This is a genomic window from Streptomyces manipurensis (genome assembly GCF_049570255.1).
GTDB classification, from domain to species: domain Bacteria; phylum Actinomycetota; class Actinomycetes; order Streptomycetales; family Streptomycetaceae; genus Streptomyces; species Streptomyces manipurensis.
The window spans coordinates 500,208-554,727 of record NZ_CP186950.1; the positions used below are offsets into that span (position 1 = coordinate 500,208).

General features: G+C 73.7%; 58 protein-coding genes and 2 pseudogenes (2 of these 60 only partly in view). 36 read left to right on the plus strand and 24 right to left on the minus strand.

The window, feature by feature from the left end:
- Positions 1–292, minus strand: the start of a protein-coding gene (locus ACPU2J_RS02405) for a SpoIIE family protein phosphatase (RefSeq protein WP_423832633.1). The gene continues 1,862 nt to the left of window position 1, outside the view; 292 of the gene's 2,154 nt are visible here — the first part of the coding sequence; the start codon lies at positions 290–292; its stop codon lies off the left edge, out of view.
- A 456-nt stretch (positions 293–748) separates the two neighbouring features.
- On the opposite strand from ACPU2J_RS02405, the gene ACPU2J_RS02410 reads away from it, so the two are divergent.
- From ACPU2J_RS02410 to katG, 7 genes are all read left to right on the plus strand, one after another.
- A complete protein-coding gene (locus ACPU2J_RS02410) occupies positions 749–1,426 on the plus strand; it encodes a response regulator transcription factor (protein WP_420082516.1) in 678 nt (225 codons plus the stop codon).
- Positions 1,427–1,430: 4 nt separating this feature from the next.
- Complete coding sequence (locus ACPU2J_RS02415; RefSeq protein ID WP_423832634.1) at positions 1,431–2,699, plus strand: sensor histidine kinase; 1,269 nt, start codon at positions 1,431–1,433, stop codon at positions 2,697–2,699.
- Positions 2,700–2,852: 153 nt separating this feature from the next.
- Positions 2,853–3,638, plus strand: coding sequence for an ABC transporter ATP-binding protein (locus ACPU2J_RS02420; protein ID WP_423832635.1), 786 nt, complete (start codon positions 2,853–2,855; stop codon positions 3,636–3,638).
- 76 nt (positions 3,639–3,714) lie between these two features.
- Positions 3,715–6,276 (plus strand): ABC transporter permease, encoded by a 2,562-nt coding sequence (locus ACPU2J_RS02425; protein WP_420081943.1) that lies wholly within the window; start codon positions 3,715–3,717, stop codon positions 6,274–6,276.
- A 64-nt stretch (positions 6,277–6,340) separates the two neighbouring features.
- A complete protein-coding gene (locus ACPU2J_RS02430) occupies positions 6,341–8,419 on the plus strand; it encodes a DUF4139 domain-containing protein (RefSeq protein WP_420081942.1) in 2,079 nt (692 codons plus the stop codon).
- Between the two features lie 6 nt (positions 8,420–8,425).
- Positions 8,426–9,991, plus strand: coding sequence for a DUF4139 domain-containing protein (locus tag ACPU2J_RS02435; RefSeq protein ID WP_420081941.1), 1,566 nt, complete (start codon positions 8,426–8,428; stop codon positions 9,989–9,991).
- 262 nt (positions 9,992–10,253) lie between these two features.
- A complete protein-coding gene (katG, locus tag ACPU2J_RS02440; protein WP_420081940.1) occupies positions 10,254–12,443 on the plus strand; it encodes a catalase/peroxidase HPI in 2,190 nt (729 codons plus the stop codon).
- A 107-nt stretch (positions 12,444–12,550) separates the two neighbouring features.
- Here the strand turns inward: katG and ACPU2J_RS02445 are convergent, their stop codons facing one another.
- Positions 12,551–13,615: a YncE family protein gene (locus tag ACPU2J_RS02445; protein ID WP_420081939.1), complete on the minus strand. Its 1,065-nt coding sequence runs from the start codon at positions 13,613–13,615 to the stop codon at positions 12,551–12,553.
- A 128-nt stretch (positions 13,616–13,743) separates the two neighbouring features.
- Here ACPU2J_RS02445 and ACPU2J_RS02450 point away from each other — a divergent pair, with 128 nt between their 5' ends.
- From ACPU2J_RS02450 to ACPU2J_RS02460, 3 genes are all read left to right on the plus strand, one after another.
- Entirely contained in the window at positions 13,744–14,688 is a 945-nt protein-coding gene (locus tag ACPU2J_RS02450) for a LysR family transcriptional regulator (protein ID WP_423832636.1), read from the plus strand.
- A 9-nt stretch (positions 14,689–14,697) separates the two neighbouring features.
- Entirely contained in the window at positions 14,698–15,240 is a 543-nt protein-coding gene (locus tag ACPU2J_RS02455; RefSeq protein ID WP_420081937.1) for a GNAT family N-acetyltransferase, read from the plus strand.
- Between the two features lie 107 nt (positions 15,241–15,347).
- A complete protein-coding gene (locus ACPU2J_RS02460) occupies positions 15,348–16,214 on the plus strand; it encodes an AraC family transcriptional regulator (protein WP_420081936.1) in 867 nt (288 codons plus the stop codon).
- A 62-nt stretch (positions 16,215–16,276) separates the two neighbouring features.
- On the opposite strand, the gene ACPU2J_RS02465 is transcribed toward ACPU2J_RS02460, so the two are convergent.
- From ACPU2J_RS02465 to ACPU2J_RS02475, 3 genes are all read right to left on the minus strand, one after another.
- The gene (locus ACPU2J_RS02465) at positions 16,277–16,858 is read right to left on the minus strand and encodes a GNAT family N-acetyltransferase (protein WP_423832637.1); all 582 of its coding nucleotides are present in this window, start codon (positions 16,856–16,858) and stop codon (positions 16,277–16,279) included.
- A gap of 152 nt (positions 16,859–17,010) precedes the next feature.
- Positions 17,011–17,664 carry a DUF4360 domain-containing protein gene (locus ACPU2J_RS02470; RefSeq protein WP_365492560.1) on the minus strand — a complete coding sequence of 218 codons (654 nt, stop codon included), beginning with the start codon at positions 17,662–17,664 and terminating at the stop codon, positions 17,011–17,013.
- A gap of 60 nt (positions 17,665–17,724) precedes the next feature.
- Positions 17,725–18,369 (minus strand): DUF4360 domain-containing protein, encoded by a 645-nt coding sequence (locus tag ACPU2J_RS02475; RefSeq protein ID WP_420081934.1) that lies wholly within the window; start codon positions 18,367–18,369, stop codon positions 17,725–17,727.
- 459 nt (positions 18,370–18,828) lie between these two features.
- Here ACPU2J_RS02475 and argG point away from each other — a divergent pair, with 459 nt between their 5' ends.
- Complete coding sequence (argG, locus tag ACPU2J_RS02480; RefSeq protein WP_361607943.1) at positions 18,829–20,274, plus strand: argininosuccinate synthase; 1,446 nt, start codon at positions 18,829–18,831, stop codon at positions 20,272–20,274.
- Between the two features lie 110 nt (positions 20,275–20,384).
- On the opposite strand, the gene ACPU2J_RS02485 is transcribed toward argG, so the two are convergent.
- Positions 20,385–20,927, minus strand: a complete 543-nt coding sequence (locus tag ACPU2J_RS02485) for a hypothetical protein (RefSeq protein ID WP_423832638.1) — start codon at positions 20,925–20,927, stop codon at positions 20,385–20,387.
- Between the two features lie 695 nt (positions 20,928–21,622).
- Here ACPU2J_RS02485 and ACPU2J_RS02490 point away from each other — a divergent pair.
- A pseudogene (locus ACPU2J_RS02490) lies at positions 21,623–21,928 on the plus strand (GNAT family N-acetyltransferase); the annotation flags it as partial.
- Between the two features lie 52 nt (positions 21,929–21,980).
- On the opposite strand, the gene ACPU2J_RS02495 reads toward ACPU2J_RS02490, so the two are convergent.
- Together ACPU2J_RS02495 and ACPU2J_RS02500 are read right to left on the minus strand one after the other, a co-directional pair.
- Positions 21,981–23,591, minus strand: a complete 1,611-nt coding sequence (locus ACPU2J_RS02495) for a serine/threonine-protein kinase (protein WP_423834921.1) — start codon at positions 23,589–23,591, stop codon at positions 21,981–21,983.
- A 131-nt stretch (positions 23,592–23,722) separates the two neighbouring features.
- Positions 23,723–24,334: an exonuclease domain-containing protein gene (locus ACPU2J_RS02500; RefSeq protein WP_423832639.1), complete on the minus strand. Its 612-nt coding sequence runs from the start codon at positions 24,332–24,334 to the stop codon at positions 23,723–23,725.
- Between the two features lie 171 nt (positions 24,335–24,505).
- Here ACPU2J_RS02500 and ACPU2J_RS02505 point away from each other — a divergent pair, with 171 nt between their 5' ends.
- Positions 24,506–25,099, plus strand: coding sequence for a DUF3291 domain-containing protein (locus ACPU2J_RS02505; RefSeq protein WP_420081930.1), 594 nt, complete (start codon positions 24,506–24,508; stop codon positions 25,097–25,099).
- Here ACPU2J_RS02505 and ACPU2J_RS02510 read toward each other — a convergent pair.
- Positions 25,021–25,638, minus strand: coding sequence for a TOPRIM nucleotidyl transferase/hydrolase domain-containing protein (locus ACPU2J_RS02510; protein ID WP_420081929.1), 618 nt, complete (start codon positions 25,636–25,638; stop codon positions 25,021–25,023). The genes ACPU2J_RS02505 and ACPU2J_RS02510 overlap by 79 nt on opposite strands.
- Before the next feature lie 212 nt (positions 25,639–25,850).
- On the minus strand, positions 25,851–26,717 hold the full coding sequence (locus ACPU2J_RS02515; RefSeq protein WP_420081928.1) for a 2OG-Fe(II) oxygenase: 867 nt from the start codon (positions 26,715–26,717) through the stop codon (positions 25,851–25,853).
- A gap of 263 nt (positions 26,718–26,980) precedes the next feature.
- Between ACPU2J_RS02515 and ACPU2J_RS02520 the strand changes: the two genes are divergently transcribed.
- The 3 genes from ACPU2J_RS02520 to ACPU2J_RS02530 all read left to right on the plus strand — a co-directional run bounded on the left by ACPU2J_RS02520 (position 26,981) and on the right by ACPU2J_RS02530 (position 28,279).
- Positions 26,981–27,547, plus strand: coding sequence for an APC family permease (locus ACPU2J_RS02520; protein WP_420081927.1), 567 nt, complete (start codon positions 26,981–26,983; stop codon positions 27,545–27,547).
- 14 nt (positions 27,548–27,561) lie between these two features.
- Positions 27,562–27,921 (plus strand): hypothetical protein, encoded by a 360-nt coding sequence (locus tag ACPU2J_RS02525; RefSeq protein ID WP_423832640.1) that lies wholly within the window; start codon positions 27,562–27,564, stop codon positions 27,919–27,921.
- A 136-nt stretch (positions 27,922–28,057) separates the two neighbouring features.
- Positions 28,058–28,279 carry a hypothetical protein gene (locus tag ACPU2J_RS02530; RefSeq protein WP_420081925.1) on the plus strand — a complete coding sequence of 74 codons (222 nt, stop codon included), beginning with the start codon at positions 28,058–28,060 and terminating at the stop codon, positions 28,277–28,279.
- Between the two features lie 38 nt (positions 28,280–28,317).
- Here the strand turns inward: ACPU2J_RS02530 and ACPU2J_RS02535 are convergent, their stop codons facing one another.
- Positions 28,318–29,547 carry a cation:proton antiporter gene (locus ACPU2J_RS02535; RefSeq protein ID WP_423832641.1) on the minus strand — a complete coding sequence of 410 codons (1,230 nt, stop codon included), beginning with the start codon at positions 29,545–29,547 and terminating at the stop codon, positions 28,318–28,320.
- Between the two features lie 4 nt (positions 29,548–29,551).
- On the minus strand, positions 29,552–30,022 hold the full coding sequence (locus ACPU2J_RS02540; RefSeq protein WP_423832642.1) for a cation:proton antiporter regulatory subunit: 471 nt from the start codon (positions 30,020–30,022) through the stop codon (positions 29,552–29,554).
- A gap of 254 nt (positions 30,023–30,276) precedes the next feature.
- On the opposite strand from ACPU2J_RS02540, the gene ACPU2J_RS02545 reads away from it, so the two are divergent.
- Positions 30,277–31,236: a HAMP domain-containing sensor histidine kinase gene (locus ACPU2J_RS02545; protein ID WP_423832643.1), complete on the plus strand. Its 960-nt coding sequence runs from the start codon at positions 30,277–30,279 to the stop codon at positions 31,234–31,236.
- Positions 31,233–31,889 (plus strand): response regulator transcription factor, encoded by a 657-nt coding sequence (locus tag ACPU2J_RS02550; protein ID WP_361597116.1) that lies wholly within the window; start codon positions 31,233–31,235, stop codon positions 31,887–31,889. The genes ACPU2J_RS02545 and ACPU2J_RS02550 overlap by 4 nt, the downstream gene beginning before the upstream one ends.
- Before the next feature lie 55 nt (positions 31,890–31,944).
- Here ACPU2J_RS02550 and ACPU2J_RS02555 read toward each other — a convergent pair whose 3' ends face one another.
- Together ACPU2J_RS02555 and ACPU2J_RS02560 are read right to left on the minus strand one after the other, a co-directional pair.
- The gene (locus ACPU2J_RS02555) at positions 31,945–32,541 is read right to left on the minus strand and encodes an HAD family hydrolase (protein WP_420081922.1); all 597 of its coding nucleotides are present in this window, start codon (positions 32,539–32,541) and stop codon (positions 31,945–31,947) included.
- Positions 32,542–32,641: 100 nt separating this feature from the next.
- The gene (locus ACPU2J_RS02560; protein WP_423832644.1) at positions 32,642–33,868 is read right to left on the minus strand and encodes an MFS transporter; all 1,227 of its coding nucleotides are present in this window, start codon (positions 33,866–33,868) and stop codon (positions 32,642–32,644) included.
- Between the two features lie 170 nt (positions 33,869–34,038).
- Between ACPU2J_RS02560 and ACPU2J_RS02565 the strand changes: the two genes are divergently transcribed.
- From ACPU2J_RS02565 to ACPU2J_RS02575, 3 genes are all read left to right on the plus strand, one after another.
- Positions 34,039–34,806, plus strand: a complete 768-nt coding sequence (locus ACPU2J_RS02565; protein ID WP_420081920.1) for a DeoR/GlpR family DNA-binding transcription regulator — start codon at positions 34,039–34,041, stop codon at positions 34,804–34,806.
- Positions 34,807–35,359: 553 nt separating this feature from the next.
- A complete protein-coding gene (locus ACPU2J_RS02570) occupies positions 35,360–35,983 on the plus strand; it encodes a ScbR family autoregulator-binding transcription factor (protein WP_423832645.1) in 624 nt (207 codons plus the stop codon).
- A gap of 260 nt (positions 35,984–36,243) precedes the next feature.
- A complete protein-coding gene (locus tag ACPU2J_RS02575) occupies positions 36,244–36,675 on the plus strand; it encodes a VOC family protein (protein ID WP_361597131.1) in 432 nt (143 codons plus the stop codon).
- A 61-nt stretch (positions 36,676–36,736) separates the two neighbouring features.
- Here the strand turns inward: ACPU2J_RS02575 and ACPU2J_RS02580 are convergent, their stop codons facing one another.
- Entirely contained in the window at positions 36,737–37,696 is a 960-nt protein-coding gene (locus ACPU2J_RS02580; protein ID WP_423832646.1) for an alpha/beta fold hydrolase, read from the minus strand.
- Positions 37,697–37,819: 123 nt separating this feature from the next.
- On the opposite strand from ACPU2J_RS02580, the gene ACPU2J_RS02585 reads away from it, so the two are divergent.
- Complete coding sequence (locus ACPU2J_RS02585; RefSeq protein ID WP_423832647.1) at positions 37,820–38,533, plus strand: TetR/AcrR family transcriptional regulator; 714 nt, start codon at positions 37,820–37,822, stop codon at positions 38,531–38,533.
- Here the strand turns inward: ACPU2J_RS02585 and ACPU2J_RS02590 are convergent.
- Positions 38,461–39,042 (minus strand): TetR/AcrR family transcriptional regulator, encoded by a 582-nt coding sequence (locus ACPU2J_RS02590; RefSeq protein WP_423834922.1) that lies wholly within the window; start codon positions 39,040–39,042, stop codon positions 38,461–38,463. The genes ACPU2J_RS02585 and ACPU2J_RS02590 overlap by 73 nt on opposite strands.
- A 137-nt stretch (positions 39,043–39,179) precedes the next feature.
- Between ACPU2J_RS02590 and ACPU2J_RS02595 the strand changes: the two genes are divergently transcribed.
- Positions 39,180–40,082: an aminoglycoside phosphotransferase family protein gene (locus ACPU2J_RS02595; RefSeq protein WP_420081917.1), complete on the plus strand. Its 903-nt coding sequence runs from the start codon at positions 39,180–39,182 to the stop codon at positions 40,080–40,082.
- A gap of 5 nt (positions 40,083–40,087) precedes the next feature.
- Here ACPU2J_RS02595 and ACPU2J_RS02600 read toward each other — a convergent pair whose 3' ends face one another.
- A complete protein-coding gene (locus ACPU2J_RS02600) occupies positions 40,088–41,095 on the minus strand; it encodes a PQQ-binding-like beta-propeller repeat protein (RefSeq protein ID WP_423832648.1) in 1,008 nt (335 codons plus the stop codon).
- A gap of 98 nt (positions 41,096–41,193) precedes the next feature.
- Here ACPU2J_RS02600 and ACPU2J_RS02605 point away from each other — a divergent pair, with 98 nt between their 5' ends.
- Positions 41,194–41,526: a hypothetical protein gene (locus tag ACPU2J_RS02605; RefSeq protein WP_420081915.1), complete on the plus strand. Its 333-nt coding sequence runs from the start codon at positions 41,194–41,196 to the stop codon at positions 41,524–41,526.
- 19 nt (positions 41,527–41,545) lie between these two features.
- Here the strand turns inward: ACPU2J_RS02605 and ACPU2J_RS02610 are convergent, their stop codons facing one another.
- Positions 41,546–42,112, minus strand: coding sequence for a DUF6461 domain-containing protein (locus ACPU2J_RS02610; RefSeq protein WP_423832649.1), 567 nt, complete (start codon positions 42,110–42,112; stop codon positions 41,546–41,548).
- Here ACPU2J_RS02610 and ACPU2J_RS02615 point away from each other — a divergent pair.
- The 5 genes from ACPU2J_RS02615 to ACPU2J_RS02635 all read left to right on the plus strand — a co-directional run bounded on the left by ACPU2J_RS02615 (position 42,099) and on the right by ACPU2J_RS02635 (position 45,960).
- Positions 42,099–42,644, plus strand: a complete 546-nt coding sequence (locus ACPU2J_RS02615) for an MFS transporter (protein WP_423832650.1) — start codon at positions 42,099–42,101, stop codon at positions 42,642–42,644. The two genes, ACPU2J_RS02610 and ACPU2J_RS02615, sit on opposite strands and share 14 nt — an antisense overlap.
- Before the next feature lie 157 nt (positions 42,645–42,801).
- Positions 42,802–43,011, plus strand: a complete 210-nt coding sequence (locus ACPU2J_RS02620; protein WP_423832651.1) for a hypothetical protein — start codon at positions 42,802–42,804, stop codon at positions 43,009–43,011.
- A 166-nt stretch (positions 43,012–43,177) separates the two neighbouring features.
- The gene (locus ACPU2J_RS02625; protein ID WP_420081911.1) at positions 43,178–44,089 is read left to right on the plus strand and encodes an MBL fold metallo-hydrolase; all 912 of its coding nucleotides are present in this window, start codon (positions 43,178–43,180) and stop codon (positions 44,087–44,089) included.
- A 239-nt stretch (positions 44,090–44,328) separates the two neighbouring features.
- Positions 44,329–45,072 (plus strand): class I SAM-dependent methyltransferase, encoded by a 744-nt coding sequence (locus ACPU2J_RS02630; protein WP_420081910.1) that lies wholly within the window; start codon positions 44,329–44,331, stop codon positions 45,070–45,072.
- A 147-nt stretch (positions 45,073–45,219) separates the two neighbouring features.
- Entirely contained in the window at positions 45,220–45,960 is a 741-nt protein-coding gene (locus ACPU2J_RS02635) for a hypothetical protein (RefSeq protein ID WP_420081909.1), read from the plus strand.
- 31 nt (positions 45,961–45,991) lie between these two features.
- On the opposite strand, the gene ACPU2J_RS02640 is transcribed toward ACPU2J_RS02635, so the two are convergent.
- On the minus strand, positions 45,992–46,846 hold the full coding sequence (locus tag ACPU2J_RS02640; RefSeq protein ID WP_420081908.1) for a class I SAM-dependent DNA methyltransferase: 855 nt from the start codon (positions 46,844–46,846) through the stop codon (positions 45,992–45,994).
- Between the two features lie 199 nt (positions 46,847–47,045).
- The gene (locus tag ACPU2J_RS02645) at positions 47,046–47,885 is read right to left on the minus strand and encodes a dienelactone hydrolase family protein (RefSeq protein ID WP_423832652.1); all 840 of its coding nucleotides are present in this window, start codon (positions 47,883–47,885) and stop codon (positions 47,046–47,048) included.
- An 87-nt stretch (positions 47,886–47,972) separates the two neighbouring features.
- On the opposite strand from ACPU2J_RS02645, the pseudogene ACPU2J_RS02650 reads away from it, so the two are divergent.
- The 3 genes and pseudogenes from ACPU2J_RS02650 to nadE all read left to right on the plus strand — a co-directional run.
- Positions 47,973–48,221, plus strand: a pseudogene (locus tag ACPU2J_RS02650) (VOC family protein); the annotation flags it as partial.
- Positions 48,222–48,294: 73 nt separating this feature from the next.
- Complete coding sequence (locus tag ACPU2J_RS02655) at positions 48,295–48,945, plus strand: HAD family hydrolase (RefSeq protein WP_420081906.1); 651 nt, start codon at positions 48,295–48,297, stop codon at positions 48,943–48,945.
- Between the two features lie 175 nt (positions 48,946–49,120).
- Positions 49,121–49,951, plus strand: a complete 831-nt coding sequence (gene nadE, locus ACPU2J_RS02660; RefSeq protein WP_420081905.1) for an ammonia-dependent NAD(+) synthetase — start codon at positions 49,121–49,123, stop codon at positions 49,949–49,951.
- A 107-nt stretch (positions 49,952–50,058) separates the two neighbouring features.
- Here nadE and ACPU2J_RS02665 read toward each other — a convergent pair whose 3' ends face one another.
- Positions 50,059–50,460: a MerR family transcriptional regulator gene (locus ACPU2J_RS02665; protein ID WP_420081904.1), complete on the minus strand. Its 402-nt coding sequence runs from the start codon at positions 50,458–50,460 to the stop codon at positions 50,059–50,061.
- A 56-nt stretch (positions 50,461–50,516) separates the two neighbouring features.
- On the opposite strand from ACPU2J_RS02665, the gene ACPU2J_RS02670 reads away from it, so the two are divergent.
- Both ACPU2J_RS02670 and ACPU2J_RS02675 read left to right on the plus strand, forming a co-directional pair.
- A complete protein-coding gene (locus ACPU2J_RS02670) occupies positions 50,517–51,143 on the plus strand; it encodes an O-methyltransferase (RefSeq protein WP_420081903.1) in 627 nt (208 codons plus the stop codon).
- 176 nt (positions 51,144–51,319) lie between these two features.
- On the plus strand, positions 51,320–51,766 hold the full coding sequence (locus ACPU2J_RS02675) for a hypothetical protein (protein WP_420081902.1): 447 nt from the start codon (positions 51,320–51,322) through the stop codon (positions 51,764–51,766).
- 84 nt (positions 51,767–51,850) lie between these two features.
- Here ACPU2J_RS02675 and ACPU2J_RS02680 read toward each other — a convergent pair whose 3' ends face one another.
- The 3 genes from ACPU2J_RS02680 to ACPU2J_RS02690 all read right to left on the minus strand — a co-directional run bounded on the left by ACPU2J_RS02680 (position 51,851) and on the right by ACPU2J_RS02690 (position 53,274).
- Entirely contained in the window at positions 51,851–52,405 is a 555-nt protein-coding gene (locus ACPU2J_RS02680) for a LysM peptidoglycan-binding domain-containing protein (protein WP_420081901.1), read from the minus strand.
- 202 nt (positions 52,406–52,607) lie between these two features.
- Positions 52,608–52,796 (minus strand): hypothetical protein, encoded by a 189-nt coding sequence (locus ACPU2J_RS02685; RefSeq protein WP_420081900.1) that lies wholly within the window; start codon positions 52,794–52,796, stop codon positions 52,608–52,610.
- Between the two features lie 259 nt (positions 52,797–53,055).
- Complete coding sequence (locus tag ACPU2J_RS02690) at positions 53,056–53,274, minus strand: hypothetical protein (protein ID WP_361608034.1); 219 nt, start codon at positions 53,272–53,274, stop codon at positions 53,056–53,058.
- A 319-nt stretch (positions 53,275–53,593) separates the two neighbouring features.
- Here ACPU2J_RS02690 and ACPU2J_RS02695 point away from each other — a divergent pair, with 319 nt between their 5' ends.
- Together ACPU2J_RS02695 and ACPU2J_RS02700 are read left to right on the plus strand one after the other, a co-directional pair.
- Positions 53,594–54,274 (plus strand): hypothetical protein, encoded by a 681-nt coding sequence (locus tag ACPU2J_RS02695; RefSeq protein WP_420081899.1) that lies wholly within the window; start codon positions 53,594–53,596, stop codon positions 54,272–54,274.
- A gap of 84 nt (positions 54,275–54,358) precedes the next feature.
- On the plus strand, positions 54,359–54,520 hold the 5' end (the start) of the coding sequence (locus ACPU2J_RS02700) for a tetratricopeptide repeat protein (protein WP_423832653.1). Its footprint extends 1,188 nt past the window's final position; only the first 162 of its 1,350 coding nucleotides appear in the window; the start codon lies at positions 54,359–54,361; the stop codon falls past the right edge of the window.

The window sequence follows — 54,520 nt, forward strand, 5'->3', positions numbered from 1 at the left end:
GGCGCGGGTAGCGGCGGGCGACGGCCTCCTGGCCGGCGAGCCAGACGGGCCGGCCCTCACGGACCGCGTCGGCGACGGGGACGGGGTCGTCGAGGCCGACCCGGGACCACGGTGCCGCGAACTCGCGCGAGAGGCCGGTCACGAGCGTGAGGTGCAGGACGCGGCGGGTGGGATCGGGGTCGGGCAGGTAGAGCATGGCGACGGAGGCTCCCGCGTCGGCGCAGGCGGCGACCAGGGCCTCGCGCAGCGCGCGGCGGCCGGCCTCCTGCTCCGTGACGGAAACCTTTCGCACTCGACCATGTTCTCTCCGGACGGGCGCTCCTGTCGGCCCCTGCCGGTCGGGGGCGGCCCGGAGGGGCACCCCGACCCGAACGGCCGTTCGACACAGCGCTTCCGGAGGGCGCGCTCCGTATCCGTCGTGTATCGGTGAGCGCTCGGTTCCCGGTCGATGGCCTGCGGCGGCGGCCGCGCACCGGCTCCCGCAGCACCTCGCACGACCGGCCGATGCCCGCGACGAAACCGGCCCTGAACTGTGCTTTCACCTCGGCGACGGAGAGGGAGGGCCGGGCCCGCGGGCGTACGGCGGCGCCGGGACGGGCCCGTGGCCTGCCGTATCGTTCCCTCGGGTCCCCGGTCCGCGCACGGACCCCGACACGCCCGAAAAGGAGTCCGCCCCGTGTCCTCGTCCGCTCCCGCCCCTGCCGCGCCGCGCCCGGTCCGCGTGCTGCTGGTCGAGGACGACGAGCTGATGCGCCACTCCTTCACCGTCGCCCTGGAACGCTACGGCTACGAGATGCACTCCGCGGCCGACGGCCTCACCGGACTGGAACTCTTCCGCGACGAGGCGTTCGACCTGCTGGTCCTGGACGTGATGCTGCCCGGCCTGGACGGCATCGGGCTCTGCCGCCGGGTGCGCGAGACCAGCCTCGTGCCGGTCCTGATGATGTCCGCCCGCGGTGACGGCCTGGACGTGGTCGCGGGCCTGGAGGCCGGTGCGGACGACTACGTGGTCAAGCCCGTCGACACCTACGTCCTCGTGGCCCGCATCCGTTCCCTGCTGCGCCGTGCGACCTACGCGCCGGTCCCGGCGGCGCACGAGGGCACTGGCCCCGAGGAGCCGCCGGCCGGGCCCGCCGCGGAGGATCTGCTGGTCTTCGGCGATCTGGCCATCGACACCGGGGGCCTGGAGGTGACCCTCGCCGGGGCCCCGGTGGCCCTGACCCCCACCGAGCTGAAGCTGCTGCTGGAGTTCGCCGCGCACCCCGGCGTCGTACGGGAGCGGCACACCCTGCTGCGCGAGGTCTGGGACTACGGGTGGGACGGCGACAGCCGGGTCGTCGACCTGTGCGTGCAGCGGCTGCGCCGGAAGGTGGGCCGCGACCGGATCGAGACGGTCCGCGGCTTCGGCTACAAGTTCCGGCGCTGATCCCGTGCCCGTCCCCCGCCGGCCCCGCCCCTCCCGCGGCCTGCCCCGCCCCTCCCTGCGCCGGAAGATCGCCGCCCTGGCCGCCGCCACGGCCTGCCTGGTCGCGGTGACGGTGGGCGTACTGGTCCACGTGTGGACCGCGCACGACATCCGCGACCGGGCCCGGATGCGCGCGTTCAACGACGTGTACGCGGCCATGGAGACCTACCGGCGCACCGGCACGCTGCCGGACGGCGCCGAGCTCGACCCCGAGGGCCTGCCGACCGCGTTGCGCAGCCCGGCGGACGGCTCCCGGCGCACGGCCTACGACGGATACGTCGAGAACAACGTGGGGCCGAGCGTCTGGGGCGCCCAGCGGGTCGCGGGGCCCGGGAGCCCGGTGCTGGCCGTCCAGGTCAACATGAGCGCGGAGCTCCACGGCCTGCGCCGGCTGGACGCGAGCATGGCGGTGGCCTCGCTGGCCGCCCTCGCCGCCGCCGTGCCGCTGGCCGTCTACGGGGCGGGACTGCTCGGCCGCCGGCTGCGCCGGGTCTCCGACACCGCGGTCCGGATCGCCGGCGGCGACCTCGACGCGCGGACCGGACCGGTCGGGGGCGGCGACGAGGTGGTCGGCATCGCCGCCACCGTCGACCTCATGGCGGAGAGCCTCGGCCACCGGCTGCGCGCCGAACGCCGTTTCACCGCCGACGTCGCCCACGAACTGCGCACCCCCGTCGGCGGTCTGCTCGCCGCGACCGACCTGCTGCCGCCCGGGGAGACCGAGGACCTGATCAGGGCCCGGGTGCGCGATCTGCGCGGCCTGGTGGAGGACCTGCTGGAGATCTCCCGGCTGGACGCGGGCGCCGAGCAGCCCGTCCGTACGCACGTGCCGCTGGGTGAGGTCGTCCGGGCCGCCGCGGCGCGCACCGGACTCGGCGCGGAGGTCACCGTCACGGACGGGGGTTCGGGGGACGCCACGGTCGAGACCGACCCGCGCCGTCTCGAACGGATCGTCGGCAACCTCGTCGCCAACGCGCACCGGCACGGCTCGGCCCCGGTCGAGGTCGCCGTCGACGGGCACACGATCGTCGTGCGCGACCACGGGCCCGGCTTCCCCCCGGAGCTGCTGCGCGACGGCCCCCGCCGCTTCCACACGGGCGCGGCGGAGCGCGGCACCGGCCACGGGCTGGGTCTGACGATCGCCCTGGGCCAGGCCCGGCTGCTCGGCGCGGACCTGCTCCTGGGCAACGCCCCGGACGGCGGCGCCGTCGCCACCCTGCGCCTGCCGTCCTGAGGAAGGGTCTGGGCGGGGGCATGGCCGGTGGCGGCCGGGCAGAACCGCCGCACACCGGCGCGGAAACCGATACACGCCGGCCCAGGTCCCGATACACCGCCCGGACACCTTCGAAGTGCACCGATCCGCACTTCGCCGAGGAGTCCCCCGCCCGTGACCACCGCACCCTTCGACGCGTCCGCTCCGCGTCCGACGACCACCCCGACCGCCGCCTCCACCACCGGCCTGACGAAGTCCTACGGCAGCGGTGACACCCGTGTCGTGGCCCTGGACCGGGTCAGCATCGGCTTCCGGGAGGGCGAGTTCACCGCCATCATGGGGCCCTCCGGCTGCGGCAAGTCCACCCTGATGCACTGCGCCGCCGGGCTCGACGCCGCCGACTCCGGGTCGGTCCGCATCGGCACCACCGAACTGGGCGCGCTCGACGACCGGCAGCTCACCGCACTGCGGCGCGACCGCATCGGCTTCATCTTCCAGGCCTTCAACCTGCTGCCGACGCTGACGGCGCTGGAGAACATCACCCTGCCCCTGGCCATCGCCGGCCGCCGTCCCGACCCGGCCTGGCTGGAGCGGGTGGTCACCATGGCCGGGCTGTCCGGCCGCCTCGGGCACCGGCCGGGGCAGCTCTCCGGCGGGCAGCAGCAGCGGGTGGCCGTCGCCCGCGCCCTGGTGTCACGGCCCGCGATCGTCTTCGGCGACGAGCCCACCGGGAACCTCGACTCGCACACCGGGGCGGAGATCCTCGGCTTCCTGCGCGACTCCGTGCGCGAACTCGGCCAGACCGTGGTGATGGTGACGCACGATCCGGTCGCCGCGGGCTACGCGGACCGGGTGGTCTTCCTCTCCGACGGCCGGCTGGTCGACGAGATGGCCCGCCCCACCCCGGAGCGGGTCCTGGACCGGATGAAGGCCCTCGGCCCCGGCACCCCGGTGGGCTGACCGCTCGCGCCCCCGTACCACCGTCTCCCCGCCCCTCCCTGCCCCTCCCCGTCCCTCCACGTCCCGAAAGCCCTCCATGCTGAGAACAGCCCTGCGCAACGTCCTGGCCCACACGGCGCGTCTGGCCATGACCGTCCTCGCCGTCTGCCTGGGGGTCGCGTTCGTCTGCGGCACCCTCGTCTTCGCCGAGTCCTCCGCGGCCGCCCACCGGGCCGCCGCCTCCCGGGACTTCGCCGGCATCGCCCTCACCGTGACCCCGAAGGCCGCCGCGCCCGGTGCCGCGCCCGAGGAGGGCCCCGGCGTCCTCGACGACGCCCTCGTACGGAAGCTGGCCGGGATCCCCGGTGTCACCGTCCGCCCCTCCGTCGACGGCTCGGCGACCCTCAACACGGCGGACGGCAGGCCGCTGCGGGCCGGCAAGGCCTGGGCGAACCTGGCCGCCGCCCACCTGCCGGGCGAGGACGGCACCGACCGGCGCCATCCGCTGGTCGAAGGCCGTGCGCCCCGCACCGCGGACGAACTCGCCGTGGACCGCGGCACCGCCGACGCGGGCGGCTACCGGATCGGCGACACCGTCACCCTGGCCACCGACGGTCCCGTCCTGCACAAGCGGCTCGTCGGGATCGTCTCGACCCGGGACAGCCGGGTGACCGCCGGCGGCACGCTCGCCGTGTTCGACAGGGCGACCGCCCAGCAGCTCTTCTCCTCCCCGGGGCAGTACACCTCCGTGGACCTGTCGGCCGCACCCGGCACGGACCTGCGCCGGCTGTCCGAACAGGTCACCGCCGCCCTGCCCGCCGGCCGGGCCGAGACCACCAGCGGGGCCGCCCAGGCGGCACAACAGGCCGCCTACCTCGACACCCTGACGCGGGGCCACCGGAAGCTGCCGATGGTCTTCGCCGGGGTCTCGCTCTTCATCGGCTCGTTCCTCATCGTGAACACCTTCACCATGCTCGTCGCGCGGCGGACCCGTGAGATCGCCCTGCTCCGCGCCATCGGCGCCACCCGCCGCCAGGTGGTGCGCTCCGTCCTCTGGGAGGCCTTCCTCGTCGGCCTCGCCGCGTCGGCGGCCGGCTTCCTGCTCGGCCTGGGCATCGCCTCCGTCCTGCCCGCTCTCCTCAGCACCCCCGAGGACGTACTCCCGCGCGGCCCCCTCGTCATCGGGCCGCTCCCCGTCGTGGCGGCGCTCGCCGTGGGCGTCGGCGTGACGCTGCTCGCCGCCTGGCTGCCGTCCCGCAGGGCGGCGAAGGTGGCGCCCCTCGAAGCGCTGCGGGCGTCCGAGCGGCCTCCCGGCTCCGCCGCCGCACGGGCCCGGGCGGCGGCGGGAGCGCTCCTGCTCACCGCGGGCGGCGCCCTGCTGGTCTCGCTCACGCGGGCCGAGGACGCCTCCGAGGAGAACCTGCGCAGCGCTATGGCCGGCTGCGCCCTCCTCGTCGTGGCCCTCGTCCTGCTGGCACCGGCGCTCGCGGCTCCGGCCGTACGGCTGGTCGCGCCGCTGACCGACCGCTTCGGACTCGCCGGCCGGCTGGCCCGCCGGAACGCGCTGCGCGACCCGCGGCGCACCGCCGCCACCGCCTCCGCGCTGATGATCAGCACCGCGCTGGTGGCCGGACTGTCCGTCATCGGCCACTCCGGCGCCCGGGCCCTCGACCGGCAGGCGGCGGCCGGCCTCGCCGCCGACTACGTGATCGGCAGCCGCACCTCCATGACCTCCGTCGATCCCGCCGCCGAGCAGCGGGTGGCCGCCGTCCCCGGCGTGCGGACGGCGGTGGCCGTGGCCGACTCCGTCCTGTTCGGCGCCGGCGGGGTCCGGCCGATCGCGGGCGTCGACCCCGCCGGCGTCGGCGCCGTCATGCGGCTGGACTTCGCCGAGGGCTCCGCGAAGGACCTCGCGCCCGGCCGGATCGCCGTCTCCCGCAGCGTGGCCCGCGCACAGCACCTGGGCCTCGGCAGCCGCCTCGACGGCCGGATCGGCCGGGTCCAGGAACCGCGGACGTTCACCGTCGTCGGCGTCTACGAGGACAACCCCACCGCCGGCGACCTGCTGGGCGCCCGGTCCGAGGTCCAGCAGGACTCCTTCGTGCCCGGCTCGGTCCAGCGGGTCCTCGTCCGCACCGAGGACGGCGCGGTGTCGCGGGCCACCGCCGACCGGCTGCGCGCCGCCGTCGGCAACAGCCCCCTGGTGCAGGTCAAGGACCGCGGGCAGATCGTGGCGGAGGCCGCAGGCTCCCTGGGCGAGCTGCTGACCCTGATGTACGGGCTGCTCGCGATCGGCGCCGTGATCTCCGCCCTCGGCATCGTCAACACCCTTGCCATGTCGGTCGCGGAGCGCACGCGGGAGATCGGCGTGCTGCGCGCCGTCGGCATGGACCGGGCCGGCATCCGCCGCACGGTCCGTCTGGAGGCGGTGACCGTCGCCGCCTTCGGCACCCTGCTGGGCCTGGCGGGCGGCCTGTTCGGCGCCTGGGCGGTCGGCTCGCTCGCGAGCGGGGCCCTGCCGCACTACTCCTTCGCGCCGCCCTGGGGGACGCTGCTGCTCGTGGTGCTGCTGTCCCTCGCCGTCGGAGCCGCGGCGGCCGCCTTTCCCGCCCGGCGGGCGGCCGCGCTGAGCCCGCTGGAGGCCGTCGCCCGGACGTGACGCACCGGCCCGGACCTGCGCAGCGTAGGCTTCGCTCAGCACGAACGCGACGGGGGCGGAGCACATGACGGTTGGTACGGCGCAGAGGTGGGCTTCGACCCTGGACTCGGTGGTGGTGTACGCGCAGGGCGCGCTCTGCCGCCGCCTGGTCCGGGGTGTGGTCCCGCCGGACGGCCGGGTACGGGTGACGGGGCTTCCCCGTTCGCTGGATCCCGGCTCGCTGCGGGCCGCGGTGCTCGGCACCTCCGGCACCCGGGTCACCGAGGCCCGCGTGGAGGTCGAGGCCGAACCGCTGGAGGCCGAGGACGCGCACGCGCTGCGGCGCGAGGTCGACCGGCTGCGGGAGGCGTGCGCCGCGTCGCGGGGCCGCCGGGACCGCCAGCGGGTCCTGATCGCGGAGACCGGTGCCCTGCGCCCGGTGCCTCCCGTGCCCGTGCCCGAGGACCCGCAGCACCGGCGCACCCCGGTCGACGCGTGGCTGGAGCTCGCTGACTTCGTCGAGGAACGGCTGACGGGCCTGCACGCCCGCCTCGTCGAGCTGGAGGAGGAGGTGCGCGGGGCCGAGCACGCGCTCGACGTCGCCACCGACCGCCTCGCCCGCGCCTCCACCGACGCACCGCAGGAGGACGTGGAGACCACCGTCTCCGCGCTCCTGACCCTCGACGTCACGGCGCCCGGCGCCGCCGGTTCCGAGGTCCGGCTGGAGCTGGAGTACGGAGTTCCGGGCGCCGTCTGGGTGCCGGCGTACCGACTGACGCACCGTCAGGGCGACGGCACCGGCGAGCTGGTGCTGCGCGCCTCGGTGGCCCAGCGCACCGGCGAGGACTGGACCGGCGTGCGCATCGCCCTGGCCACCGCCGACCTCCGGCGCCGTACCGACCTGCCGCGGCTGCGGTCCGTCCGCATCGGGCGTCGGCAGCCCGACCCGGCCCCGGCCGGCTGGCGCGAGCCTCCGGCCGGCCTCGCCGACCTGTTCGCCGGCTACCGGGCCGCGGGTCCCCGTACCGCCCCGCACGCACCCGCGGTCACCGCCTCCGCGCCCGTGGCTCCCCCGCCGCCCGTGCCGGCACCCGCGCCCCAGGCCTACGGCGCGCCGCCCACCGCCCCCGCGGCGCCCGGCGGACCGCCGCCCGGAGCCTTCGGCGGCGGCTCCCTTCCCGACCTCGCCCAGCCGATGCTGTCGCAGATGCCGGCCAGGCCCGGCGCCGGCCGGGGCTTCTCCGGCGCTCCGGCCGCCCGTGCCCGCGCGGCGGCGCCGTCCGCCCAGCCGTCCGCGCCGCGGCCCGCCCCCGCTCCGCTGCCGGGTCCGCCGCAGCCCAGCGGCGCGGAACTCGACTACGCCGCACTGGTCCTGGCCGGCCCCGACGAGTCGGCCGCCCGCCGGGGCCGGCTGTTCCCCGGTGCGTCCGCCGACCCGGTCGCGGCCGCCCAGCGGCGGCGCGCCGAGGCGGTGGGCGCGCTGCCGCTGCCCGGGTACGCCGTGCGGCCGCGCGAGTCGGCCGGCTCCTTCGACCACCGCTTCGACGCGGCGGCCCGCGCCGACATCCCCTCGGACGGCACCTGGCACACCGTCACCGTCGCGGAGATCCCGGTCGGCCTGCGCACCGAGTACCTGTGCGTGCCGTCCGTGGAGCCGGTCGTCTACGCGACGCTCGTGCTCTCCAACGCCACCGACCGGGCGCTGCTGGCCGGGCCCGTGGAGGTCAGCGTGGACGGCGACTTCCTGCTGACCGCGGCGCTGCCCACGCTCGCCCCGGGCGGCGTCAGCCGCGTGGGCCTCGGCCCGGCCGAGGGCGTCCGCGTCACCCGCCGGACCAGCCTGCTGGAGTCGACCGCGGGCCTGCGCAACAACACCACCGTGCTGGACCACCGCGTCCACGTGGAGCTGGCCAACCGGCTCGCGAGGCCCGTCACCGTCGAGGTCCGCGAGCGGGTGCCCGTCACCTCCGAGACGGACGTCCGCATCGAGGAGCGGGCCGACTGGACGACGCCCGAGCCCGGCGCCGGGCCGGAGCACCACACCCCGGGCACCCGTCTGTGGCGGGTGGACCTGCCCGCGGGCGGCACCACCGCCCTCGAAGGCCGCTACGAAATCCGCATACCGGCCGGCAAGGCCCTGGTCGGCGGCAACCGCAGGAGCTGACACACCATGTCCACGGCCCCGAAGCCGATCGCCCTCCCCGTCACAGCCGTCACCTGCCTGGAGGACCGCGCCCACGTCGAACGCACCGCCGTGCTCGACCTGGAGCCCGGCGTGCAGCGCCTGCGCCTGGGCCCCGTCAGCGCGCTGGCCGTCGACCGCACCCTGCACGCCGAGCTGACCGCCGACCACACCGCCACCGTCCTCGACGTACGGATCGTCCGCGACTGGACGCCGCGCGGCCCGGTGCCCTCGGCCGGCGAGGACTCCGCACTCCGTCTGCGCGTCCACGCCCTGGAGGAGGAACAGGGCACCCTGGGGCGGCGCCGCGACCGGCTGCACGCCCGTCTGGACCTGCTCGGCCGCCTCGCCGCCGACCTGCTCCGGGAGATCGGCGAGGGAGCCGGCTCCGGGGAGAGCGAAGGTCCGCGCTGGGCCCGCGAACTCGACCGGGTGGACCGGGAACGCGACACCCACGGCGAGCAACTGCGCACCGTGGAGGCCCGGCTGACCGACCTCGCGGACGAACTCGACCGCACGCGGCGTGCCATGACCCTCGCCGAGGAGGAACCGGCAGAGCTGGTCGGCCACATCGAGCTGACGGTGGAGTCCGCCGGGGCCGGCCCGGCCGGTCTGCGCCTGGGCCACCTCGTCCCGTGCGCACTCTGGCGCCCCGCCTACCGGGCCGTGCTCGACGCGGACGCGCTGACCCTGGAGACCGACGCCGTGGTCTGGCAGCGCACCGGCGAGGACTGGTCCGGCGTACGGCTGACCCTGTCCACGGCACGCTCCTCCCTCGCCACCGATCCGCCGCGGCTGGACGAGGACCGCCTGACGCTGAAGGACCGGACGGCGGCGGAGCGCCGCACGGTCGACGTGGAGCTGCGCGAGGAGGAGATCGGGGACCTCGGCCCGGCGACGCCGGTGGTCGGACTGCCCGGGGTGGACGACGGCGGGGAGGCGCGGGTGCTCGTCTCGCCCGCCCCGGTGTCCGTGCCGTCGGACGGGCGGGCGCACCGGGTGCCGGTGTCCGCGTTCACCACGGACGCGGGCAGCGAGTACGCCTGCGCGCCCGAGCTGTCGCCCCTGGTCACGCAGGTGGTGCGGTTCGAGAACCGGTCGGGGCACGCGCTGCTCGCCGGTCCCGTGGACCTGGTCCGCGGCAGCGGCTTCAGCGGGCGCGGGACGCTCGACTTCACCGCTCCGGGGGCCGCGGCCGAGCTGGCCTTCGGCAGCCGCGACGACCACCGGGTGGTCCGCGAGACCGAGGAGTCCCGCGACTCCTCGGGGTTCACCCAGCGCACGGTGGTCACGCGTACGGTCAGGCTGTCGCTGTCGCGGTTCTCCGCGCCCGGGGAGGAGGACGACCGGGTGGTCGTCCTGCGGGAGCGGATCCCGGTCTCCGAGGTGTCGGCGGTGGAGGTGCGGCTGCGCAAGGAGGCCTGTTCCCCGGCGCCCGACGCGGTCGACGACGAGGGCATCGTCCGCTGGGACCTGGCGCTGCCCCCGGGCGGCCACCGCGCCGTCACCCTGGTGTACGAGCTGTCGGCGAGCGGCAAGGTGGCCGGCCTCTGACCACGTCCGGCGGACACCCGCCGGACGTGCCGCGGCACGAAATTGCGATCATCCGAATTCCTTCTGCATTCCACTGAATTCCCGTCGCCGGAAAAGGCACCGGCACGCAGCCGCACGAGCCCTGCGTGTTCTCTCAGCTGTACGGCGGACTGTGCGCGACCATTTGGACGCCGAGTCGCGCGTCCGTGACACCGCAATACAGCGGTGTCACGGACGGGCGCCCCCGGCGGACGAAGACAGTGCGACAGGAAGAAGGACGGACGTGCCCGGCAGCGAAAGCGAGAACCCGGCAATCCCCTCCCCGGCCCCCGCGCCGGACCGCCCCAGGACGAACCGCGACTGGTGGCCGAACCAGCTGGACCTCCAGGTCCTCCACCAGCACGCGGCGCAGGCCTCCCCGATGGACGAGGGCTTCGACTACGCGGCAGAGTTCGCGAAGCTGGACGTCGACGCGCTGAAGCGGGACGTCTTCGAGGTGATGACGGCCTCGCAGGACTGGTGGCCCGCGGACTACGGGCACTACGGACCGCTCTTCATCCGGATGAGCTGGCACGCGGCGGGCACGTACCGCATCGAGGACGGGCGGGGCGGCGGCGGCTCCGGCGCCCAGCGCTTCGCGCCCCTCAACAGCTGGCCGGACAACGCCAGCCTGGACAAGGCGCGCCGACTGCTGTGGCCGGTGAAGCAGAAGTACGGTCAGCGGATCTCCTGGGCCGACCTGCTCGTCTTCGCCGGAAACTGCGCGATGGAATCCATGGGCTTCAAGACCTTCGGATTCGGATTCGGGCGCGAGGACATCTGGGAGCCGGAGGAGATCTTCTGGGGACCGGAGGACGCCTGGCTCGGGGACCAGCGCTACAGCGGCGACCGCGAACTCTCCGGTCCTTTCGGCGCCGTGCAGATGGGACTGATCTACGTCAACCCGGAGGGTCCGAACGGGAACCCGGACCCCGTCGCCGCGGCCCGGGACATCCGCGAGACCTTCGGGCGCATGGCGATGAACGACGAGGAGACGGTCGCCCTCATCGTCGGCGGCCACACCTTCGGCAAGTGCCACGGCGCGGTCGACCCGAGCTACCTGGGCCCCGAGCCGGAGGCCGCCCCCGTCGAGCAGCAGGGCCTCGGCTGGAAGAACACCTACGGCACCGGCTCGGGCGTCGACGCCCTCACCAGCGGGCTGGAGGGCGCCTGGACCACCGAGCCGACCAAGTGGGACAACGGCTACCTGGACAACCTGTTCCGCTACGAGTGGGAGCTGACGACCAGCCCGGCCGGGGCGAAGCAGTGGACGCCCACGGACCCGGCGGCCCGGGACACCGTGCCGGACGCGCACGACCCGTCGAAGCGGCACGCCCCCATGATGCTGACGACGGACCTCTCGCTGAAGCTGGACCCGGTCTACGGGCCCATCGCCAGGAGCTTCCACGAGAACCCGGAGAAGCTGGCGGACGCGTTCGCCCGGGCCTGGTACAAGCTGCTGCACCGTGACATGGGGCCGGTCTCCCGCTACCTCGGCCCGTGGATCCCCGAGCCGCAGCTGTGGCAGGACCCGGTCCCCGCGGTCGACCACGAGCTCGTGGGAGGCGGGGAGGTCGCCGCCCTCAAGGGCACCGTCCTGGCGTCGGGCCTGTCCCTCTCCCAGCTGGTCACCACCGCGTGGGCCTCGGCCGCGAGCTTCCGCGGCACCGACAAGCGCGGCGGGGCCAACGGGGCGCGGATCCGTCTGGCGCCGCAGAAGGACTGGCAGTCCAACGCCCTGCCGGAGGTGTCCGACACGGTGGCGGCGCTGGAGCGGATCCAGCAGGACTTCAACGGCGGGCAGACGGGCGGGAAGAAGATCTCCCTCGCCGACCTGATCGTCCTGGGCGGCTGCGCCGCCGTGGAGCAGGCCGCGAAGAACGCCGGGCACGACATCACGGTGCCCTTCGCTCCGGGCCGCACGGACGCCTCGCAGGACCTGACCGACGTCGAGTCGTTCGCGGTGCTCGAACCCCACGCGGACGGGTTCCGCAACTACCTGCGGGCCGGGGAGAAGCTGTCCCCGGAGACGCTGCTGCTCGACCGGGCCAACATGCTGACCCTGACCGCTCCCGAGATGACCGTCCTCATCGGCGGCATGCGGGTCCTGGACACCGGTTTCGAGGGATCCCGGCACGGTGTCCTCACCGACCGCCCCGGCACACTGACGAACGACTTCTTCGTGAACCTGCTCGACATGGGGACCGAGTGGAAGGCGTCCGCCACGGCGGAGAACGTGTTCGAGGGCCGCGACGCCTCCACCGGCGAGTTCAGGTGGTCGGCCACCGCCGTGGACCTCGTCTTCGGCGCCAACTCCCAGCTCCGCGCCCTCGCGGAGGTCTACGGCTCCGCGGACGCCGGGGCCAAGTTCGTCCGTGACTTCGTCGCGGCCTGGGACAAGGTGATGACCCTGGACCGCTTCGACCTGGCCTGACCGGCCCCGACGGGCCACCTCCCCGCGTCCCGGCCGGCCGCTGTCCGGCCGGCCGGGACGCGAGGGAATCCGGTGCGGACGCGGCCGGGGCGCGGGTGGACGTCCCCTCAGGCGCCGGGGGCCGGGACGTAGGCGAGTCCGTGGGCCCCCGCCTCCCCCGTGCGGTCGACGTGGAGGGTGGCCACCGGCACCGTCCTCGCCAGGTCCACCACCGTCACGGTGCTGGAGGTCACCGCGGCGACGTAGGCGTGCCGGCCGTCCGGCGAGGAGGTGATCGTCAGGGGGAAGGCCCCCACCTCCACGCTGCCGCGTTCGCTGCCGTCCGGCCCGTACACGTGCAGCAGGCCCGGCGCCTGGCCGCCGAGTCCCGGCCCGCCCGCCGGCATACGCAGTTCACCGGCGAGGACCAGGTCCGTGGACGTGACGTGCACGGGGAAGACGAAGCCGTCCGTACGGTGGGTGCGGAGGACGGCTCCCGAGGCGGCGTCGACCACGCGCACCCCGGCCCCGGGCACCGCGCCCGGCACCCCGAAGTCGCCCTTGGGGGCGGCCGCGTAGACGTACCGCCCGTCACGTGAGACCGCGATGCCCTCGCTCCCCGGTACGGGGATCCGGCCGACCGGACCCGTGCCGTCGGTGGCGACGGACGAGAGGAACGTCGCCTCCTTGTTCGCGGTGTACGCGCGGCCGCCGTCCGGGCCGAGCGCGAACCAGTGCGGGCCGGGCGCCGCGACCGGCACCCGGCGCACGGGGGCGAGGGAGTCCGCGTCCAGCGCGAGCAGCGCCCCCTCCCGCGTGCCGTGACCCTCCACGCTCACCCACAGCAGGTCGCCCGAGGGGTCGAGGGCGATGCCGTGCGGCGCGCGTTCCGGGGAGAGGTCGAGGACGTCGACGATCCTGCGCCGGTCCGCGTCGATCACCACGAGCTCGTGCGCCTGGCCCGTGTGGGCGTGGTAGTAGCCGGAGCGGTAGGTGACGGTGGCGTAGAGCCGGCGCCGGACCGGGTCGAAGCAGAGCTCGTGCGGCTCGCCCGGGACCTCCAGCACGCCGAGCCGGCGGTGGTCCGTCGCGTCGAAGAAGGTGACCGTGGCCCCGGTCTGGCTCGCCACGGCGAGGACGTCCCCGTTCCCGGGGCGCGGGGTGGCAGTGGTGTGTGCGGTGTTCTGTGTCATGGCCCCGAGCCTGCGGGGCCTTGCCGATTGACTCCAGTGCACAATGGACAAGGTGTCATTGCGTCAGGCGGAATGACACTGGTCGCCCGGGGGACGGGCCGACCGGCGTGTGAGGGGGGACACAGCCCGTGGACGGGATCGGCAGACAGCTGGACCTCAATCTGCTCGTGGCCCTCGACGCCCTGCTGGAGGAGGAGAGCGTCACCGCGGCGGCCGCCCGCCTGCACGTCTCGGCGCCCGCCATGAGCCGGACGCTGGGCCGGATCCGTGCCGCCCTGGGCGATCCCGTCCTCGTGCGCGCCGGGAGGCGGCTCGTCCCGACCCCGCGCGCCGTGGAGCTCCGCCCGCGGGTGCGCGCCCTCGTCAGCCAGGCGCACGCGCTGCTGGTCCCCGAGCCGGTGACCGACCCGGCGCTGCTGGCACGGGAGTTCACCGTCCAGGCGGGCGAGGCGGTGCTGGTGGGGCTCGCGCCGCGGCTGGTCGCCGCCGTCGCCGGGCAGGCCCCGGGCGTCACCCTGCGCTTCATGCCCGAGGCCTGGGAGGGGACCCCGGCCCTGCGCGAAGGACGGCTGGACCTGGAGATCGGCGTCATCGGCCACGCCGATCCGGAGACCCGCGTCGAGGCGCTCGGCCGGACCCGCGTCCTGGGCGCCGTACGAGCCGGCCACCCCCTCGCCGCACGGACGGCGGTCAGCGCCCGGGCCTTCGCCGCGGCCGACCACATCGGGGTGTCGCGGCAGGGGCGGGTCCGGGGTCCGATCGACGACCGGCTGGCCGAACTGGGCCTGCGACGCCGGGTGGTGGCCGTCGTGCCGGGCTGGTGCGCCGCGCTCCTGCTGTGCCGGGAATCGGACCTCGTCGGCCTGGTGCCGGCCGACTCCGCGGCGTATCACCGGGAGGTGCTCGGTTTGAGCACGTTCGAGATCCCGCTGGAACTGCCCCCGCTGACCGTCGGCATGGCCTGGCACCCGCGCAACGACGCCGACCCCGGGCACCTCTGGCTCCGCGACCGCGTCCGCGAAGCGTGGACGGGCCGCCAAATCGGTTTGCCGCCCTCCCGCCCGGTCGGATAGGAAGCTCGCATGCTGCGAGGTGACAAGGTCGGGCTGCGGGCCCGGCACGACGAGGACGTCCCGGTCCTGCGGACCGAGCTCTACGATGACGTGGTCAACGCGTCGCGGGCCGAGAGCGCCCCGTGGCGGCCGCTGACGCCCGGCACGAAGGACCCGCGGCTCGTCGTGGACGAGAAGGCGCAGGGGTACGTGCCCTTCTCCGTGGTCGAGCTGGAGGGCGGGACCCTGGTCGGCGAGGCGACCCTCTGGGGGATCGACAACCACAACCGGTTCGCGCACCTCGGCCTGGGGCTGCTGCCGTCCTGCCGCGGCAAGGGGTACGGCACCGACGTCGTCGCCGTGCTGTGCCACTACGGCTTCGTCGTGCGCGGACTGCACCGGCTGCAGGTCGAGACCCTGGCGGACAACGCGGCGATGCTGCGGGCCGCCGAACGCAACGGCTTCGTCCGCGAGGGCGTCCTGCGGTCCTCCGCCTGGGTGATGGGCGAGTTCCTGGACGAGGTGCTGCTCGGGCTGCTCGCCCGCGACTGGGCGCCGGGCCGGGGGGCGTGACCCGCCGGTCCCCCGTCCCGCGCACCCGACCGGAACGGGCACGAGATGTCGGGTCCGCCCGTGGCCCCCGCTCCTAACGTGAGCAGCGGAAAGGGAAGGAGGCCCGGGTGCTGGAGCGGTTGAACCAGGCCATGGAGCACATCGAGAGCCGCCTCGACCAGCGGATCGAGGCGGCCGACCTGGCCAGGATCGCGGTGACGTCGGAGTACCACTTCCGGCGGCTGTTCTCCGCCCTGGCGGGAATGCCGTTGTCGGAGTACGTCCGGCGCCGGCGGCTGACCGTCGCGGGTGCCGAGGTGCTCGCGGGCGAGCGGACCCTGCTGGAGATCGCGGTGCGGTACGGCTACACCTCCGGGGAGGCGTTCGCGCGCGCGTTCCGCGCCATGCACGGCGTCGGCCCCGGCGAGGTCAGGCGGGCCGGTGCGCGGCTGCAGTCACAGCCCCGGATGTCCTTCCGTCTCGTCGTGGAAGGGAGCAGCAGCATGCAGTACCGGATCGTGGAGAAGGACGCGTTCCGTGTCGTGGGGCTCAGGGCCCGGGTCCCCCTCGTGCACGAGGGCATGAACCCGGCCATCGCCTCGTTCATCAGGGGGATCGACCCGGAGACGGTGCGGCGCATCGAGAGCCTCTCCGACCAGGATCCGCAGGGGATCCTCTCGGCGAGCGACAAGCTCGACGGCAGCCGCGCCGAGGGCACCGAACTCGACTACTACCACGGGGTGGTGACGGGCGCCGAGGCTCCCGAGGACCTGGACGCCCTCGCCGTCCCGGCCGGGACCTGGGCGGTCTTCGAGAGCTCCGGGGCCTTCCCGCAGACGCTGCAGTACATGTGGCGGGACGTGTTCACCCAGTGGTTCCCGTCGAACCCCTACCGCAGCCGGCCGGGGCCCGAGATCCTGCGGACCCGGCTGTCGGCGGACGGGGCCCGGGCGGACGCCGAGCTGTGGATCCCGGTGGAGCGCTCCACGCTCTGAGGCCGCCCGGAGCCGCCCGTCCCCGGTCCCCGGACCCGGGGCGGGAGGCTCCGGCGGATCCGTCAGCGCAGGTCCAGCCGCATCAGGACACGGGGGTGGCCCGCCAGCACCGAGGTGGTGGCCGCGGCGCGGGTGAATCCGGCCCGCTCGAAGTTCGCGCGGATCCCCGGGTACGCCATGGTCGTGTCGGCCCGGTCCCCGCCGCCGGGCGGCAGGTCCAGGGGGTAGGCCTCGATCGCCGGGGCGCCCTGCGCGCGGGCGAAGTCGACCGCGCCGGCGATCAGGGCGTGCGAGATCCCCTTGCCCCGGTGGCCGGGGCGGACCCGGATGCACCACAGGCACCAGACCGGGAGGTCGTCCACGTGCGGGATGGTGCGGCTGCGTGCGTACGCGGTGTCCGCGCGGGGGGCCACCGCGGCCCAGCCCACGGCCTCGTCGCCCTCGCGGGCGATGACCCCGGGCGGCGGGTCGGCGCGGCAGAGCCCGGCCACGTACTCCCCGCGGGCCGGGCCTCGGAGGGCCTTGTTCCGCGCGGAGGGGAGCCGGTGGCTCAGGCACCAGCAGACGTCGGCCCCGGGCGACTTCGGACCGAGCACGGCATGGACGTCACCGAATACCGATGCCGGGCGAACTGTGACCACCATGGGGCCACGATGCCATGCCGGCCGCCCCGGACCCGCCACGGCCGCCTTCGCGCCGCCGCGGCCCGGGGCGCCCGGGCGGCTGCCGCCGCCGTCCCGTGCGCACGGGCCCGGCGGGGGCGCGTACGGCGGGCGGCGGCGGGAGCGGCGCGGGCTCAGGGGGTCGGACAGACCCGCCAGGCGAGGTGGTACAGGGTGCTGACGCTCGCGTCGGTGGAGTCCATCGCCATGAAGCTGGTGGTCTGCGGATTGGACGTGCCGGCATTCACGCGGAGTTCCGTGTTGATGTTGAAATTGCGTTTTTCGCCGCACGGCGCCCAGACGAGATCGGCGTACTCCGTCCTGTCCGTCGCCTGCCAGTTGTCGTTCAGCGGCCCGTTGAACGTGTGGGTCCGCTGGGAGGTCTGCGGCATTCCCTGGAAGTAGTAGTTCGCGCGTTCCTGCCCCCATGCCCCGGGCTGGAGGAACGCGAATCCCCGGTAATCCGCCTGGACGATGGCGTAGGTGAATCCGGAGGGGACGTGCACGCGGAGATTGAGCTGGCAGTTCTTGCGGAATGCGGTGGGCGGGGCGCCCGGGCCGACCTGGGCCAGGTATTCACTGTAGGTGACGGTAAAAGCAGTGTTGTCCGGGGCGACGGCGACCTCCGCGGTGCCCTCGCGACAGCCGGATCCGTTGACGGTGGCGAGTTCGATCACGATCTTGTCGGGCGGCGCGACGATCGGGGAGGGGACGCCGGCGGCTCCGGCCGGGGTCGCGGTGGCGATCAGGGCGGCGGCGGCACCCGCCGCGAGCAGGGCACGGGACAGGGAAGCGGACATCGTTGTCACTCCTGGCTGTGGGTCGGGATTCCTGCGCTCACCACCGCGTCAGGCCGCGGGACAGTGCTTCCACTCGAAGTGGTAGATCGTGCTGACGCTGCCGTCCGTGGAGTCCATGCTCATGAAGCTGAGCGCCTGCGGGCTGGACGTTCCCGCGTAGACCCGCAGTTCGGTGTTGACGTTGAGGTTGCGCTCCTCGCCGCACGGGGCCCAGACCAGGTCGGAGTACTCCGTCTGGTCGCTCGCCTGCCAGTTGTCGCTGTACGGGCCGTTGAACTGGTGGGTCGAGCGGGCCGTCTGGGCCATGCCCTGGAAGTAGTAGTTCGCGCGCTCCTGCCCGAAGGCGCCGCGCTGGAGGTGGGCGAAGCCCCGGTAGTCGGCGCGGGCGATCGCGTAGGTGAAGCCCTGGGGCACGTGCACCTGGAGGGCGAGCTGGCAGTTCTTGCGGAACTCGGTGCCGCCGGAGCCGGCCCCGGTCTGGGCGAGGTAGTTGCTGTACGTGACGGTGAACGCGGTGTTGTCGGAGGCCGTGGCCACGGAGGCGGTCCCCTGGGGACAGCCCGAGCCATTGACCCCGACGACGTCCACGGTGATTCTTCCGGGCGGCGTGGGGCCGTTGTCCGCATGGGCGGGCAGGGTCAGCGCGGACAGGGCGGCGACCGCGGCGGCGACGGCTGTTCTGCGAAGTGCCATCCGGTTGTCTCCATTCACTGGGGAAGCCCTCCGAATTTGGGCATGGACATGCCATCACGCGGCCCGGGCGGCGGGGAAGCGCTCGATATGGACAACACCCCCGAACCCTTCTCCGGCCCCGGCCGGTGGCCGGATCCGGAACCGCGGGGGAAACCCGCGCACGACCGCCCATCAGCCCCTCCCCCGCTCCGGAGGCCGGCCGCCGGGAATCCCCCGGGCGCCACATTGACCGGAACCCGCGAGCGACCGCCCCGGCCGCGGCACCGACGGGCGGACGCACCCGCTCCGTTCCGGCCGGTTCACTGCCCCCGGCCGTCGCGGCGACCCTCCGCACCCGCGCGGTGACGCTGGGCTCACCGGATCGTCGTGCGGAGGCACGGGGCGGCCGCCCCGCCGGGGATCCTCCCCTGTCGGAGCTGCGGCCTTGCATGAAAATGCAGATCAATGCATACTCATCCCATGTCTAAGGTCCTCACCTCCCTTCCGGTCGACGAGCGCGTCGGCATCGCCTTCTCGGGCGGCCTCGACACCTCCGTCGCGGTCGCGTGGATGCGCGACAAGGGCGCCATCCCCTGCACCTACACCGCCGACATCGGCCAGTACGACGAGCCCGACATCGCTTCGGTGCCCGGGCGCGCCAAGACCTACGGTGCCGAGATCGCGCGCCTGGTCGACTGCCGCACGGCGCTGGTCGAGGAGGGCCTTGCCGCACTCACCTGCGGTGCGTTCCACATCCGCTCGGGCGGGCGCGCGTACTTCAACACGACCCCGCTCGGCCGCGCCGTCACCGGCACCCTGCTCGTGCGGGCGATGCTCGAGGACAACGTCCAGATCTGGGGCGACGGGTCGACCTTCAAGGGCAACGACATCGAGCGGTTCTACCGCTACGGCCTGCTCGCCAACCCCCACCTGCGGATCTACAAGCCGTGGCTGGACGCGGACTTCGTGACCGAGCTGGGCGGCCGCAAGGAGATGTCGGAGTGGCTCCTGGCCCACGACCTGCCCTACCGCGACAGCGCCGAAAAGGCGTACTCCACCGACGCCAACATCTGGGGCGCCACGCACGAGGCCAAGACCCTGGAGCACCTGGACACCGGCGTGGAGACCGTCCAGCCGATCATGGGCGTCCGCTTCTGGGACCCGTCGGTCGAGATCGCGGCCGAGGACGTGACGATCGGCTTCGACCAGGGCCGCCCCGTGACGATCAACGGCAAGGAGTTCGACTCCTCCGTCGCCCTGGTGATGGAGGCCAACGCCATCGGCGGCCGGCACGGCATGGGCATGTCGGACCAGATCGAGAACCGGATCATCGAGGCCAAGAGCCGCGGCATCTACGAGGCGCCCGGCATGGCCCTGCTGCACGCGGCCTACGAGCGCCTCGTCAACGCGATCCACAACGAGGACACGCTCGCCCAGTACCACAACGAGGGCCGGCGCCTCGGCCGGCTGATGTACGAGGGCCGCTGGCTGGACCCGCAGGCCCTGATGGTCCGCGAGTCCCTGCAGCGCTGGGTCGGCGCGGCGGTCACCGGCGAGGTGACGCTGCGGCTGCGGCGGGGCGAGGACTACTCGATCCTCGACACCACGGGCCCGGCCTTCAGCTACCACCCGGACAAGCTCTCGATGGAGCGCACCGAGGACTCGGCCTTCGGCCCGGTGGACCGGATCGGCCAGCTCACCATGCGCAACCTCGACATCGCCGACTCGCGCGCCAAGTTGGAGCAGTACGCCTCGCTCGGCCTGATCGGCACCGCGCACCCCGCCATCGGCGCCGCCCAGGCGGCCGCCACCGGCCTGATCGGCACCCTCCAGGAGGGCGGCGCGGAGGCCATCGCCTCGCGGGGCGAGGTCTCCGGTGACGACGAGATGCTGGACCGGGCCGCGATGGAGTCCGGCACCGACTGATCTCGCGACCGGCACGGTACGGGTGCGGGCCCGGCGCTCATCGCGCCGGGCCCGCACCCGCCCCCGAACACCCCGCCGGGCCCGTCACAGGGGCCCGGCGGGGGCTCGTGTCAGAGCGAGCTCTTCGACGCGCTCGCGACGACGCACTCCTTGAACTCGCTGCCGTCGCCCTTGCCGGTGTACGGCGTCGTGGCCTCGGTCTGCCGGGACGCGCCGGCCTTGACCGTGAATCCGCTGACCCTGGCCTGGGCGTTGCTCGCGGTCGCGGCGGCGTCCCCGCGGAACTTCATGGTGATGTTGTAGGTCTGGTCCAGCGAACCGCTGTTGGTCACGGTGAGCTTGGCGACCAGGTTCTTGCCCGCGGCGTCCAGCTTGCAGGCGTCGATCCTGATGTCCCGCTCGGCCTTGTCCTTGCCGGACGCGCCGGAGACCGTCGTACCGCCCGAGCTGCTGCCACTGCTGCTGCTCGTCGTCTCGTTGTCGTGGCTGCCGCCCGTGGTGCCGCCGCTGGTGCTGCTGGAGCCGCTGGAGCCCGACCCGGAACTGTGGCTGCTGCCGCCGCCGCAGCTGCCGCCGTGGGAACCGCGGGCGCCGGTGAGGGCGACGACGGCGATACCGAAGACGGCGACCGCGCGGACATGACGAAGTTTCACGTTCTACCCCGTTGCAAATCAGAATGCGAATGACGCGAAAGACCCGTTCTTGACGGGCACACGTCACCCTAACAGCGGTCGGAGGCCCTCCCCGTCACCTCCGCCCGGCCGCCACTCCAGGTGCTTCCGCCGCCAACACGCCGCTGCCGCGCACCCTTGCGGGACTCCGGTTCACCCGTTCGGACATGCACCACAACTCCCTTGCTCCGGCTGCGAGTTGGCGCTCGGGAAGGCCGGCGGCAGGGCCCCCGCCGCCCCTCCCCCACAGCGGACACCGGCGCGCTCCGGCACCTCGGGCCGTCGACCCGCAGGTCGGCGCTCGGCGTGTCGCGGGCGATCACTCCGACAACACGGCCAGGACCGCCGCCACCACGACGGTGACGACGGACACGGCCACCATCCATTCCCTGGCGCTACCGGCCGCCCATCCGCCATGACGAGGCTCCTCGGATGACGCTCCGTCGGCCCTCCGCAGTTCCAGGCACCCGCCGCACGTGTCACCGTGGACCGGCGAGTCCAGCCAGTAGTCACCCTCGAGCGGCGCCTCCGCGAACCGCGCGCTGTCTGTATCCATGACCGGTCAACGGCACAGGCCCCGTCACGCCACGGCGGCGGCCGATCCGAGATCCAATCGTTGCCCGGGGCGATCGACGGGACGCCCGGGCCGGGAAAACGGCTTTGCGTGCCGAGTGTTCGGCGTCGACCATCGGGTCCAGGACGGGGTCGGCACGCTGTGGCAGCCGGCGGTCCATCCGGCCCTGCAGTCGTGCGGGATCGGCACGTTCCTCGTCGGAGCCGCCGAACAGCACATCAGGGCCCGCGGGCTGCGCCGCGCCGAACTGGCCGTGGAGGAGGACAATCCCCGGGCCCCTGCGCTGTACGAACGGCTGGGATACCGCGCCTACGACCGCCGGCCGGACGCGTGGGACGAGCAGGCGCCGGACGGATCACTGCGCCGCCGCGAAACGATGTGCACGGTGATGCGGAAGGAACTGGCGTAGCCGCAGTCTCCGGCCGGCCGGACGGCCCGCGGGGCCGACGGGGCCCGTGCGGTCAGGACGGAGGTGACCAGACGGTGAGGTCGGCCGTGACGAACCTGGCGCCCTTCGACTGCGACGTCGCCTTGATGCGCAGCACCAGCAGGGCGGTCCCTCCGGACGGGGTCCCCACGCAGAGCTGGCTGCCGGCGGCGGCCGCGGCCAGTTTGGCGCTGCGCGAGGTGGAGGTGCGGGCGTGATGCCGGCACACGTCGGGTGATCCGGTGTCGGACGGGCCGGAGAGCAGGGTGATCACACCGGTGTCGCTCTCCAGGACGCAGGCGGGGTCCTCGTCGCAGGACAGGCGGACGTCCCCCGTCCGGTCGGCGCGCGCCACCGGGTCCGTCAGGCCGACCGACCCCTTCTCGTCCAGCCGCAGCCCGGCGTGTTGCACGGCCTTCGGGGAGGGCGTGGTGCCCGTGCCCGCGGCGGCGGACGCGGGATTCCGGCTCCCGGCCGTACCGGCGGACGGTTCGGTCCGGCCGGTCGGACCGGCTCCCGCGGCCGCTCCTCCGGGGGCTCCGTCCGCGGGTTCGGCGACGTAGCGGACGATTCCGGCCGTGGTGAGGGCGGCGACGGCCACCGCCGCCGCGGCGATCAGCGCGGTGCGCCGCCCGCGCGTCGGGCGCCCCGGCGGCGCGGGTTCCCCGGCCGCGGGCTCCGGGAGCCGCTGCGGGGACCGGTCGGCGAGGGCCAGGGTGTGGCGGGAGGTTGCGGGCGGCTCCGGGAGGGGTGCCGGGACGGTCACCTCGGGTCCGGCCACCTCCCGCCACACCGCCGGACCGCCGCCCGCGTCGGCGTCCTTGCCCAGCCGTTGCCGGCACCAGCGGATGATCTCGGCGGGGGTGGCCCGGTCGGCGGGGTCGGCGGCCAGGCAGCGGGCGATCAACGGCCGTACCTGCGCGGGCAGCCGGGTCAGGTCCGGGCTCTCGTGAACGATCCGGAACAGCACCGCCACCGCCGGCCCGCCCCCGTACAACGCCTCCCCCAGCAACGCGTACGCCGCCGTCTGACCCAGCGCGAACACGTCCGTGGCCGCCGAGGTCTCCCCGGCCAGCGCCTGCTCCGGAGCCATGTACTGCGGCGTGCCGATCGCATCACCCGTCGCGGTCGCCGCCGTCGTCCCCGACGCCAGCGAGATCCCGAAATCGATCACCCGCGGCCCGTCCGCCGCCAGCAGCACGTTCGACGGCTTCAGATCCCGGTGCACCACCCCCGCCCGATGGATCACCTGCAACGCCTCGGCCACCCCCGCCATCAGCCACAGCACCGCCGCCACCGGCAACGGCCCCCGCCGCTCCACCGCGTCCGACAACGACGGCCCCGGCACGTACACCGTCGCCAGCCACGGCGGCACCCCCTCCGCGTCCGCGTCGATCAGCTCCGCCGTGTACGCCCCCCGCACCCGCCGCGCCGCCTCCACCTCCCGCCGGAACCGCCGCCGGAACGACACGTCCTCCGCCAGCTCCGCCCGCACCACCTTCAACGCCACCGGACGCCCACCGGCCGTATGCGACAGATACACCCGCCCCATACCACCCGCACCCAGCCGCGCCACCAGCCGGAAACCCCCCACCACCGCAGGATCGTCCCCCTGCAACGGCTCGAACACCCCACCCGCGAACACCCCGGACACCCCGGACACGCCCCCCACCACACCCACCCGATCCCCACCACACCCCACCACCGGCCGACAAGCCGATCCGCACCACCCTAAGCGGTCGGAGCGGTGCGCCCTCCGGGATCGGTCGCGGGCCGTCAGCTCCGCACAGGACCGTACGGAGCAGGGGCGGCGTCCGTGGCCGGCCACGCCCCGCGGCCGACCAGGCCGAGGACGAGTGCGGCGATGTTCCACGCGTCGTCCTCCCCGCTGTGATGGCGTCCTTCGAGCGGCAGTCCGGCCAGCCGCAGGGCCTGGCTCATGCCGGGCTTCCGGCGCAGCCCGTGGGCCTCGGCGAACACTGCCTTGGCGTTCGTGTGCGTGCGCTCGGTGGGACGGCCGAAGGGATAGGCCACCCCGTCGGCGCGGCTCTGCCGGGCGAACTGCAGACGGTCGTAGTCGCCCCAGCTCGCCCACGGGCGCTCCCCCGCCCCGTACTCCTCGACGAGGATTCGGCACGCCTCGGCGAAGGGGACTCCGCCCTCCACCTCGGCCTGCGTCAGGCCGGTGAGTTCGGTGCAGAAGTCGCTCACGGTCGACCGGACGGGGCGGACCAGCAGCCGGTTGCGGGACACGCGGCTCCCCGCCGAGAGGTCGACGACGGTGAGTCCGATCTCGATGATCTCGTGCACGGAGCCGGGCGGCGGCTGTCCGTCCCAGCAGGTGGCTTCCACATCGATGACGTTGAGCAGAACCGGTTCTTGACGCATGGGCCGAGGGTAGGGAGGCCGGCCCGGTTCCGGCACCCGGATTTCCGGCGGACCCGCCCGACGGACCGTCAAGAGGCCATTTCTGCACGGAAGTCGCAACTTCGACACCGCCCGTGCGGGCGGCTACCTTCACCTCGCCCCCACCCACCGCCCCGGACCACGGAGAGCCGTATGCCCCTGCTTGCCCTGTACACGTTCGGCGTCCTGAAGTCGCCGCTCGCCGATCCCGGGCCCCTCACCCGCGAACTCCACGAGAGCGGCGAGCGCGTCTACCGGACCATCGGCCGGCACCCCGGCCACCTCGGTCACGCGGAGGCCGCGGACGGCGGCCGGGGCGCGCACTTCGACCTGGACTGGGGTGCCTGGGGCGAGTTCGCCGTACCGGCCTGGTACGACAAGGGCCGTACGGCGCGGACCACCGCCCTGGCCACGACCCTCTCCCTCTGGACGGACCTGGGCAGTGCCTTCGACGCCGTCTACCGCGGACTGCACCGTACGGCGCTGAACAGGCGTGCCGACTGGTTCGAGCGGACGGCGCACCCGACCCACGTCTTCTGGTGGGTCTCCGAGGGCGCGACACCCGTCTGGCGGGACGGGGTCGAGCGGCTGGAGCACCTCCACGCCCACGGTCCCGCCCCGCGCGCCTTCACCTTCGGCCGACCGTTCGGCGCGGACGGGACCCCGGGTCAGAGCCCGGCGAAGAGGGCCGAGAGCGGGGCCGGCACGCGGCCGGGGTCCAGGGCCGCGACGAGGAGGTGCCCGTAGCGGATCTTGCGGCCCTTCTTGGTACCGAGGAAACGCCGCAGCTGCCGGTCGCGCGGACGGCCGTGCTGCGCGGGCTGGCGCAGGAAGGTGTCCCAGGCGCGGCCGTCCCCCTCGGCCCGCACGATCTCCTCCACCCGCCCGGTGCCGAGGGCGCGGACGAGTTCGTCCTCCAGGTCCGCGGCGCACACGTGGATCCCCTCGGTGGACGCCCCGGCCCGCCGCAGTCCGCGGTCGTAGAACGGCCGCTCGCGCGCGTCGCACAGGCCGGTCAGCCGCAGTCCGAGGCCGGGCGGCCCGAGCAGGCCGGCGTACCGGCCGACGCCCATCGCCCCGCCCATCGACACCACGCAGACGCCCTCGGCGGCCAGGTCCCTGCCGCGCTGCGCGGCCAGGGTCTCGACGGCCGCCAGGTCGCTGAGCCCCTCGACCAGGACGGCGGTGCGCAGACCCAGGTCCACCGCGAGACCGGCAGCCGGCCCGCCGGGGCCGCCGCTCGCCCAGCCGCCGACCGCCTCCCGGAACGCGTCCATGTCCGCCATGGGGCGAGTCTGCATCCGCGGGGCGCGGAGGGCACGGGATTATCCGGGGGCGCAGCGCCTGCGGCGGGGCCGGGACGGCACGAGGCTCCGGGAGGGTGTCCCGGAGCCCGGCCGTGTCACTTCGCTGACCACCCGGCTCAACGACCGCCGGGGCCGGAGGTCACGGCCCCGTGCGGGCGTTCTCCGCGCCGCCGCGGGCGGAGACCTCGGGCCTACGCCCGGCCGGTCGGGCCGGTGTCCGGGAAGGCCAGGCGGGTGGCCGGGTCGGACGGCGGGAGCGGTACGGGCCTGGCCCCGTCGTGGTCCTGGGTGACGTCGTGGAGCGGGCGGGTGCCTTCGGCAGCGTCCGAGAGCCACCGCCAGATCCGGGGCGGGGCCGGTTCCGGGGGCCCGGCCGGGGACTCGTCGGCCGAGATCCACGTCGTCAGGGTGAACCGGTGGTCCGCGAACCGCCCGCTGGGGCAGGTGGACGGGACGACCTCGTGGAAGGCCCCGGCCGGGAAGAAGACGATGGTGTCGTGGTCCGGCTCAACGGTGCGGTAGGACTCCGCGGGCCGGGCCCGGCCGTCGCGCACCACGGTGTCGTACAGGCGGAGCTGTCCGCCGCCGAAGCCGCGGGGCGTGCGGTGCAGGTAGTAGACGGCGGAGACGGCCGTGCTGACGTCCCGGACGCGCGAGGCGTCGGTGTGGATGCCGAAGTGGCCGCCTTCGCCGTGCGCCGTCAGGACCGTCAGCGAGCGGGTGAGCGCCGCCCGGTGGCCGAGTACTTCCTGGACGAGCGGCAGACAGTCGGCGAGGTGTGCGCTGAACACCTCGCTGGTCACGGGCAGGACCAGCGAGTCGCGTCCCTTGCGGGACACCTGTCCGGTGAGGGGGTCCAGGACCGTCCCCGCCGTGAACTCCTCCTCCCGCGCCGTGGCGTACTCCAGCAGGGCGGCGGCCCGGTCGGCCCCGAGGAAGTTCTCGAAGCGGCAGACCGGTGCCGGTACGGCGAACGCGGGTGACCAGCGGTCGGAGGGCGGCAGGGTCCGGAGGCTGATTTCCAACGGCGTGGCCGGTTCCATCGTGTATCCGCTCATGGCCCGGAACCGTACGGCGACGGCCGTCCGCGCCGAAGGGGCACACGGGGGCGCACGGCAGTGCGCGGGAGGGCACGCCGTCCCGCGGGGTGCGTCCGCCGTTCGTGCCCCGTCGGGTGCGTCGCGCCCGGCGGTGCGCGGCGGCGGCGAGGGGGTGGCGCGCCTGATCACGCTGGTGGTGCTGGGGCTCCAGGCCGTCGTCGCCATCGCGTCGACGCGGCTGGTCGGCTGGTCGGCTGGTCGGCTGGATCAACTCCACGGCGGTGGGCGTCGAACTGGCGCTGGTCGCGGTCGTGGCGGTCGCGCTGGTCGTCGCCGTCCTCGTCGCGGGCGACGGGGGGACCGCCAACCTCACCTCCCGCGGCGTCGCGGCGCACGAGCCCGGCTGCTTCGCGATCGGCGGCGGGCTGATGGCCGCGATGATCATGGGGCTGGCCACGCTGGTCGGCTTCGACTCGGCGGCCAACCTGGCGGAGGAGGCCAAGGACCCCCACCGCAGCGTGCCGCGCGCCATCGTGGGATCGGTCGTGGCGGCCGGTGTCCTCGGCATGCTCTTCCTCGTCGCGCTGACCGTCGCGATCGAGGACGTACCGCGCATCTGCGCCGACGGCTCCCCGGTGGCTGCCATCCTGCGCGACCGGCTCGGTCCGGCGGCCGAGAAGGGGCTCCTCGTCGCGGTCGTCTTCGCCTTCTTCGGGGCCGGCACCGTGGTGATGGTCTCCTGTTCACGGCGGGTCTACGCGATGTCGCGCGACGCGCGTTTCCCCGCGCACCGGGTGATGCGCCGCGTCGCCCCCGTACGGGCACGCCGGTCCCGGCGACCCTGCTGATCCTCGGACTCGGGGTGGTCCTGCTGGTCGCGCTGCCGGGGGCCGCGCTGCTGGAGCTCATCACGGCGTCGACGATCCTGCCCGCGCTGATCTACGGCGCCACGATCGTCCTGTACCTGGGCGTGCGCTCCCGCCTGGACCGCCGTACGGGCGCCTTCGACCTCGGCCGCCTCGAACTGCCGGTGGCCGTCCGCGCCCTGGTGTGGACGCTCGTGGCGCTGTTCTGCCTGGTGCCGCCGGGAGAGGCCCGGGGGTCCGTGGTGATCGTGGCCGGCATGCTCCTGCTGGGCGGGCTGTTCTTCCTCGGCATGCTGGTGGTCGACCGCGAGGCACGGGACACGGAGCCCGGCGGTGACAGCCCCTTCGACCGCTGACGGCCGTCCGGCGCGGGGCCGAAGATGGGTGGCGGCCCCGATGTGCGGGGCCGCCGGCTCGGGTGATGGTGGGGTGGAAGCACTCCCGTGACGGATGTGCCCACCGCGGTGACGAGCGGGCAGGAGAGGAGCAGCGATGCCCCACCGAGGATGCCAGGAGGACCGGCACCGGGAACGGGCCCCCCGGCCGGGCCGCTTCCGGGCCGCCCCGGCCCTGGCGCTGCTGCTCGCCCTCGCCGCCGTCGTGGCGGGCGCCGTCCTGCCCCACGGGCTGCTGCTGGCGGCGGGGCTGGTCGCGGCGGCCGTCGTGGTGGGACGCGACGGCGCGCCCGGCCACGACGGACGGCGGCTCCCCTGAGGCGGGCCGGCGGGCCGGCCGCAGCCCGGGGTGCGGGCTCAGTGCTCGCGGGAGACCGGTTCCGGCAGCGGTTCGGCGGGCAGCGGTTCCGGGTCGGCCGTGCGGCCGGCCGCCCGCCGGTCGCCGATCCAGGCGGCGATCGGCTGGGTGTAGCGGGCCGTCAGCGGGCCGACCACGACCAGGATGAGCACGTAGGCGGTGGCGAGCGGACCCAGCGCCGGTTCGATTCCGGCCGTGACGGCGAGGCCGGCGATGACGATGGAGAACTCGCCGCGGGCGACGAGCGTGCCGCCCGCCCGCCAGCGGCCCTTGACGCCGATCCCGGCCCGTTTGGCGGCCCAGTAGCCGGTGGCGATCTTCGTAGCGGCCGTGACGAGGGCGAGCGCCAGGGCGGGCAGCAGCACCGGCGGGATGCTCGCGGGGTCCGTGTGCAGGCCGAAGAAGACGAAGAACACGGCGGCGAACAGGTCGCGCAGCGGGCTGAGCAGCGTGTGGGTGCCCTCCGCGACCTCGCCGGACAGCGCGATGCCGACCAGGAACGCGCCGACCGCGGCGGAGACCTGGAGCTGCTGGGCGATACCGGCCACCAGCAGGGTCAGGCCGAGGACCACCAGGAGGAGCTTCTCGGGATCGTCGCTGGAGACGAAGCGGGAGATCAGCCGGCCGTAGCGGACGGCGACGAACAGGACGGCGCCCGCGACCCCGAGCGCGATGGCCAGGGTGAGGCTGCCGGCCGCCAGGCTCACACCGGCGAGCAGCGCCGTGATGATCGGCAGGTAGACGGCCATGGCCAGGTCCTCGAGGACGAGGATGCTGAGGATGACCGGGGTCTCCCGGTTGCCGATCCGGCCGAGGTCTCCCATGACCTTGGCGATGACCCCGGAGGACGAGATCCAGGTGACGCCGGCCAGGACGACGGCGGCGACCGGTCCCCAGCCCAGCAGGAGGGCCGCGGCCGCCCCGGGCAGGGCGTTGAGGGTGAAGTCGACCAGGCCCGCCGGGTACTGGGTCTTGAGGTTCGAGACGAGGTCGCTGGCGGTGTACTCCAGCCCGAGCATCAGCAGCAGGAGGATGACGCCGATCTCGGCGCCGATGGCCACGAACTCCTCGCTGGCGCCCAGCGGCAGGAGGCCGCCGGTGCCGAACGCGAGGCCGGCGAGCAGGTACAGGGGGATGGGCGAGAACTTCAGGCGGCCAGCCACCCGGCCGAGGAGACCCAGGCCGAGGATGATCGCTCCGAACTCGATGAGGAAGACGGCAGAGTGCACGCGATCACTCCCGACCGAGTATCTCGGCGGCGGCGTCGACGCCTTCGCGGGTGCCGATCAGGATGAGGGTGTCCCCGCCGGCGAGGCGGAAGTCCGGGGCGGGCGAGGGGCGGGCCTCGGCGCGGCGGAGCACCGCCACGATCGAGACGCCGGTCTTGGTGCGCATCCTGGTCTCGCCGAGGAGGCGGCCGTTCCAGTGCGAGTGCGCGGAGAGTTCGACCCGTTCGGCCACGAGGCCCAGGTCGGTGGTGTGCAGCAGGTTCGGGCTGTGGTGGGCCGGCATCAGTGCGTCGATGAGCGAGGCCGTCTCCGGGCCCGTCAGGTGCAGCGACTCCGCGCAGGCGTCCGGATCGTCCGCCCGGTACAGGTTGACCGAACGGGTGCCGTCCCGGTGTGCGATGACCGACAGGTTGCGGTGTTCGCGGGTGGTGAGGTCGTACTGGACACCGATGCCGGGCAGTGGTGTCGTACGCATCCGTGGAGCAGGCACAGGCCATCCCCCTTGTGTTGTGAACCATGTGACGGTGGTGCGGCGCGCACCGGGATCCAGGCAGGCGGAATCGGTGCGGGCGGGCCTCATGCTGCCATGTTCCGAAGAGCGGGAATATGGGTGTCGGCACGGATGGACACCCGAGGGCCCCGCTGGCCAGGATGGAGCGGGGAAGTAGGTTCCGCCGCAGGTCAGGACAAGTGCCGAGGAGCGGGGAAGGCCCGAGAGGTGTGGGAGCGATGTCGCTGTACTGGCGGATTTTCCTGCTGAACGCCGCCGTGCTCGTCGTCGCGGTCCTGTTGCTGCTCGGCCCGGTCACCGTCTCCACGCCCGTCCTGTTCGGCGAGGCGATCGTGCTCGTCGCCGGTCTGGGCGCGATGCTCGTCGCGAACGCGGTGCTGCTGCGGATCGGGCTGGCGCCGCTCGGGCGGCTCAGCCGCGCCATGGCCACCGTCGACCTGCTCCGGCCGGGGAACCGGCCGCAGGTCACCGGGGAGGGCGAGATCGCCGAGCTGACCGCGACGTTCAACACCATGCTCGACCGGCTGGAGGCGGAACGTGCCACCAGCAGCGGCCGGGTCCTGTCCGCCCTGGAGGGCGAGCGCCAGCGCATCGCGCAGGAGCTGCACGACGAGATCGGCCAGACCCTGACGGCCGTGCTGCTCCAGCTCAAGCACGCCGCGGACCGGGTCCCCGAGCCGGTCCGCGGCGAGCTGCACCAGGCGCAGGAGACCACCCGGGCCAGCCTCGACGAGATCCGCCGCATCGCCCGTCGGCTGCGGCCGGGCGTTTTGGAGGAGCTGGGCCTGCACAGTGCCCTGCGCTCCCTGGCCGCCGAGTTCACCACCACCCGCCTGAGCGTGAGCGCGCACATCACACCCGGACTGCCGCCGCTGGACGGGGCCACGGAACTGGTGCTGTACCGGGTCGCGCAGGAGGGGCTGACGAACGCCGCACGGCACTCCGGGGCCACCCGGGTGGAGGTTCACCTGCGGCCGGTGCCGGGCGGCGGAACGGGCCTGCTGGTGCGCGACGACGGCCGGGGGCTCGGGGACGCGCCGGAGGGCGCCGGGATCCGGGGCATGCGGGAGCGCGCCCTGCTGATCGGCGCCGAGCTCGTCGTCGGAGCCGGGCCGGCCGGCGGCACCGAAGTCCGCCTCGACGTCACCGCAGACCACCACGGGGGGTCCCGTCCATGACCGCAACGGCCCGCATCCTGCTCGCCGACGACCACGCGCTCGTACGCAGCGGCGTACGGCTCATCCTCGACGCCCAGCCCGACCTGGCGGTCGTCGCGGAGGCCGACGACGGCGCGGAGGCCGTCGCCCGCGCCCGGCAGGACCCGGACCTGGACCTGGCCATCCTCGACATCGCGATGCCGCGGCAGACGGGACTGCAGGCCGCCCGCGAACTCTCGCGGCTGCGTCCCGGGCTGCGGATCCTGATGCTGACCATGTACGACAACGAGCAGTACTTCTTCGAGGCGCTGAGGGCCGGCGCCAGCGGGTACGTCCTGAAGTCGGTGGCCGACCGGGACCTGGTGGAGGCCTGCCGCGCGGCGCTGCGCGACGAGCCGTTCATCTACCCGGGCGCCGAGAGCACGCTCGTCCGCACCTACCTCGACCGCGCCCGTACCGGCGAGGCCCTGCCGCAGCGGCCCATCACCGAACGCGAGGAGGAGATCCTGAAGCTGGTGGCGGAGGGTCACACGTCCAAGGAGATCGGCGACATCCTGGTCATCAGCGCCAAGACGGTGGAGCGCCACCGCGCTAACCTGCTGCAGAAACTGGGCCTGCGCGACCGCCTGGAACTCACCCGCTACGCCATCCGTGTCGGCCTGATCGAACCCTGACGCCTGCGGGGGCGGTCGCTTCGGGGCGGCGGAAGGGGAAGACGCGGGGTCACGGCTACGCCGTCCCCAGGAGGTCCCGCAGCCGTTCGACCGAGGTGAACACGTGCCCCCGCAGGCCGAGCCGTTCCGCGGCGTGCACGTTCTCGGCCCGGTCGTCGACGAACAGGATCTCCTCGGGGGCGAGCCCGAGTTCGCGGACGCACCACGCGTAGGCGGCGGGTTCGGGCTTGGCGCTGCCGATCCGGCAGGACAGTCCGCGGACGGTGAACCGTGCCAGCCACGGGTGGGAGGTCTCGTAGTGGACGGCGAGGTCCTCGGGGATGTTGGAGAGGAGCCCGAGTACGTGACCGCGGTCGGCGAGCCGGCCGAGGAGCTCCACGGCGTTCGGGTCGACCTCGCTCCAGCTCGCGAGGTCCGCTGCGGTCAGTTCCTCGGTCAGCCGGGCGTCGAGGGGGGCGCCCAGCCGGGCGAAGACCGCCTGCCAGTAGCCGGGGCCGGTGACCTCGCCCCGGTCGTAGGCGGGCCGCTCGGACCAGTAGGCCGCCCAGAAGCGGTCGCGGTCGCCACCTGCCGTGCGTTCCAGGACGGCCTTGGACCGGGACGACTGGACGCGGGCGATGACACCGAACATGTCGAAGAGGACGGCTTTCATCCTTCGGTACCTCACGTTCTGCGCACGGGACCCCGGACGGGTCCGGATCCCGGGTGCGGGGCCGGACCTGCGAGCGGGTCCGGCTTCGGCGGGCGGGGGGTCAGAGGGTGGGGACGGATTCCGCGCGTCCCGGCTCGCCCGGGCGGACCACACCCCCGGGATCGGGGGCGTTGCGGCGCAGCCAGAGGCTGAGCACGCCGCAGACCACGGCGAGCAGGAAGAGCAGCAGCGGTACGGTCTTGATGTCCATCGTGTCGATGACGGCGCCGAGCAGGGGCGGGAAGGCGACGCCGCCGATCATCGAGGCGGCGATGACGCAGGCGCCGGCGACCGCCACCTGGGGCACGGCGCGGTTGAGCCAGGGCAGGCAGGTCGGGAAGATCGGCGCGATCATCAGGCCGACGCCGAAGTACGCGTACGGGGCGAGGGCGGGGATGGTGGCGAGGAGGAGGAAGCCCGCCATGCCCACGCAGCACACGATGAGGATGGACGGCGCGGACCAGCGCAGGCTGATGGGGGCGACGACGAACCGGCCGATGGTCATGGCGGCCCAGTAGGCGGAGGTCGCGGTCGCCGCGGTGGCGGCGCCGTAGCCGACGGCCTTCAGGTGGGTGGGCTCCCAGCCGCCGACGCCGGTCTCGATGGCGACGTGCAGGACGTAGATCCCGATGAACACCGCGATGATCGGGAGCACCCGGGCACCGCCCGTCGAGCCGCCCTCCACCGGGGCGGGGGCGGGCTCCCTGGCGGCGACGCCGCCGAGGGTGAAGAGGATCAGCAGGCTGATCACCCCGGTGCCGATGAAGATCTCCGGGTAGCTGTCGGCTCCCAGCCAGCCGATCAGGGCGGGCCCGGCGATGGCGCCGATGCCGAAGTGCCCGTTCAGCAGGTTGAGCATGGCAGTGCTGCGGTGGCCGAACCCGACGGCGAAGAGCTGGTTGAGACCGTAGTCGATGCCGCCGAAGCCGAGTCCGATCACGAAGGTGCCGGTGAGGGCGAGGACCCAGGTCGGGGAGAAGGCGAAGGCGGCCGCGCCGATCGCCATGAGCGCGTACGAGCCGCCGAGCAGCACCCGGTTGTTCGGCCGGCCCCGCAGGAGGTGGTAGACGAGCACGCCGAGGAGGGCGCCGACGAAGTGGGCGCTGAGGCTGAGCCCGGCCACGGCCGGGCTGATGCCGAACTCGTCGCGCAGCGCGGGGATCGCCGGACCGTAGAGCGCCTGGAGCGCACCGATCACCACGAACGCCAGACACGAGGCGACGATCGCGACGGTGGTGAGGAGGGGCTTCCCTCCTTCTGGCAGATCGGCCTCACGAGTGGCGGTCATGGCTCTCCTCATCGATCACGACTGAATGAACATGATTGGCGTTCATCAAGGGCAGTAGTTCACACTCTGCCGATCACACTACACATTCTCATTGTTCGTTTCAACAGAATCGATGTTCGGAATGTGCGGTCCCCCGCCCCGCGGCCCCTGTCTGTGCTAAAAGCAGACACATGAACGTGATGGAGAGGCACAAGTTCGTCGTGGGCCTGCTGATGCGGCAGAACCGCGCGACCGTGGCCGAGCTCGCCCGCGCCACCGGGGCGTCGGAGATGACCGTCCGCCGGGACCTCGAGGTCCTGGAGTCCCGGGGCGCGCTGCGCCGGGTGCGCGGAGGCGCGGTGAGCAGCCTGCCCGGCGGCGTCGAACCGCCCTACGCGATCCGGGCCATGTCCGGGGCGCAGGCCAAGGAGAGGCTCGCCCGCGCCGTGGTCGACCTGCTCACCGACGGCGAGACGGTGGCTCTGGACACCGGCACGACGGCTGTCGCCATCGCAAAGGCCATGGCGGGACGCCAGTTCACCGTCGCACCCCTGTCGCTGCACGCGGCCTTCACCCTGTCCGCGCACTCGGGCATCCAGCTGGTGCTGCCCGGCGGGCAGGTACGCCCCGAGGAGCTGTCCTTCTACGGCCAGACACCCGTGCAGACGTTCAAGGACCTGTGCTTCGACACCTTCGTCCTCGGCTGCTGCGGCGTGGACCCCGTGCAGGGGGCCACCGCCTACAACCTCGACGACGTCCAGGTGAAGCGGGCGGCCGTCGCCTCCGCGCAGCGCGTCATCCTGGTCGCGACCGCCGACAAGATCGGCCGCTCGGCGCTGGGCCGCATCTGCTCCATGGAGGAGATCGCCCTCGTGGTGACGGACGCCCCCGCCGACTCGCCGGCCGTCGAAGTCCTGCGTGACCAGGGCGTCGAGGTGGTCCACCCGTCCGACGACTGATCGACAACCTCCCGCCCCAGATCGGACCCGACAGGTTCGCGGCCGCCAACCACGGCGGCATATCCGGGGAGTTGCTCAAGCGCGGCGGGAGAAGCGCGTCCAGGAGCCTCAGCCCGAGCGACTGCGCATGCGGGTACAACTCGCGGAACTCGCCATCGTGCATGCGTCGCACCAACGCACCAACGCACCCAGGAGGGGCGGCTCCCCCGCCGGAGCGGGTGTCGGCGGCGCCCGCGGCGCCGAGGCGAGGACGCGGCCGCCCACGACCCACCGGCCCGGACCCCGCACCGCAGCGGGGTCCGGGCCGACGCGTTCCAGCACCGCACCCCTACCGCCCGGAGGCAACCCGACCGCATTTCAGTCGTGTTCGGACATCCGGCAGAACCCGCGCGACCCGGAACCGGCACGCAAACGGCACACACGGAAGCGAACCGCTCACGCATTCCACATAAAAGTACCTGTCGACTGGTTTTCTTTCGCTTTAGCTGACTACATTGACGTCACACCGCGGCGGGCAGCGCTCCGCCGGCCTACCGGAGGAGGAGGAGAAGACGTGGCGAGGGCCAGACAGGAACGGGCCGAGATCACCCGGCAGGCCATCCTCGACGGCGCGGCCATCGCCTTCGACGAGTCCGGGTTCGAGGGCACCAGCCTCAGCGACGTCGTCCGGCACGCGGGGGTCACCAAGGGCGCCCTCTACTTCCACTTCCCGTCCAAGGAGGCACTCGCCCGCACCCTGATGGACGAGCAGTTCCAGGTCGCCGCACACGTCCCGGACGCCGAGGGCCTGGGGCTCCAGACCGCCATCGACCTCACCCACCGGATGGCGCACGGGCTGCGCACCGACGCACGGATCCGCGCCGGCATCCGCCTGGTCATCGAGTTCGGCTCCTTCACGAGCCCGGACGCCACCCCGTACGACACCTGGATCGCTACCTGCCGCAGCTGCCTGGGACCGGCGCAGCGGCAGGGGGACATCCACCCGTCGCTCGACGTGGACGCACTGTCCGTGCTGCTCGTGGGGGCCTTCACCGGCATCCAGGTCACCTCACACGTCCGCACCCGCCGTGCCGACCTGCACGAACGGGTCGCCGACCTGTGGAACGTCCTGCTGCCCACCATCGTCCCCGCGGAACGCGTCGCCCGGTTCCGCACCACCGGGACGCCGCTCGACTGACGGCACCAGGGCGGTCTCGCTCACGCCGTGGCGATCCACGGGGGTGCTCGCCACGGCGTGACCGAGACCGCCCTGCCGCCCTCGGTCACGCCCTCGCCCACGGCGGACGGGCCGGCCGCGTCGAACGGGTGGGCGACCCGCCGACGGGCCGGAGGAAAATCCGGCCCCGCCGGGCGTTTCGGCGTGCGCAGGCGACCCGGCCTGGGCGACCGTGGAACCGCCCCGGCCGAACCCACCGACCTCTCCGGAGGAGACCGCCCGTGAACTGGACCATCGAAGTCGTCCCCGTCCCCGTCACGGACATGGACCGCGCCAAGGAGTTCTACGCCGAGCGCATCGGCTTCGCCGTCGACCTCGACGACGAGGTCTCCCCCGGCGTCCGCATCATCCAGCTCACCCCGCCCGGTTCGCGGTGTTCCATCGCCCTTCTGGAGGGGATGGTGACGCCGCCCGGGGCGAAGACGATGGAGCCGGGCACCCTGCACGGACTCCAGGTGTGCGTCACGGACATCGAGGCCGCCCGGGCGGGGCTGGTGGAGCGGGGGGTCCGGGTGTCCCCGGTCCGGCACCTCGGGCCCGGCGGCTGGGAGGACGGCAGGGGCGGGACCTGGAACTCCTTCATGACCTTCGAGGACCCGGACGGCAACGGCTGGGTCGTCCAGGAGGCCCCGTCCGAACTCACCGAACGCTGACCCGCCCCCTCCCTCCGACCGGGGGGCCGCGCGCCTCCGCTCCCCCTGTCCCCCTGTTCCCCTACGCCCCGGGCGCGCCGCGGCGGTCCGGCGCCGCGGCCACCGCGTCCACGTCGTCCATGAAGGCCAGCAACCGGGCGTTGACCACGTCGGGGTGGTCGATCTGCGGTCCGTGGCCGGTGGCCGCGATGATCTCGGCGCGGGCCCCGGGGACCAGGCGCGGGACGCGTTCCAGCTGGCGCTCGGGGTGCACCAGCAGACTGCGCTTGCCCATGACGAGGTAGAGCGGGGTGCGGACGGAGCCCAGCGCGTCGTCGGTCAGCGGGCGCGGCGCGGGCCGGCGGATGCGGAACGCCCGCGCTCCCGCCTGGACCCACCTGCGCAGTTCGGGTACGACGATGACCGGCTGCTCCAGCCAGGCCGCCAGGCGCGGGCGCATCGCCTGCGGGGCGAAGCTGGCGAAGAGGCTCACGAACACCCAGGCGAAGAAGCGCAGTCCGACCTTCTCCAGGCCGCCCGGGTCGAGGAGGGTGACGGAGACGAGCCGGCCCGGCCGCAGGTGCGCCTGGTTGAGCACCAGCCAGCCGCCGTAGGAGGAGCCCACGAGGTGGACGCGGTCGAGGCCGAGGCCGTCGAGTGCCTCGTCGAGCCACTGCGCGGCACGCTCGGGCTGCCACATGGGCTCGCGGTGCACGCTGCGTCCGGCGTCGCCCGGGGTGTCGAGGGCGTAGACGGGCCGTTCGGCGCTCAGGGCGGGGGTGTTGGGGTACCACATCGCCGAGCAGTAGCCCGCGCCGTGGATGAGGACGACCGGCGTACGGGACTCGGCGGCCGGGTCGTCGGGACCGTAGCGGTAGACGTGCGTGGTCCCGAAGCTCGTCTCGACGTCCGTCTCGTGGCGGGCCGGCGCCCCCATCGCGTAGAGCGCGTCGCACGCGGCGAAGTACCGGTCGCGCAAAGTGTCGTTCACGTAGCGGCCGACGTCGCGGCGGGCGGACGGACGGGGTGTCTTCTCGGGCACGGGGTACCTCCTGGAAGATCCATTCTTCGTAATACGAACGTACCATAAAGATGGTACGGCGGTACCATGAAGCTTCCGCGGGCCGGACCGCGAAGCCACCACCGACGGGCGGAGACAGGACACATGCCGAAGCGCGTGGACCACGAGGAGCGCAGGAGCCAGATCGCCCAGGCGCTCGTGCGGGTCGCCGGACGACGCGGACTGCACGCCGTCGGCATGCGGGACGTGGCGGCCGAGGCCGGAGTGTCACTCCGGCTGGTGCAGTACTACTTCCAGACGAAGGAGAAGCTCCTCTTCTACGGACTCCAGCACCTCACCGACCGGTTCAGCGCCCGGGTGGGCGCCCGCCTCGCCGCCGCGGGACCGGCCCCCGGGCCGCGCGCGACCGTCGAGGCGATCCTCCTCGCCTCGCTCCCCACCGACGAGGAGGGCCGCACCTTCCACCTCCTGTACAGCTCCTACTCGATCCTGTCGGTGACCGACGAGGCCTTGGCCGCAACCCCGTTCATCGACAATCCGAACGCCGCCGAGGACGCCCTGACCGGACTGCTGCGCACGGCGCAGGACGAGGGCCTGGCGGATCCGGACGCCGACGCCCGCACGGAGGCGATCAGCCTGCTCGCCATGACGGCGACCCTGGGCACGAGCATCCTGGTGGGCCAGCGCGACGCCGGTTCGGCGGTGGCGGTCCTGCACCACCACCTGGACCGGATCTTCACCGCGCCCGCGCGGCCCGACGCCGGCCGCACGGGCGGCCCGGAGGATCAGCCGTCGGACGTCCCGGACGATCGGCCGTCGGACGTCCCGAGCAGCTCCGCGACGAGCCGGCGCGCGTAGGCGGGCTCCAGGCCCTCCGGGCGGAAGAGGATCCGGTACATCAGCGGGGCGACGACGCGGTCGAGCACCGTTTCGACATCGGGCACACCGGCCCCCTCCCCGCGCTCGCCCGCGCGGGCGAGGACCACGCCCACGTGTTCGGCCGCGTACGCGGAGCACCGGCCCGCGTTGCCGCCGTCGGGGTCGCCCAGCAGGGCGTCGCGGATGTACGTCCGGCCCGTCGGGGAGGCCATCTCGTCGAGGAACTGCTCGGCCCAGGCGGTCAGATCGGCCGCGAGGCAGCCGTGGTCGCGGGGGGCGGTGTCGGGGCGCAGCCGCTCGACCGCCACGTCCGAGAGCAGTTCCCGGAGGTCCCCCCAGCGCCGGTAGACGGTCGAGGGGGTCACACCCGCCCGCTGCGCGATCAGCGGGACGGTCAGGGCGTCCCGGCCCATCTCGGAGGTGAGTTCGCGCACGGCGGCGTGCACGGCGGCCTGCACCAGCGCGCTGCGCCCGCCGGGTCGCACCATCTGCCTGCTCACCGCCCCACCCTAACGCGAATCCGTTGCGTCTAGGGCCTGCCCGACGGGACCGCCCCTCGCGGGGCGGGCACGGGCGGTGTCCCTAGGATGCAAAGGATCTTCATCGCCTACCTGCGGGGAACGAGTTGAACGAGCTGGCCCGTGTGCCCTCCGAGGTGCGGGAACGATTCGCCGTCCGGTTCGGTGCCGATGTGCTCGGCTGGTGCGACGCGTTGCCCGCACGGGTCGGTGAACTCGCCGAGCGCTGGGAGCTGGATCCGGTGGGGGCGGGAGGCGGAGGCACCTCGCGGGTGTTCCGCTGCGTGCGGCGCGACTCCGGCGCCCCGGTGTGGCTGAAGCTCACGCCGGAGCCCTCGATCGCCCGTGAGGAGGCCGAGGCCCTGCGCGCCTGGGCGGAGGTCCCTTCGGTCGTCACGCTGCTGGAGGCGGACCCCGCGGCCGGGGCCCTGCTGCTGGAGGACGTGGAACCGGGAGTGCAGGTCCGGGAGCTCTCCTGGAGCGTGCCCGAGGTCGCGGCCCTGCTTCGGGACCTGCGGGGTGCGGCTCCCGCACCGGGAGAGCACTCGGTGCTGCGGCCCCTCTCCCACAGGATCGGCTTCCTCTTCGACCTGACCGATCGCAGGGTGGCGGCGGCCCGCGCGAGCGGCGTGGCCGTCCCGACGGTGCTCGCTCAGGCGCGTACGGCCGCCCTGGAACTCGCGGCCGGTGGGCCCGTGGCCCTCGTGCACGGTGATCTCCATCCGGCGAACGTGCTCTCCGGTCCGGGAGGCCGCATGGTGGCGATCGATCCGAGGCCGACGTGGGGCGACCCGGACTTCGACGCCGTGGACTGGGTGCTGGAGGGGGTCACGGACGCGGCCGTGCTGGAGCGGAGGATCGAGGAGCTGGCGGCGCTGGTACCCGGCATGTCCCCCCGCCGGGTGGCGGGTTGGTGCCGGGTACTGGCCGCGCTCATCGCGGTCCCGCGCGTGTGTGCGGGGCGGGACGACGCGGAGACGCGCTTCCTCCTGGCCCTGGCGGAGGGCTGAGGCGTCTACACGGGATCCCGCCGAGGGGCCGGGGTGACGGTGAAGGAGCCGAAGGTGCCCTTCGCCGCGAAGAACAGCCCGCCGTCGCCCCCGGCCCCCAGCGCGTCCAGACGCGGCACCGGCAGGGAACACCCCTCCACGGTCCGGCCGTCGGGCCCCAGCCGCCGGATGCCGCCGTTGGCGTCCCCCACCAGCAGGCCGTCGGCGTACGGCAGGAGGTCGCCCACCATCCGACGGTCCGCCGCGAGGGACCAGCGCGGCGTACCGTCGGCGGGATCCACCGAGAGGAACCCGCTGCCCGACCGCAGCATCCAGACCGTCCCGCGGACGTACCCGACCTCCCAGAACCGGTCGTAGGACCCGAGCCGGACGGGCTCGTCCGCGCCGGTCCCGAAGGTCACCAGCGACGACCGTGACGCGTCCTGGCAGACCGCCACCACCCGCTCCGCGTCCACCGGGACGAACGTCCGTGCGTCGGGCCCCGCGAGCTCGTCCGGCAGCCGCCACCGCGCCAGCTCGCTCCCGTCGGCGGGATCGAGGTGAACCGCCTCGCAGCCGCTGCCGGTCAGCACCCCGCCGGCCCACGCGAGGGTCCGTACGGACGTCACGGGCGACGTCGTCGTCCACCTCACGCTCCCGTCCGCGAGGTCCAGGCCGCTCATCGGGGTGTAGCCGCGCCACCCGCCGATCACCACGGTGTCCGCGTGCACCGTGAGGTTCCCTGTCCACCTCGTTGTCGGGGCGCTCCACAGCGTGGCGCCCGTCCGCAGGTCGATGCAGGACAGCAGGTTGTTCGGTGTCTGCGGCAACACCAGCACCCGGTCCCCCGCGAGGGCGATCCCGCGCGGCCAGGTGCCGAGCGGGACGTCCCAGCGCACCGTGCCGTCGGCGCGCTCCAGGCAGACCAGCCGGGTGTGCCGTTCGTGCAGGACGACGCAGTCCGGTCCGACGGCGAAGGCGGAGTTGCGACCCCGCTGGTGCAGTGCGCGCTCCCAGAGCACTGTGGCGATCATCGGGCCATCCCATCACGGGCGCCGATGAGTACGGGAACCGGCCGGACCTGAGTACGCGGGCGCAGGCGGACCGGCGGCGGATCCGCTTGGCTGGACGCATGTACGAGACCACGGCCGCACTGGCCGCCGCGATCCCCGCCGGAACCCCGGCCCACCGCAAGGTGTCGATGTGGACCACGGCCGCGACCGCGGCCCTGGTCCCGGTGGCTCTGCTCCTCGGGGGACTGGCCCCGATGGCCTCGCACGTGAGCCCCCGGACCGTCGACGTGATCGTGGCGTGCTGGTGGGCTTCCTGGACGACCACCCCCCTGCTCGCCGCGGCCTCCCGGGTGTCCGTCCGACGGCCCGCCCTGGCCACCGCGTACCGCTGGGCGGGCCGGATCGCGCCGGTCCCGCCGGCCGTCGCGATCCTGCTGACCCTCAGCCTCTAGCAGGCGTTCGGCCCGGTCGTCAGTGGAGCCGGAGGGTGGCGCAGGCGAACGTCGTGTCCCGGAGCAGCTCCGGAGTGACCGCGATGCCGGTCAGGTGCTCGGCCAGCGCGAACGCGGCCGGTGCGGAGAGGTCCTCCTCCGGGGTCTCCTCGTCGAGGGGGAAGCCCATCCGCTCCATGACGTCGAGGAGTGCGTCGGGTGTGGTGCCCCATCGGTCCTCCGGGAACATGGGGTCGAAGCACAGCCGCAGGACCCGGTCCTCCGCCCAGAGGAAGGTGCCGACGGCGTTGATGTTGACGAAGTGCGAGACCCAGTGCGCCCCGGCGGAGGCCGGCAGGACCCGGTCCTCGGTGACGCCGAGGTAGCCGTTGGGCTCGATCAGCAGCGTCCGGTCCCCCACGGTCGCCATGGCGACCAGCTGACGCTCGACGTCCCCCAGGCCGTACTGGGCGAACGCGGCGTCGACGACCGCGTCGATCCCGCGCAGCGGCGCCTCCGGTCGCCCCTCGAGCCGGGCCGTCAGCTCGGCGGGCGACAACCCCCGCACCAGGGTGAAGCAGTACGCCTCGGCGATGTCGGGGCCCAAGCGGATCTTCCTCACCGCCCTGGCGGGCTTCGTCACGGCCTCGCTCGTCTGCGCGCTCGCCCCCGGCGCCCCGGTGCTGATCGCCGCCCGCGTCGTCCAGGGGCTGGCCGCCGCGCTGATCGCGCCCCGGACCATGGCGTTGATCGTCCACCTCTTCCCCGCCGAACGCCGCGGCCGGGCCCTGGGGGTGTGGGGCGCGGTCGGCGGCGCCGCGATGGCCGCCGGTCCCGTGATCGGCGGGCTGCTGATCACCTGGGCCGGCTGGCGCGGCATCTTCCTGGTCAACATTCCCGTCGGCGTCATCGGCTGGATCGCCGCGGCCCGGCTGCTGCCCGACTGGCCGGCCTGGTCACCATCGCCACGATCCTCGCCTTCGGGGTCCTGTGTCTGGCGGCATTCGTGTGGTGGCAGCACCGCAACACCCGTGAACCGCTCGTGCCGCTGCGGCTGTTCCACCACCGGGACTTCTCCGCCGCGGACACCGCGGGCGGGGCCATGGGGGCCGCCATGGGCGGGCTGTTCCTGCCCCTGATGATCTACCTGCAGAGCGACCTCGGGTACAGCCCGCTGGCCGCAGGAGCGGCCACGGTCCCCCTGTTCGTCGGGCCCTCGCGGCGCTGGGCTTCGCGCCGCTGGCCGGGATCGCCACCCGTACGCCGGAACCCGCCCTGGTCGGCGCCGCCTCCGGGGTGTTCAACACGACGCGGCAGCTCGGCGGGGCGCTCGGCAGCGCCGCGACCGGAGTCCTCCTCCAGGCCCACATCGGCGACACCCCCACCACCGCCACCCGGGCGGCTCCGGCCTTCCCCGTGGTGATGCTCCTGATCGGGCTCGCCTGCTGCGCCGCGGTCCGGCCGGCCGATCGCGGTACCGGCGACCGTCGACAACAGGACAGCTAAAGCGAAGCGTTTGCGTTAGCCCAGCCCGGGACCCTAGGGTGAACTAACGCAATCCCATTGCGTTAGGCATCAAAACCGCTGCTCGTGAACGCCGTTGGCGGCAGCCCACACGGCGCCGAGCACGCGGCACGCAGCACGCGGCACGACGAAGGGGAGCAGATCCACCATGAGCACCGCCCTCACCACGGCACCGTTCTGGACCGTGGGCGACGTCACCATCCACCGCGTCGACGAGACGGCCCTGCCGCCCGCCACCGGAGCCTGGCTCCTCCCCGGCGCCACCGCACCGCTCGTCACCGAAGAGGACTGGCTGCGGCCCCACTTCGCCGACGACAGCGGCGTACTGCGCCTGGCCAGCCACACCTTCGCCTTCTCCGTGGCCGGCCTGCGGGTCCTGGTGGACACCGGGATCGGCAACGGGAAGGAGCGGGCGAATCCCGCCTGGCACCGCCTCGACACCGACTACCTCGACCGCCTCACCGCCGCCGGTTTCCCTCCGGAGTCGGTGGACCTGGTGGTCCTCACCCACCTGCACGCCGACCACGTCGGCTGGAACACCCGCCTCGTGGACGGAGAATGGCGCCCCACCTTCCCCCGCGCCCGTTACGTCACCTCGCGCGCCGAACGGGAGTTCTGGGCGGGGCACGCCATGGACGAGGCACGCCGGCAGATGTTCCTCGACTCCGTGGTCCCGGTGGAGGAGGCGGGTCTCCTCGACCTGGTCGACGTCCCCGCCGGGGGTGCGGAGCTCGCCCCGAACCTGCGGCTGGTCCCGACATCCGGGCACACCCCCGGCCATGTCGCCGTCGAGGTGGGCGACGGACGGCGGACCGCCCTGATCACCGGGGACTGCATCCACCACCCGATCCAGCTCGCCCACCCCTCGATCGGCGCCTGCGTGGACATCGACCCCGCGCTGTCCGAGGCCTCCCGCCGTGCACTGCTGGCCTCGCTCTCCGGTACGGACACCCTGGTCCTGGGCACCCACTTCGCCCCGCCGACCGCCGGCCTGGTCGTCCCCCACGGCGACGCCCACCGCCTGGCACCGGTGGCGGCCGACGGCGCACGGCCGGCCTGACCGCGCCGACGGCCCACCCCGCCCGTGCGGTGGCCCGTAGGCGCAGTGGCCCGTACGCGCGGCGGTCCGTACGCCCGGCGGTCCGTAGGGGCGGCCGGGGCCCGGTGACGATCTTCGGGCCTTCCTCCAATACGGCGGCCCGCGGGCGTTCGTGGAGACTGCCGGTGAGCGGCCGCGGCGACCCCGGGAGTGGGAACCGCCCTCCCGGACACGGCCGGACACGGGGAGGAGAGCGCAGCATGGGCGTGCAGCAGTACGACGAGATCGGCGAGGCCTTCGAGGGGTTCAAGGTCCTGCCACTGGCCCGGTACGGGGAAGTGCCCAGCTTCCTCGCCATGGTCGGGGACGTACGCGGGAAGTCCGTCCTGGACCTGGCGTCCGGGACCGGCTTCTACAGCCGCGAGTTCAAGCGGCGCGGCGCCGCGGACGTCCTCGGGATCGACATCTCGCGGGAGATGGTCTCGGTCGCCCGGCAGCTGGAGCACAACGATCCGCTGGGCGTCCGCTACGAGGTGGGAGACGCGGCCGAACTGCGGTCGTTCGAGCAGCCCTTCGACGTCGCCGTCGCCGTGCAGCTGCTCAACTACGCGGAGGACGTGGCCACCGTGGAACGGATGTGCCGCAACGTGCACCGGAGCCTGAAGCCGGGTGCCGAGTTCTTCGTCTTCAACCAGTCTCCCGACTTCCGCTTCGACGGCCCTCCCCTGGACAAGTACGGCTTCCGCTGCGAGCCGACGGGCGAGGAGGCCGGCACCGGGCCGCGCGTGCGGATCACGGCGCTGCTCGAAGGCCACCCGATCAGCTTCCTCACCAACCGTCCGCGCCGCGAGGTCTACGTGAACGCGCTCCGGGCCGCCGGGTTCGGCGAGCCGACGTGGGTGCCGGTGGAGGTGTCGCCAGCGGGTCTGCGCGCGTTCGGCGCGGAGTTCTGGGCGGACCTCATGGACAACCCGCCGCTGGAGATGCTGCGCTGCCGCGCCTGACCGAGTCCGCCCGAGCCCGGCCGCGCGATGCGCCCGGACGCGGGGGTCTCCGGGGCCGGGGAGGCGTCCGGCGGTCTCCCGGTCCCGGACCGCTCCGGCGGGCCGTGTGATCATACGGTCAGCACATCCGCACGTCATGGGGGGACCATGCGCACCCACGCCCGCACCCGTACCCGCAGCTCCGCGACCGCCCTGGTCACCGCGCTCGCGGCGCTGCTCGCCCTGACCGGCTGCACCGCGCAGGAGAAGAAGGGCCCGGCTGCTCCGTCCGGCTCCGCCGCGACCGCGTCCGTACCGCCGGCGCCCGCCGGACAGAGCGGCGGGTCCGGCTTCGACGGTCCCCGCCCGCAGGACCAGAACCTGCTCGCCTGGACGGGCGACCCCAACGACGCGGGCCACGTGACCGCCCAGACCTCGGCCGGGGTCGGCGGACGGGTCACTCTGGTCCGCATCGTCCTGCGCGAGCAGATCACCTGGTCCAACATCTGGCTCGGGCTGGCCGGGATCGACCCCAACGCCCAGCTGTCGAACTGCTACCTCGGCGTGTACGACGCCAAGGGCACTCTGGTCGCCGCCACCCCGGACATCTCGTCGCAGCTGATGACCGACGCCATCGCCAAGCCGCTGGCCCTCTCCAAGCCGTTCACGGCGCCCGCCGGCACCTACTTCATCGCGCTGCTGCTGAACGGCAACTGGACCACCAACCTGCTGACCCTGAAGTCCACCGGCGCGGGCATCTCCGTCAACGCGGGACTGACGCCCCCGAACCTCCGCTACAGCACGCTCCTGACCGGCCAGACCGCGCTGCCCGCCACCGTGAACCTGGCCGACCAGTCCACCAGCACGATCAACACCGGCTGGGCCAGCCAGTGGTACGCCATCTCCTGACCGCGCCGCGGGCCGCCGCGGCCGGGCCCGGTCAGCGGACGACGACCCCGGCGCCGTCGGCGTCCGGGTCGGTACCGGTGCCGGTGCCGGTGCCCGCACCGCCCTCCGCCACGGCCACGCTGATGCGGATCTTCGACTGCCCGTGACCCAGCCGCTCCCAGTCGTCCATGAAGCGGGCGGCCAGCCCGTGCCGGGCCGCGAGGTCGACGAGGGTCTGGGTGCGGTAGTAGAAGTCCTCCCGCAGGACCTGGTGTTCGGTCCCGGTGGTGCGGTCGAAGGTGAAGTCGAAGTGGCCACCGGGCGCCAGGACGCGGCCCACGTGGGCGAAGCACTCCTCGATGACCTCGATCGGCGAGTGGGAGAAGACGCTGTGGGCGTGGACGACGTCGAAGTAGCCGTCGGGCAGGAAGTCCAGCGTCAGGTTCCGGGTGATGGTCAGGTGCGGCACCTTGCCCTGGAGCCCGCGGTCGGTGAGGGTCTTCTTCGCCGCGATGAGGATGTCGGGCGAGATGTCGATGCCGTAGTAATGGCCCGCGTCGAGGTACTCGATGAAGCGCCAGCCGGCGCGGAGGTTGCCGCACCCGATGTCGAGCATGCGCGCACCGGGCCGCAGACCGTGCGCCAGGAGGTAGTCGAACTGCATCTTGCCCAGGGCCAGCCAGCGTTCGTGCGTCTGGCTGCCGACGGCGGCCTCGGGGTTGCGCCGGGTGTCCGACGCCATGACCGCGCGGTAGTAGCTCACGTGGTCGGGGTGCCGGAAGGCCAGCCAGCGGTCGCGGGCGGCGCGCTTGAGGTACGGGGCGATGCGGTGCGGCCGGCTCGCCGCGAACCGGACCTTGTGGACGAGGGATTCCCGGTTGGCGGTGAGGTTCTTCCTGGTGGCCATGAGCCCTCCGGCTGCGTCTCGGGGCGACTTCCCTCCGGACCGGCTCGGCAGCGGGTCCGCCGGGAAGGACCTTCGGGTTCGGGCGTCGGCGGCCAGGGGAAACGGACCACCAAAGCGCACGAACTGGGCGATATGCCCCAGATTGCCACCCTGCTCGCCGTCGGCCTACGCAACGCGCCCACCCACCCGGCGCGCGAGCTCACGCCGTACCGGCGGGACCCTCCTCCAGCAGCCGGGTGCGGAAGAGGTCCAGGACGGCGTCCAGGGCCTGCCGCGTGGACTGTCCGGGTTCGTCGACGAGGTGCTCGGTGAGGACGGAGTGCGGGGCGAGGACGCTCTCGGGGTTGGCGGCGTCGTCGTCCAGCTCGACGGCGACGAAGGCGTCGCCGAGTTCGCGCCGCAGCAGGGCGAACCGCTCGGCGGGCACGAGGCGGTCGCCGCGGAAGCGCAGCCCCATCACCCGGAGCCCGTCGCGCTCGCAGCGCCCGCGGACGGCGGCGAGCGCCTCGGGTCCGATGTCGATGGCGCCGGCGCGGCGCGGGGTCAGCGCGAGGGGCAGCGACGGCTGGGACAGCACGGGTGCGACGAGCCGTTCGTCCACCGCCATGGCCAGGGCGAACCCGCCCGTCAGGCACATTCCGACGGCGCCCACGCCGGGGCCGCCGCACCGTTCGTGCTCGTCGGCGGCGAGGGCGCGCAGCCAGTCCACCACGCGCGAGGCACGGCCGGTGGCGAGCAGGGTGAACTCCCGGCTCACGCACACCTGCCACAGGGTCGACGCGAGGTAGCGGCCGGCGCGGGGCCACCCGGCGGAACGGGGGTCGGGGTCGCGGCCCGGTTCGCCGAACAGGACCGGCAGGACCGCCGTACAGCCGACGGCCGCCACGCGTTCGGCGAACTCCAGCACCTTGGGGGTGATGCCGGGGATCTCGGCCATCACGATCACGGCGGGGCCGGACCCCGTGCGCAGCAGCTCCCGGGTCGCTCCCGCGTGGGTGAACGTGCTCCGGGTGAATCCGCTCAGGTCGTGGTCGGCCACGCACCGCTCCTCTGCCGTCGAAACCGGGGAACCGCGGATCAAGCTACCGACAGGTAGGCCGGAGGGACAGCGGCGGAGGCGGCCTTGTTCGCCTCCCCCGCCGCGCTCGGCGGCGGCACGTCCGTGACGCTGCACGTCTTCGTACCGGACGTCGACGCCCTCGCGGAGCGGGCGGAGGCCGCCGGGGCGCAGATCCTGCAGCCGCCGACGGACATGTTCCACGGCGACCGGACCGTCGTCCTGAGGGACCCCTCCGGGCACCTGTGGGTCTTCCTCACCCCTCTCGAGGACGTCCCGGACGAGGAACTCCGGCGCCGCCTGGCGGCCTCGTCCTGACCGCCGCAGCAGGCCGGGCGCTCCCGGTCCCCGGGGGCGGGGCCGGGCTGACCGTCCGGCCTATGCTGCGTACATGATCAAGCCGGTGGAACTCGTCATATTCGACTGCGACGGCGTGCTCGTCGACAGCGAGCGCATCGCGGCACGCGTCCAGGTCGCCCTGGGCGCCGAGCTGGGATGGCCCCTGACCGAGGACGAGGTCGTCGACCGGTTCATCGGCCGCTCCAGCGCCTCGGTCCGCGAGCAGATCGCCGTCCGGCTCGGGGAGGAGACGGCCGACCTCTGGGACCGGCGGTTCGCGCTGCTGCACCGGGATGCCGTCGACGCAGGGCTGTCCCCGGTCGACGGCCTGCCCGAGGCACTGGCCGCGATCACCCTGCCGACCTGCGTCGCCTCCAGCGGATCCCACGAGAAGATGCGGCACACCCTGGGCCGCACGGGGCTCTACGACCGCTTCGCGGGCCGCATCTTCAGTGCCACCGAGGTCGCACGGGGCAAGCCGGCCCCGGACCTGTTCCGGTACGCGGCCCGGCGGATGGGCGTCGACCCCGCGGCATGCGTGGTGGTCGAGGACAGCGCGCCCGGCGTCGAGGCCGCCCGTGCCGCGGGCATGCGGTCCTTCGGCTACGCGGGCGGGCTGACCCCGGCCGAACGGCTCCGGGGGCCGGGCACCGTGCTCTTCGACGACATGCGCGACCTGCCCGCCCTCCTCGCCGCGGCCTGAGCACGGGGCCGGGACCACACTCCGGGCCCGCCCACGGGGCCCACGACGGGAGGCCCTGGTCAGGGGCGCCGCGCGGCATTCCTCTAGAGTGCTTCCGGCCCCCCATGCACGCGCCGCCGGCTCCGGCCCCGGCGCGACACCGATCCTTGCCCGCGGGCCCGAAAGAGGAGCGAACGTGACCGACCTGGCGTCCATGTCCCTGCAGCAGGAGATAGCCCGTGATCTCCAGGTCAGCACGTCCTTCGACGTCGAGCAGGAGATCGAGCGCCGGGTGGCCTTCCTCGCCGACCGGCTGACCTCCACCGGCCTGCGGGCGCTGGTGCTCGGCATCAGCGGCGGCGTCGACTCCACGACCGCCGGCCGCCTGTGCCAGCTCGCCGTCGAGCGGGTCCGCGCCGCCGGGCACGACGCGACGTTCTACGCGATGAGGCTGCCCTACGGCGCCCAGGCCGACGAGGCCGACGCCCAGCTGGCGCTGGAGTTCATCCGGGCCGACCGGGTCCTCACCGTCGACATCAAGGGCGCGAGCGACGCCGCCCTGGAGGCCGCGGTCGCCGGCGGTACCGTCTTCCGCGACGCGCACCACCAGGACTTCGTCCACGGCAACATCAAGGCCCGGCAGCGCATGATCGCCCAGTACGCGGTGGCCGGCGCACACGACGGCCTGGTGGTCGGCACGGACCACGCCGCCGAGGCCGTCTCGGGCTTCTTCACCAAGTTCGGCGACGGCGCCGCCGACGTGGTCCCGCTCACCGGTCTGACCAAGCGGCGGGTCCGGGCGACGGCGGACGTTCTGGGCGCGCCGTCCTCGCTGGTGCACAAGACCCCGACCGCGGACCTGGAGACCCTGAAGCCGGGCCTGCCCGACGAGGACGCGCTCGGCGTGACGTACGACCAGATCGACGACTTCCTGGAGGGCCGTCCCGTCGACGAGGCCGCCCTCACCGCGATCGTCCGCCGCTACCGCCTGACCGAGCACAAGCGCCAGCTGCCGATCGCCCCCTGACCCCCCACCGAAACCCGGGCCCCGCCGCGAGCGCTGTCGCCCCACCGCGGCGGCGCGGCGCGGCCGGGTGGCACGGACCGTAGGGGCGGGCGCAAGGCGTGACAGCGCTACGGCAGCAGGTCGCGCAGGCCCGCGCGGAAGGTCGGGCAGTCGAGCAGGGACGGGTGCGTGCAGGTCAGGGCGTGGCTGATCCGTGCGCGGGCCTCCTGCATGGCCGCGATGCGCCGGGCGAGCACGTCGATCCGGCCGTACAGGTACGGGCGCACCTCGCCCGGCGCCGCCTCCAGCCGTTCCCTCAGCTCGGCCAGGGAGAACCCGCTGGCCCGGGCGGCCACGATCAGGGCCACCCGGTCGACGGCCTCCGGGCGATGGGTCCGGCGCAGGCCGTGCCGGCCCTCGGGCGCCAGCAGGCCGAGTCGTGCGTAGTACCGCAGGGCGGACGGGGCGACGCCCGTCGCGGCCGCCACTTCGGCGATGTCCAGGAACTGCGCTCCCCCTGCGGTGTCCATGCGCGCAGAGCGGCGGGCCGGACAGGCCCGCCCGCGTCCCCTGGGAGCAGACGACGATGAGGCCGAGGACAGCGGATCGCGCCGACGGGTGGAACCGGCTGCGGACCGCCGCGGTGGCGGTGATCGCGGCCGTGCGGCACCCCCTGGAGGTAACTGACGCCTTCGCCGGGGTGCAGGAGGCCACCCGCCGCCACCGGCGCGCGCACCGCTGTGGCGCGTACGCGTACGGGGAGGGCTCGTTGCCCGCGACCGTGGCGGCCTCGGCGGGCGCGCTGCGGATCGTGGAGGTGGGCACGGCGCTCGGTTACACGGCCATGGCGATGGCGGACGCGGCACCCCTCACGCACGTCGACACCGTCGAGATGGACCCGGACCACGTCCGGCTGGCCCGGGAACAGATCGCCCGCCACGGCTTCGGAGACCGGATGACCGAACGGCCCGGCACGGCCGAGGAGGTCCTGACCGGCCTCGGCGCCGGCACGCACGACCTGGCCTTCTTCGACGGTTTCACCCCGACCCTGGAGGTCGTCGCCCACCTGCACCGGCTGCTGCGTCCGGGCGACACGCTGATCGCGGGCAACCCGATCCTCGGGCCGGCCCCCGAGGTGACCCGGCACCTCGGCGATCCGGCGCGCTGGCGCACGCACTCCCTCGGCGAGAGCGCGCTCTGCGTGAAGCGGTGAGGCGGCAGACGGCCTGCGCCCTCTGAGCGTGCCCGCCCGCCGAGCCGTCGTGCGCGGAGGCCGGCGGGCGATTGCCCCGGCGTGAGGCTCATACGGGACGTGCCCGGTTCCCGTCAGGAGGTCGGAAGCGCCCGGCACCCGCCGCGCGCGGCACATCTCGGAAGAGGGAACGCACGATGACGCACTCGATATCGACAACGCGCCGGCGCGGACGCTTCGGCACCGCCGGCCTGCGGTCACTCGCGGGGCTGTTCATGGCCGTCGCGTCGGTCCTGTTGGTGGGTGCGCAGCCGGCGGCCGCGCACCCGCCGAGCGGGTCCGTGCACGTGTGGGCCTCCGACGTACGGGTGCGCACCTGCCAGAGCGCCTCCTGCTCGCTGGCGACCACGGAGCGGCTGACCAACGTGCGGGTCGAGGCGTACTGCCAGATGGACGGGGGCAACGCGGGGCGGGTGACGGACGGCCCGTACACCAACACGTACTGGGTGCAGGTCATCACTCCGAAGCGCACGCTGGGCTGGATCTCCGCGGTGTACGTCAGCGGTGGTTCGAACAACACCCCGGTCCCCGGGGCTCCGGTCTACGGCCCTGGTGATGACGAGGTGCACTGCGAGTTCATCTAGGTCCGCCTCTGCGGGAACCGTCCGGCGGCGGTTCCCGCGCGAGGGCTGGTTGCCCCGCCCGGAGGAGCCCGGTGCCCGACCGGGTCAGGGAACGCTCAGCACCTGGCCGGCGTCCACCAGGTCCGGGTCGTCGATGCCGTTGGCGGCGGCGATGTCGCGGTGGCGGTTCCCGTCGCCGTAGAAGCGTTCGGCGACGTCCCAGAGGGTGTCGCCGGGTTCCACGGTGTACGTACGCGGCTCCGGGACGTACTCCGGCACCTCTTCGGCGACCGGGGCCGCCTCGTACGGCTCCTCGGCCTGGACCGGGTCGTCGGTGTTGGTGTTCGAGGCCCACAGCGGGGTGCCGTCGCCGGCGTACAGCACGACGTTGCGGTCGGCCTGGACGACGAGTCGGCCGACTTCACTGCCGTCGGTGCCGGTGGCCCACACGGGGCCGTCGTCGGTGTAGAGCACGAAGTTGCCGTCGTGCTGGAGCACGGCCCGCTGGACACCCTGCTCGTGGGTGTCGGTGGCCCACACGGTGCCGGTCGGCTCGGAGAGGACCAGGTTCCCGTCGCTCTGCAGGGTCAGGATGTAGGCGCCGCCCTGCAGGGACCGGCCGAGACCGATCTCGTCACCCGGGTACAGGGTGTCAGTCATGAACGTTCCTCTCGCTCAAGGGGGTTCGGGGCCCTCTTGGACGGGCGGCGGAGCGCACGTCGTCCTCCGGTCGCCCGGGCACCGACCCGCTGATTTCTACAACACTGTAGAAACTAGCAGTCGGGGCGGGGCGTCGAGGAACACCGAGAGGGGCGGCCGGGCGCGCACGGCGACACCGGACCGGGCCCGGACACCCACCGCCTCACCGGCGCGGGTGGTCGACCCCCAGGGCGATCACCCCGGCGGCGAGCAGCGCGAGCCCGACGAGCAGGACCGGGAGACCGGGGCCGGGGCCGGGGCCGGGGCCGGGAAGGACGTACATGACGGCGCCCGCCATGGTGACGACCACTCCGGAAGCGGCCAGGGCGATGCGGATCCACGTGTCGGCCATTTGAGCTCCCGGCGACCCACGAAGGGTGGGGTTGGTCCATGGGCCACGATCCGCCCCCTCGGGCGGTCGCGGCCGGTGATCGAGGCCGGCGGCACAGTCCGCCGGCCAGGCTGTTGCCGGGGTGGCACCGACCTCGCGGACCGCACCCACGACCGGGCCGCCGACAATCGTCGACCCGCCCACTCGACCCCGGTCCGCAGAGGCCTGCGCCCCGGCGGCATGCCACCGGGGCGCAGGCGGTGCGCCGACGGCGCGGGTCCTACTTCGCGGCGTCGAGCGCGGCGAGCGCCTGGGCCCAGCGAGCGAACTTCAGGTCGGCCAGGTCCGCGACGGTCTTGACCCCGAACGCCTCCTTCAGCAGCTCCCCCTGCCGCTCACTGACACCCTTGAGCGCGTCCACGGGGGCCGCCAGGACCTCCGCCACGCTCTTGTCCGCCCACGCCTTGTCCAGCACCTTGTCGAGATCGATCGAAGCCATGGAAGCCCCTCCCTGAAGAGCAGTCAGCCGATATGTCCATCCGTCAACGGGCATGCTTCCGCCCACCGTTACCGACATGCGGGCATGCCGACGGATCAGCGCGCGAAGATCGTCCGACGGAAAATCTACACGCGTGTAGAAGCATAGGGGCGGGGACGACCCCGGTCGATCGCGGTACACAAAATGCGCCAACGGGCGCGAAGCACCTCACGCACCCCAGGGGACCCGAGGGACCCGAGGGACCCAACGCCGGAACGCCCCACCGGCCACACCCGGATCGGAGGCTCCGGGTGTCAGAGACGTTCGGTTGAATGGGCACGTGACTGTCCATGACGTGGCCCGCCGGCTTCCTTCCATTGCCGACCTGCGCGACCTGTGCCGCTCGTTGGCGATGCTCGACGCGATCCTGAGCCCGGAGTGGGAAGACCGGTACTACTCCTTCGACTCCGGCTGGGCCGACGGCGAAGAGATGGCGTCGATGCGCAACGGGTCGGGAGACGAGTACTCCATCGTGTTCTCGGCGGCCGGGGCGTACATCCGCGGGTTCGACCACGAAGCGCCGATGAGCCCGTACGGCAACGACGGCGAGCCCTGGCCGGGGGCGATCGACGAGGTGCCGGAGGTCTTCAGGCCGTACGTCGAAGAACCGGCGTTCACCGACGAGGACGACGTCCCCGTCGTGACGGCCTGCCTGTGGCGCGAGGCGACGGACGACAGGTGGCGGCACGGCGTGATCGACTTCCCCGCCGGGGCTCCCGACCCCGACGGGGCCGCGGGTCTGTTCGCGCTCCTGGTCGACCGTTCGCCGGAGGCCTTCCAGCGCTTCGCCGAGGACTACTACGAGGTTCCCGTGGCCCTGGAAGCGGTGCGCGACGTGTACGCCTTGCGCCCGCTGAGCCAGACACTCGTGTCCTCGCTGAGCCCGGAGGTCACCCTCGCAGACCTCGCCAGGGACATCGCCGAGATCAGCTACCCGCAGCCACCCCGGGACGTGATCTGAGCGTCCGTTGCCGGTGGGCCGAGGGGGAGTTGGACGGCCAGGCACCCGCGCACCTGTCGGTGGTGAGCGCTATCGTGCTGGGCCGTGGATGTTCGTGATCTCGAATACCGGGCCCGGACGTGGTCCGGCTGCATACCGCCGGAGCTGGTGTCGCGGCTGCTGGAGCGGGGCCATGCCGACGTGGTGGAATCGCAGGCCGCGGGGGGTGACTGGTTCTGCGCGCTGGCGTGGGCGCGAGTGCTGCAC

What these genes read in the sequence shown, in the direction of transcription:
- ACPU2J_RS02410 (WP_420082516.1), top strand. Translation starts at nt 749, where the DNA reads ATGCGCCACTCCTTCACCGTCGCCCTGGAACGCTACGGCTACGAGATG.
- ACPU2J_RS02425 (WP_420081943.1), top strand. Translation starts at nt 3,715, where the DNA reads ATGCTGAGAACAGCCCTGCGCAACGTCCTGGCCCACACGGCGCGTCTG.
- ACPU2J_RS02430 (WP_420081942.1), top strand. Translation starts at nt 6,341, where the DNA reads ATGACGGTTGGTACGGCGCAGAGGTGGGCTTCGACCCTGGACTCGGTG.
- ACPU2J_RS02435 (WP_420081941.1), top strand. Translation starts at nt 8,426, where the DNA reads ATGTCCACGGCCCCGAAGCCGATCGCCCTCCCCGTCACAGCCGTCACC.
- ACPU2J_RS02445 (WP_420081939.1), bottom strand. Translation starts at nt 13,615, where the DNA reads ATGACACAGAACACCGCACACACCACTGCCACCCCGCGCCCCGGGAAC.
- ACPU2J_RS02455 (WP_420081937.1), top strand. Translation starts at nt 14,698, where the DNA reads ATGCTGCGAGGTGACAAGGTCGGGCTGCGGGCCCGGCACGACGAGGAC.
- ACPU2J_RS02465 (WP_423832637.1), bottom strand. Translation starts at nt 16,858, where the DNA reads ATGGTGGTCACAGTTCGCCCGGCATCGGTATTCGGTGACGTCCATGCC.
- ACPU2J_RS02475 (WP_420081934.1), bottom strand. Translation starts at nt 18,369, where the DNA reads ATGGCACTTCGCAGAACAGCCGTCGCCGCCGCGGTCGCCGCCCTGTCC.
- argG (WP_361607943.1), top strand. Translation starts at nt 18,829, where the DNA reads ATGTCTAAGGTCCTCACCTCCCTTCCGGTCGACGAGCGCGTCGGCATC.
- ACPU2J_RS02500 (WP_423832639.1), bottom strand. Translation starts at nt 24,334, where the DNA reads ATGCGTCAAGAACCGGTTCTGCTCAACGTCATCGATGTGGAAGCCACC.
- ACPU2J_RS02505 (WP_420081930.1), top strand. Translation starts at nt 24,506, where the DNA reads ATGCCCCTGCTTGCCCTGTACACGTTCGGCGTCCTGAAGTCGCCGCTC.
- ACPU2J_RS02510 (WP_420081929.1), bottom strand. Translation starts at nt 25,638, where the DNA reads ATGGCGGACATGGACGCGTTCCGGGAGGCGGTCGGCGGCTGGGCGAGC.
- ACPU2J_RS02515 (WP_420081928.1), bottom strand. Translation starts at nt 26,717, where the DNA reads ATGAGCGGATACACGATGGAACCGGCCACGCCGTTGGAAATCAGCCTC.
- ACPU2J_RS02530 (WP_420081925.1), top strand. Translation starts at nt 28,058, where the DNA reads ATGCCCCACCGAGGATGCCAGGAGGACCGGCACCGGGAACGGGCCCCC.
- ACPU2J_RS02540 (WP_423832642.1), bottom strand. Translation starts at nt 30,022, where the DNA reads ATGCGTACGACACCACTGCCCGGCATCGGTGTCCAGTACGACCTCACC.
- ACPU2J_RS02545 (WP_423832643.1), top strand. Translation starts at nt 30,277, where the DNA reads ATGTCGCTGTACTGGCGGATTTTCCTGCTGAACGCCGCCGTGCTCGTC.
- ACPU2J_RS02550 (WP_361597116.1), top strand. Translation starts at nt 31,233, where the DNA reads ATGACCGCAACGGCCCGCATCCTGCTCGCCGACGACCACGCGCTCGTA.
- ACPU2J_RS02555 (WP_420081922.1), bottom strand. Translation starts at nt 32,541, where the DNA reads ATGAAAGCCGTCCTCTTCGACATGTTCGGTGTCATCGCCCGCGTCCAG.
- ACPU2J_RS02560 (WP_423832644.1), bottom strand. Translation starts at nt 33,868, where the DNA reads ATGACCGCCACTCGTGAGGCCGATCTGCCAGAAGGAGGGAAGCCCCTC.
- ACPU2J_RS02565 (WP_420081920.1), top strand. Translation starts at nt 34,039, where the DNA reads ATGAACGTGATGGAGAGGCACAAGTTCGTCGTGGGCCTGCTGATGCGG.
- ACPU2J_RS02585 (WP_423832647.1), top strand. Translation starts at nt 37,820, where the DNA reads ATGCCGAAGCGCGTGGACCACGAGGAGCGCAGGAGCCAGATCGCCCAG.
- ACPU2J_RS02590 (WP_423834922.1), bottom strand. Translation starts at nt 39,042, where the DNA reads ATGGTGCGACCCGGCGGGCGCAGCGCGCTGGTGCAGGCCGCCGTGCAC.
- ACPU2J_RS02600 (WP_423832648.1), bottom strand. Translation starts at nt 41,095, where the DNA reads ATGATCGCCACAGTGCTCTGGGAGCGCGCACTGCACCAGCGGGGTCGC.
- ACPU2J_RS02605 (WP_420081915.1), top strand. Translation starts at nt 41,194, where the DNA reads ATGTACGAGACCACGGCCGCACTGGCCGCCGCGATCCCCGCCGGAACC.
- ACPU2J_RS02615 (WP_423832650.1), top strand. Translation starts at nt 42,099, where the DNA reads ATGTCGGGGCCCAAGCGGATCTTCCTCACCGCCCTGGCGGGCTTCGTC.
- ACPU2J_RS02625 (WP_420081911.1), top strand. Translation starts at nt 43,178, where the DNA reads ATGAGCACCGCCCTCACCACGGCACCGTTCTGGACCGTGGGCGACGTC.
- ACPU2J_RS02630 (WP_420081910.1), top strand. Translation starts at nt 44,329, where the DNA reads ATGGGCGTGCAGCAGTACGACGAGATCGGCGAGGCCTTCGAGGGGTTC.
- ACPU2J_RS02635 (WP_420081909.1), top strand. Translation starts at nt 45,220, where the DNA reads ATGCGCACCCACGCCCGCACCCGTACCCGCAGCTCCGCGACCGCCCTG.
- ACPU2J_RS02640 (WP_420081908.1), bottom strand. Translation starts at nt 46,846, where the DNA reads ATGGCCACCAGGAAGAACCTCACCGCCAACCGGGAATCCCTCGTCCAC.
- ACPU2J_RS02655 (WP_420081906.1), top strand. Translation starts at nt 48,295, where the DNA reads ATGATCAAGCCGGTGGAACTCGTCATATTCGACTGCGACGGCGTGCTC.
- ACPU2J_RS02665 (WP_420081904.1), bottom strand. Translation starts at nt 50,460, where the DNA reads ATGGACACCGCAGGGGGAGCGCAGTTCCTGGACATCGCCGAAGTGGCG.
- ACPU2J_RS02670 (WP_420081903.1), top strand. Translation starts at nt 50,517, where the DNA reads ATGAGGCCGAGGACAGCGGATCGCGCCGACGGGTGGAACCGGCTGCGG.
- ACPU2J_RS02675 (WP_420081902.1), top strand. Translation starts at nt 51,320, where the DNA reads ATGACGCACTCGATATCGACAACGCGCCGGCGCGGACGCTTCGGCACC.
- ACPU2J_RS02680 (WP_420081901.1), bottom strand. Translation starts at nt 52,405, where the DNA reads ATGACTGACACCCTGTACCCGGGTGACGAGATCGGTCTCGGCCGGTCC.
- ACPU2J_RS02685 (WP_420081900.1), bottom strand. Translation starts at nt 52,796, where the DNA reads ATGGCCGACACGTGGATCCGCATCGCCCTGGCCGCTTCCGGAGTGGTC.
- ACPU2J_RS02690 (WP_361608034.1), bottom strand. Translation starts at nt 53,274, where the DNA reads ATGGCTTCGATCGATCTCGACAAGGTGCTGGACAAGGCGTGGGCGGAC.